Raw genomic sequence first — 55,632 nt, forward strand, 5'->3', positions numbered from 1 at the left:
CCTTGAAACATGGGCTCAAATTCAGAATTATCCCCAGCAATGACAAAAGATATTTCTAGATCCTGCAATCCAACAAGTGCCTTTGCCAACTCTATCGGATTCCTGAAATCTCTGTAGAAATTTCCTGTAAACACCAGAAGAAAGCGTTGTTCACTTTCTTTAGTTTTCCGACCTACTCGCCTATACGAAAAACCTTGAGGCAATACTGATATTTTTCTCTCGACACTGGCACCATGACGACTTATCAACAAATCCAACACACTGCCAGCCGTTACCCAGATGGAAGAGGCTGAGTGAATAACCTTTCGCTCCACTTTCAGATCAATTCCGCGCCTCCATTTTGGCGAGTATGGGGTTAGCAATGGATCACCCATGTCAATAACCCAAGGAATTCCCAACTTACGAGCATAATTTCCAACAAAAATATCAACACCCGGCTCATGTGAGCTTATTACGGCATCGAATTTTTCATCCCTCAATAACTTCTTTATCTTTCGAAGTGCGAAAGGATACCATTCAGACCTTACATCCGGATAAAAAATAGCATTCAAAATCGATCGAACTATTCGATAAGCCTGAAATAGCCGAGATGGCTTTGACGCATTTCTGCCATTCTCAGCTTTACTATTTCTCCAGACATTTCCTGCCAATCTCTGGCTAAATCCGATAAAAGGCCCTGGCCAGACTCGATGGATAGTAATACGCGCATCCATATCCATGGGAAACGCGTTTTCTGTCGAAATATCTGGACATACGACATGGATGTCTACACCAATATCGACTAGCTCATTGGACAAATAAAACCAACGCAATGCCTGGGCAGCCAATATTGGAGGAAACTCATATGCAATAAGCAATACTTTCACTAAGCTTGCTCTCTCAGAACGGCAACTATTCTTTCAGCGGCCTTTCCATCTCCGTATGGAGAAACACCTCGTGCCATTTTCTTGTATTCCGTTTCATCATCTAGCAAGCACTGCACTCTTTGAACAATATGCTCACTATCAGATCCCACCAATTCCACAACTCCTTCAGCAACTGCTTCAGGGCGTTCTGTTTCCTCGCGCAATACAAGTACAGGCTTGCCAAGTGCAGGAGCCTCTTCCTGAACGCCTCCGGAATCGGTCAAGATCAGGACTGATCTCTTCATTGCTGCAACAAAAGGAGCATAGTCCAGTGGCTCACATAAAATAAAATTTTCTTCTTCTTGCAAGAACTCATAAGCCACATTTTTTACATTCGGATTGGGGTGCACAGGATAAAGGAACTGAATATCAGGGTTTTTACGCGCCAACACCTTCAATGCTTGGCAGATTCGTCTAAATGGCTCTCCGAAATTTTCGCGGCGGTGAGAGGTAACAAGTACGAGGCGTTTATTCGGATCAATGGTTATTCCGATTTCCAAGTCCTTCTTCGCGGCCATTAGCAGTGCATCGATCACTGTATTGCCAGTCACAACTATATCTTTATCAGCAACTCCATCCTTAAGGAGATTCTGACGTGATCCTTCGGTTGGAGCAAAATGCCAACGCGCGAGCTTACCTGCAATTACGCGATTTGCCTCTTCCGGAAATGGATTCTGTATATCCCAAGTACGCAAACCTGCTTCAACGTGTCCAATAGGAATTCGATGATAGAAACAAGCCAATGCAACAGTCATTACCGTGGTGGTGTCACCTTGGACTAGTACAACATCCGGCTTTTCAGCCTTGAAGACTTCATCGAGTTGAAGAAGCAGGCGCCCCGTCAACTCCGTTAGTGACTGATTTGGCCGCATGATATTCAAATCAATATCCGGCTCTATTCTAAAAAAACTCAAAACTTGATCCAACATCTCTCGATGTTGTGCTGTGGCTAACACACGTACATCAGCCCATGGCTCTTTTTTTAGCGCGAGTATCACAGGAGCCATCTTTATAGCTTCCGGACGGGTACCCACAACACATATAATTTTTTTCATAGCTTTTATTCCTTCTTTTCAGATTTTATTGCCAATAACAATGCCGACGCCCGTTTGCTCCAATTATTATCATCAGCCAATACCGACAATCTGGATTTATAGGATTTATCGTCCTTTGTGAGCAAAGCATCGTCAATCGCTTTTGACAAAGACTCTACGGAATCACCTCGAAACACTTCAGGATAGCGCACGCATTCAAGCATTTCAGAAGTAACAACAACTGGCTTCTCAAGAGCAAAATACTCAAACAATTTAAGAGGCGATGTTGTTCTGGCTATCTCTCCTGGCTTAAATGGAATAAAGCAAACATCAAACATTCTTGCATAGGCCGGGAGCACTTTGTAGTCAATTGACCCCATATAGAGAACATTCTCTAACTCAGGCAAGCAATCTGCGCCACCATAGTAATCAGGGCCAATAAAAACAAACCCAACATCAGTGCGCTGAGAGATCAGTTCCTTAATTACGTCATACCATAACCAAGGAGCTAGAGCGCCAAAGTATCCAACAATCTTTTTGTATTTCCCTCGAAACTCCAAAAGCGCATCTGGCAGAACAAAACTCCTATGCGATTCACTTCTGTAGTGAATAGTATCCACCCCATTCGGAACAAAAATAACCTTTTCCTCGCCTACTGCTTGGACAGCCTCCTCATACAATTTCTGAGCCGATGCAACCACATAGTCAGCCCCACCAGTAAAAGCAAAATTCTTTAGCGAGAGAAGACGCTTAATATTCTCATCGTCACCCGATATTTCTGGATCAATATGATCTATGTATTCATAAATGAGCGTGCCACGTGCACCTTTTTTCAAAAGGCGTTCGGCAGAATTTGAATATGCTGTGGAATATACAGACCTGATAACATCATCTATCAGATCGACTTCATCTCTATTTGAGACCCAGACATTATTCTCAACCTCCCTAAAACCATTAACATCGTCAGCTGTCCAATTATCTGTACGATAGATAACCAGATAACCCAGCCGAGCCAATGCAACGGCCATATGTTGAGGTCTTTGATAAAGAGGAACATTCCAATCGATAACTACTTCTTGGATGAATATTCCTTTATATTGTTTTCTTTTGGAAAGCACTTCTTCAGAGAATCTATCCCAACTTAAATCACAATCCTTCTCAACCTTATTTTCTAAAAGAATTTTGTCCCTGGAATATTTAGAGATTTCGTACGCTGGACGCTCTATCATCTTCCTAACAAATTCAGGTAATGCAAAGAACGTAGCTCTGGCGATTTGATAAATATATTTATTCTTATTTCCATAAACATCAGCGCACAGTCTCAGCGGCCGGGTTAGCCTCCAGGACTTAGAGTTAAGCATCGCATGAACTCGTCCCGATTCGATTGAAATATCACGAGCTAAGCTTGCCTGAGAATCACGGAGAGTCGCTATCTCCTTATCCAACAACGCAATCTTCTCCTCGAATTCAGAATTCTCCTCTTCTCTCGATGAGACTTTCAACTCCAACTCTTCTAGCTTTTTTTCTTTTTCTTGAAGAATCTCATGCAATCTATGCGCCTCAATTTTCAAATCGGAGATAACCGCCTCTAAATCCCATGTATTCTGATTTAACCCCTTTGATGAAGCACACAAAGCATCATCACTCCCACTTTCTAATTTAGTGTCCTGTTTATTTACATCAGCTATTCCGCTCTCCATCATTTCCTCTCTCCTCTTTTTTATCTCTTCAACACCAACCTTGCATCGGCCAAAGCTAGCAATTATAGATGGTGAAAAATATCCAGGACTGCACGACAAATCATCTATAGCGCTTATTAGCGCCTGGGATTCAAATACGGAAACATCCTCTCGTACTCCTGTGATTTTGAGCACACGAACAGCCTCGCTCAGGATATTTTTCCTTATCGGACTCAATCCTCTAGATACAGCTATGAATCGCTCCCACACCACATCTTGATCAAAATTTATACGTGCAATATCTCTAAGAGAATCAATGGAATCTTCCGAAATTTCCTGTAGTTGCTGGTGAAAAGTATCGGCATCGATATTTTTTAAATTTCTCCCAGAAAAATTAGACGCCCTTGCTTTCTCAAGAAGATGAGGAGTAATTATGCCTTTAAGACCATCGTATCCCACCAATGCGACGGTCTTTTGAGCAGCAATACCCTCAAGTGCAACTCGCCCCATACCGGCAACACCAGCATACTGGCGCATGAGTGCCTGTACCCTTACACTGGAACCATAAAAATCCACAAACGCCTGGAGACCTGCATTATTCAATCGATTTTGCAGATCGTCCTTCGCAGGCCCATCTCCAACGATCAACAAACCAGGAATTCCTGCAGAGGAGGCTTTCACAGCAAAATCAAAAATTCCATTAATTTTCTGAGAATCCAATCGACTAACAAGGCACCATCTGAGATCCTGTGTGCTGCAGTCGCTTTCCAATCTATTCCTCTTGGAGAATCCAACTCCATTGGGCACGACACTCAATCGTTCAGCATTCACATACGGAGCAGCCATTGACTGCACCTCATCTGAAACACATACGACAGAAGAGGCATTTGGAAGGATAATCGATTTCAAGAGAAAATCATAAAATGGCCCACTATATCCAGACAATGATGCTGGGCCATGGAGGGTGATAATTAGTGATATCCCCTCTTCTTCCGCCGCCAAAAAACTTGGTATTAAGGAATTAAACGGATGAGCATGGATCAAATCAATTGATTTCTCTTGAATAATTTTTCTGATGTCATCTACCAGTTCAATCAGCTGATTAGAGTTGATGGCAGCACTAATATTCAAATCTCTGCAGACTGACGCAACTCCCTGAGGTAAAAGCACATCACTAAATTGCGTGCCCACTGCAAGATGGACTTTATACCCATTCTTCACAAAATACAATATTTCGCTCTGAATATGGGTTTCCAATCCGCCAATTGTAAACTGCTCCGTTATTATAAGAACGGACTTCATGCCTCAATCCCCACAACTTTAGCGCTTGATTTCAGCATGGCTATACCGCTCCCCATCAAGCGTATTTGATCAACCTTAATAATTATTGCATCAGTTTTTCTATCCAGATACGCCATATCTCCATGAGAGATAGCCTCAGCTATTGCCAATGTAATGAAATATGACCCAGGACAAAGGCTCAATTCAATATCAAAGCTAAAAACCAGCTTAGTCCCCTTACGTGCGTTCACCTGATTACAATCATGGTAAAGCGTACTGGTTCCAAAGGCCGAAACACCTTCAACTGTGCGAATCAGAATTCCCGCCTGAATTTCCTCGACAGATTTTAGAACATCTACCTCGAATTGGACGATTGCTTTATCACCTGTATAAAAAACCTCAGAAACTTCACCGACAGAGTTATACATCCCCCAGTTACTTATAACAGCTCTAAGTCCGTCTTTTTCTTGGAAAGAACCGTCATCATCTTGTGACTTCTCTATATGATTGTCATCCGCAAGAATAATAGAGGAAGCTTTATCCACGGCTTGGCGGGAACTCTGATTCATATAGCGAAGATAAGAACGCTCGTCAGAATAAAGCAGGGCGTGATATTGATCAACGATCTCTTTTGCAGGTCCCACCCCATGTACTTCTCCTTTATGCAGAAGCACTCCTCGCTGACAAAACTTCTCAACTGTCGCAGTTGAGTGTGTTACCAAGAGAATGGAGCAGCCGTTGCCCCGAAGCCTCTCAATATAATCAAAGCATTTCCGCTGAAATTTCTCATCGCCAACTGAAAGCGCCTCGTCGACAATTAATATTTGCGGAGATATGCAAGCCTGAACAGCAAATGCCAATCTGACAACCATACCGCTGGAGTATGTTTTGACAGGCTGATCAAGATGCAGCCCAATATCTGCAAAAGACGCTATGTTATCAAAATGACTATCCATCTGCTCTCGGCTCAAACCTAGTATTGTGCCGTTCAGATAAACATTATCTCTTCCTGTGAATTCCGGGTTGAATCCAGAGCCAAGCTCTAAAAGAGCCGTTAATATTCCATTAGTTTTTATTTCACCTGACGTGGGAGCCAGGGTACCTGCAATAATTTGCAGCAAAGTACTTTTACCGCTACCATTACGGCCCAATATACCAATTGTCTCCCCTTTACCCACAGAGAAAGACACATTACGTAGTGCCCAGAATTCCTCAAAATATTGCTTGGATCTTAAGGAAAAAAATTGCAGTAACCTATCTTTAGGATTTGCATACATTTCATATCGTTTCGATATATTAGATACAGAGATCGCTATATCAGAGGACATCTGCAAATCCTTTTCGTGTCTTCTGGAACCAGAAATATCCTAGAAGAAAGATAATAAACGAGTAAAGCATCTGCATAGCCCATTCAACCCACGCAACTGTTTTATTCCAGAGGAGCACCCCACGCGCTTCTTCAATCAACCAAGAAAGTGGATTCATTTGCATCAACGATTGATATTTCACTGGCAACGACTCCGTCGCGTAAAACAATGGAGTCATAAACATCAAAATTGTGACTAGTATTACAACAATTTGCGACACATCTCTTAAATAAACGCCCAAAGAAGATAAGAACCAAGATAATCCGATGACCAAAAGAATCAAAGGCATTATTATTACCAGCAAATATAGAGATTCAATACTTGGCAGTCCAAACAAATATATATAAAAGAACAACCAGACCAACAGACTAACAAGAAAATGAAAAAAAGCGGCCCCTACTGTCACTAACGGGAGAATCTCTAAGGGAAAAATTAATTTCTTCACGTAATTAATATTCCCAACTATTAATAACGGGGCACGCGTCACACATTCTGAGAAAAGATTAAATATTATCAACCCCGAAAACAGCGTCAATGCAAATTCTGCTTGGGATCCACTACCGCCCGGCCATTTCGATTTAAAAACGACACCAAACACAAATGTGTATACTGCCAGCATAAGCACAGGATTGAAAAATGACCATAGCAATCCCATCACAGACCCCTTATAGCGTCCGACGATCTCTCTTTTCGTCAGAGCAATAATTAGATCCTTGTTTCTAGTAACAACCCTAATCAACTCAACCACAGACAAAGAATTGCCACTCATTTTCAAAAGCCTTCGGATACTTATAAATCTATCGCAAGCCTGATGCATGCGAAAAAAATACTATTTCGTTTTACTCTAGAATATTCCTGCACGCCCATACGCATCATCGAAACGAATGATGTCATCCTCTCCCAAATAATCTCCCGATTGGACTTCAATTATTTCCAAAGGAAAATCTCCAGGATTCTTAAGCCTATGTATTTCCTCTAGACCAATATACGTGGACTCATTTTCACGCAATAGAAACTTCTCTTCGCCCTTGACAACTTCAGCAATACCTTTCACAACAATCCAATGTTCTGCGCGATGACAATGCTTTTGCAGACTCAAGCTTGCACCGGGGTTTACAACGATTCTTTTTACGTTAAATCGATCACCACGTTCTAAGCTGTCATACCAACCCCAAGGACGATGGACTTTTCGATGCGAATGAGCTAATCCATGGCCTTCGTCACCAAGATCAACAACTAATTTTTTTATTTCCTGGGTGTGATCTTTTTTCACGACCAAGACAGCATCCGCCGTTTCTACAACGACAATATTTTCCAGTCCAACTCCTGTAACAAGCCGGCCATTGGAGACCAGAAAAGAATTCCTGCAATTGGACTGAACCGCGTCACCCATCAATGCATTTCCCTGATCATCTCTTTCTTTTGCCTCCCACAAAGCATCCCAAGTTCCCAAATCGGACCATCCTGCATCTAAAGGGACTACTTGGGCCTTGACACCTACTTCAGGCATCATCGGTAATCGTTCCATCACGGCATAGTCGATAGAGTCTGAAGGACAGGATAGGAATGCATCTGCACCCGGCCTGATAAAATCAAGATCATGCCTCGCGCCGTTCATCGCAATCTTACAAGCAGCGAGAATATCCGGTCGGAATTTTTCCATCAATTCCAACCATATACTGGAACGCATCATAAAGACTCCGCTGTTCCAAAGGTAATTTCCATTTTCAATATATTGACGAGCTAACTCTGCGGTAGGCTTTTCGGCAAAGCTCTCGATCAATAATGCTCCTGATTCACTGGTATCTCGGTACCGTATATAGCCGTATCCTGTTTCAGGACGACTAGGAGAAACTCCAAATGTAACTACAGAAGCCCCACATGCTTCGGTATATGCCTGCTCCACAGCCGCATGGAAAGCAGGCTTGTTGGAAACCATATGATCCGCAGGCATTGCCAGCAAAATTGGATCCTCATCGCTAGCGCAAGCATAAAGAGCCGCAATAGTCAAGGCAGGTGCAGTGTTACGTCCTGCTGGTTCCAAAAGGATGGGGCACCGCTCAACACCAATCTGCATAAGTTGGCTTGCTAATAAAAAGCGGTGCTGCTCGTTGCACACCAGTACCGGGACGGAGGCCTGCGGTATGTGTGTCGCCAGTCCTTTCAGACGAGTGACAGTTTGCTGCAGCATGCTCCGGTCTTCCATCAAGGTGAGAAACTGCTTGGGATAGGTTTCCCGGGAGAGCGGCCAGAGTCGAGTGCCCGATCCTCCGCAAAGAATGATAGGAAGCAGGGGATGACTCATGACGAAGTCTCGCCGGGCGAAGGTGAACGACGCAAATCCTCAGCATCGGCCTCCAGCATTGCCAACCGCTGGTTCAGCCGCCGCACATCGCGCTCGATGCGGGTGTTGACCATGTCGGCATGCAAGGCCTTGATGAGCAGGACGATGCTGGCCAGCAGCAGCAGCATGGCCGGTGGATAGCTGATGCCCAGCACCGCTGCCAGGCGGTTGATCATCCCGGGCCAGACGCCCAGCACGACGGCGGCCACGGCAACGACCACCCAGAACAGGCCGTGCATGAGGTAGAGATGGTCGCGCCGGATCAAGTACAGGATCAGCGCGGCCAACCCTATGCCCATGAAAGTCGTTGTTACCTGAAGGGAAGCCATATTGATAATCAGAAGCTACCGAATGAAAGCATTCGGTTGATGCAGGGCACGGCCGAAACCAGCGCTATTGCCGTATGAAACGGTCCAAACCACCCAGGGAATACGTAAAACCTCCCATTGTAGGTTCCGCATCATGTTCCGAAGTCGCTTCCCCCTCTCGTTTCGCCCTGGCCTTGACAGGGATGTGGCGCCGTATTTCACAGCCCCTGCAGAAGCGGAAGGATCAAGCCTTGGTGACAGGCGACGCTCCTGCAGCACTACACTGAAGCATTGACCTGATGCACCTGCCACGCACTGTTGCTTGCGTGCACCCTCATATATGCCCTCTACCACCACCCAGCTCCTGGTCATAGACCCCCAGAACGACTTCTGCGATCTGCCTGAGGACTGGTGTCCTGGCTGGCAACGTCCCAGCCTTCCCGTGGCGGGCGCCCATGCCGACATGCAGCGGCTTGCCGGTTGGATACGGCGCGAGGGGGCGAAGGTGGACGCCATCACGGTGACGCTGGACTCGCACCAGCGCTATGACATCGCCCATCCGGCTTTCTGGCAACAGGGCAATGGCGACGACAGCGGCGATGTGGCGCCGTTCACCGCGATCACGGCGGCGCAGGTGCGGGCGGGGATGTTCCGGCCACGCAACGCCGAGGCGCTGCAGCGCAGCCTGGACTATCTGGATGCACTCGAAGCCAACAGCCGCTACACGCTGATGGTCTGGCCCGTGCACTGCGAAGTGGGCAGCTGGGGCCACGGTATCCATGCCGATGTGCTGGCGGCCTGCGGCGACTGGCAGCAGCAGCGCCAGCGCGCCGTGTACAACGTTTTCAAGGGGCTCAATCCCTGGACCGAGCACTACAGCGCGCTGCTGGCCGAGGTGCCGGACCCTGCCGATCCGGCGACCTTGCTGAATACGGCCTTGCTGGAGCGGCTGGCCCAGGCAGACATGCTGGTGGTCGCGGGCGAGGCGAGCAGTCACTGCGTGCGCTCCACGGTCGAGCATCTGGTCGAGCACCTTCCCCATCCTGAGCGCATCGTGCTGATGCACGACGCCATGAGCCCGGTGCCGGGCTTCGAGTCCGCGCACCATGATTTTCTAGCAGCCATGCAGGCCCGCGGATTGCGGCTGGCCTCCAGCCAAGAACTCCACCTGTAGGGGCGGACCGCCTTCACGCGCGCAGCCCCCTTTCCTGTTTCCCCAGCATCGCACCATGGCTCCCATCATCACCAGCCTGCTCGACACCGATCTCTACAAATTCACGATGTGGCAGGCCATGCTGCACCGCAATCCCCAGACCGAGGCCGAGTACGAATTCGTCTGCCGCACGAAGACCGCTTTCCCGCTGGCCGAGCTGCTGCCCGAGGTGGAGCGCGAGCTGGACGCCCTGTGCGCGCTGCGCTTCACGCCCGAAGACCTGGCCTACCTGGGCGGGCTGCGCTTCATGAAGAGCGACTTCATCGACTTTCTGCGCATCTTCCAGTTCCAGCGCGCCTTCATCCGTGCCTGGGCCGATGGCGACACCCTGCACATCGAGGCCAAGGGCCCCCAGGTCCATGTGATGGGCTTCGAGATCTATGTGCTGGCCATCGTCAACGAGCTGTATTTCCGGCGCTTCGACGCCGAGGCGGCGCTGGCCGAAGGCCGCAGGCGCCTGGCCGGCAAGATAGAGCGTCTGCGCCACCTGGCCTGCGAGGCCAGGCTGCGCAATCCCTTCGAGCTGTTCGACTTCGGCGTGCGCCGGCGCTTCTCGGGCGCCTGGCAGCGCGAGGTGGTCCAGGCCTTTGCCACACAGACGGCGCAGTGGTTCAAGGGAACGTCCAACGTGCTGCTGGCGCGCGACTTCGGCATCGTGCCCATAGGCACCATGGCCCATGAGTACCTGCAGAGCTACCAGGCCCAGGGCGTGCGCCTGCGCGACTTCCAGATCGCCGCGCTGGAGGACTGGGTGCAGGAGTACCGGGGCGACCTGGGCGTGGCCCTGACCGACACCGTGGGCATGGATGCCTTCCTGGCCGATTTCGACATGTATTTCGCCAAGCTCTTCGACGGGCTGCGGCACGACTCGGGCGACCCGTATGCCTGGGGCGAGAAGGCCATCGCCCACTACCAGAAGCTGCGCATAGACCCGCAGGCCAAGCGCCTGGTGTTCTCCGACGGGCTGGACCTGGACACGGCCCTGGCCCTGTACCAGCGCTTTGCCGACCGCATACAGCTGGGCTTCGGCATCGGCACGCGGCTGACCAACGACATGGGGCTGGAGACCATCAACATCGTGATGAAGCTCACCCATGCCAACGGCCAGCCCGTGGCCAAGATCTCGGACTCGCCGGGCAAGACGCTGTGCAACGACGAAACCTATCTGGCCTATCTGCGCCAGGTCTTCGGCCTGGCCCAGCCTGTCGCCGTCTGACACCGCCTGACACCGCCTGACACCGCCAAGGCTCCATTCATGCTGCGCATCACCATTGCCCAACTCAACCCCACCGTCGGCGACATCGCCGGCAACGTGGCCCGCATGGCCGAGGCCGCTGCCCGCGCCGCGCACGCGCAGGCCGACCTGCTGGTCTTTCCTGAGCTGTCGCTGTGCGGCTACTACCCTGGCGACCTGCTGGACGAGCCCGCCTTTCGCGAGCGCCTGGAGCAAGGCTTGCAGCAGCTGCTGCAGGCCACGCGCCAGTGGCCGCAATTGCACTGGGTCATCGGTGCGCCCACGCGTGCCAGCGGGCCCGGCAAGCCGCTGCACAACAGCCTGCTGGTGCTCAAGGACGGCGCCGTTCGCCTGCGCTACGACAAGCAGCTGCTGCCCACCTACAACATCTTCGACGAGCGCCGCCACTTCGAGCCCGGCCCCGACGCGGCCAAGGTGCTGCGCATAGGCCAGGCCCAGGTGGGTTTTCTGGTGTGCGAGGACGGCTGGAACGACGCCGGTGCCGACTACGCCACCAACCCCTTCGCGCGCATGGCCGACGCCGCGCCCGACCTGGTGGTCAGCATCAACGCCAGCCCCAGCCACCTGGGCAAGCGCGAGCAGCGCCACGAGATCTTCGGCCAGGCGGCCACGCGCCACGGCCTGCCCATCCTCTACGTGAACCAGATCGGCGGCCAGGACCAGATCGTGTTCGACGGCGCCTCGTTCGCGGTGGAGCCCGGGCGCGGCGTGGTCTTCGAGGCCGAGCGCTTCGTGGAGGACCTGCGCACGCTGCAGTTCGGCGACGGACGCTTCCTCGACGCGGCCGGCCAGCCCTGCATGAGCGTGACGGCCGCAGGCCTGCCCACCATGGAGTTCTACCGCCGCCAGATCGTGCTGGGCCTGCGCGACTATGCGCGCCGCTGCGGCTTCACGCGCGCCGTGGTCGGCAGCTCGGGCGGCATAGACAGCGCGCTGACCCTGGCCCTGGCGGCCGAGGCCCTGGGCGCGGACAACGTGGTGGCCGTCACCATGCCCTCGCGCTTTTCGTCGAGCGGCTCGGTCGATGACTCGGTGATCCTGTGCCGCAACCTGGGCATCACGCTGCACGAGCACCCGATCCGCGAACTGGTCGACGGCTATGCGCGCCAGTTCGAGGCCAGCTTCGGCCAGCCGCTGCAGGGCCTGCCGCTGGAGAACCTGCAGGCACGCATCCGCGGCACCACGCTGATGGAGTACTCCAACGCCTTCGGCCACCTGCTGCTGACCACGGGCAACAAGTCCGAGATCTCGGTGGGCTACTGCACGCTGTATGGCGACACCAACGGCGGCCTGGGCCTGCTAGGCGATCTGTACAAGACCGAGGTCTTCGAGCTGTCGCGCCACATCAACCGCAGTGCGGGCCGAGAGCTGATTCCCCAGGCCATCATCGACAAGCCGCCCTCGGCCGAGCTGGCACCCGACCAGAAGGACGAGGACAGCCTGCCGCCCTATGCGGTGCTGGACGAAATCCTCAAATACGCCATCGAGGGCCGGCACCTGTCCACCGCCGAATACGGCACGGCCGAGCGCTTTGTGACCCAGCTGCTGGGCCAGCCCGGCGGGGCCGAGCTGGTTGACCGCGTCAAGCGCATGATCTTCCGCAGCGAGTACAAGCGCCGCCAGGCCCCGCCCATACTGCGCGTGCGCCCGCGCGCCTTCGGCACGGGCCGCCAGATGCCCATTGCCGCCCACTACGAATGAAGCCAGAGTGAAGCCACCGAGCCTGTTTATGCAAGAGACTGCCGCCATGGACGCCCCCACCGAAACCCCGGCCACCAGCGAGCGCGTGCACACCGCCGTGCTGATCGGGCGCTTCCAGCCGCTGCACAACGGCCACATGGCCCTGCTGCGCGCGGCGCTGGAGCGTGCCGAGCAGATCGTCGTCGTGCTGGGCAGCGCCTGGCAGGCGCCCAATCCCAAGAACCCCTTCAGCTGGCAGGAGCGCGCGCAGATGCTGCGCGAGGCGCTGCCGCCGGCCGACGCGGCCCGCCTGCACTGCGTGCCCGTGCGCGACTACTACAACGAGCCGCTGTGGGTACAGGCCGTGCAGCAGGCCGTGCAGTCCTGCGTGCCCGAAGGCGCCAGCGTGGCCCTGGTCGGCCATTTCAAGGACGCGACCAGCGGCTACCTGGCGCGCTTTCCGCGCTGGCAGCTGATCAGCCTGCCGCGCCTGGGCCAGTTCGACGCCACGCCGCTGCGCGACATCTACTTCGGCGAATCCGGCGTGGACTTCGAGGCCCTGGCCGCCCAGGTGCCGCCCGCCACCCTGCAGTTCCTGCGCCAATGGGCCACCACGCCCGTCCATGCGCAGATGTGCGAGGAATGGCGCATGTTGGCCCGGTACCGCCAGGCCTGGGCTGCGGCGCCCTACCCGCCCGTCTTCGTGACCGTGGATGCGCTGCTGCGCTGCCGCGTGCCGCACGAAGGCGCGCAACAGGACCACATCCTGCTGATACGCCGCGCCCATGCCCCGGGCCTGGGCCTGTGGGCGCTGCCGGGCGGCTTCCTGGAGCCGCGCGACACGCTGTGGCAGTCCTGCCTGCGCGAGTTGCGCGAGGAGACCTGCTCCACGCTCAGCGAGGCCGACCTGCAGGCGGCCCTGCAGTCCGTGCAGGTCTTCGACCATCCCGACCGCAGCCTGCGCGGACGCACCATCACCCATGTGCACTATCTGGACCTGGGCGTGCTGCCCTCGCTGCCGCCCGTGCAGGGCGGCGACGATGCGGCACTGGCGCGCTGGGTGGCCGTCTGCGACCTGCCCGCCATGGAAAGCGCGTTCTTCGAGGACCATTTCCAGATCCTGCGCCAGTTCCTGCCCCTTCCGGTGCAACAGCCCCTGGCGGACACGGCCGTGAAAATCGGCTAAAACCGGAGATTGCGGCGCCATCTTGCGCCGCAATACCGTTTTTCCGGGCTCCCCGTGTCCCCCCGCGTTTGAATGACTACCACCCTACAGATCCGACCCGCCACCCCCGATGACGCCGAGCTCATCGTCCGCTTCGTGCGCGAACTCGCCGTCTATGAAAAAGCCGAGCATGAAGTCCTGGCCACGCCAGAGCATGTGAAGCGCACCCTGTTTGCCGACAACCCCGCCGTCTTTGGCCTGATCTGCCTGCATGGCGACCAGCCCGTGGGCTTTGCGGTCTACTTCTTCAATTACTCGACCTGGCAGGGCCGCCACGGCCTGTACCTCGAAGACCTCTACGTCACGCCCGAGGCGCGCGGCCTGGGCGCGGGCACGGCGCTGCTGCGCCGCCTGGCGCAGATCGCCGTCGAGAAGGACTGCGGCCGCTTCGAGTGGAGCGTGCTCGACTGGAATCTGCCCTCCATCGAGTTCTACGACCGCCTGGGCGCCCTGCCCCAGACCGAGTGGATCCGCTACCGCGTGACCGGCGACACCCTGCTGGAGATGGCGCGCGAGCCGGGCTGAGGCCGGCCCCCTTCGTCTGCCTACTCGGGCTCCACGCCCTGGCGCACGGCCTGCTCGACCACCTCGCGCGTCAGCGTGGGCACGAAGGTCTCGATGAAGGCATAGGCATAGCCGCGCAGCCAGGCGCCCTTGCGAAGGCCCAGCCGCGTGGTGTTGACCTCGAACAAATGGCCGGCGTCCAGCGTGCGCAGGCCCTGGTCGCGCTCGGCATCCAGCGCCACCGAGGCGACGATGCCCACGCCCATGTCCAGCTCCACATAGGTCTTGATCACGTCGGCGTCCATGGCCGTGAGCACCACGTCGGGCTCCAGGCCCTCGCGCGCAAAGGCCTCGTCGATGTGGGCGCGGCCCGTATAGCCCTGCTCGTAGGTGATGATGGGAAAGCGCGACAGCGCCTCCAGCGTCAGCGCCTGCTGCGACTGCAGCAGCGGGTGGCCCGGCGGCACGACCACGCCGTGCGTCCAGCGGTAGCAGGGCAGCGCCACCAGGCCTTCATAGCCGGCCAGCGCCTCGGTGGCCACGCCGATGTCGGCCTCGCCGCTGCGCAGCATCTGCGCCACCTGCTCGGGCGAGCCCTGGTGCAGGTGCAGGCGCACCTGCGGATAGCGCTGGCGGAAGTCGCGCACCACATGGGGCAGCGCATAGCGGGCCTGGGAGTGGGTGGCGGCAATCGACAGCCGGCCCTGCTCGCTGGCGCTGAAGTCGGCGCCCACGCGGCGCAGGTTGTCGGCCTCCAGCATCAGGCGCTCGACGATGGGCAGCAGCGCCTCGCCGGGCGGCGTCAGCCCGGTCAGCCGCTTGCCTGCGCGGATGAAGATCTCCACGCCCAGTTCTTCCTCCAGCTCGCGGATCTGACGGCTCACGCCGGGCTGGGAGGTGTGCAGCGTGTGGGCCACCTCGGTCAGGCTGTAGCCGCGGCGCACGGTTTCGCGCACATAGCGCAGTTGCTGGAAGTTCATGGGCAAGGCTCCGCCCGGGGCCGGTGCGGCCCGGGCCTGTGGAAGGCAAAAGCAGGAAGGAAAGAGAGAGGGGGACGGCGAGAGGCTTTCAGGCCGAACAGGCCACGGCCGGCTCGTCCGGGGCATCGGCCGCTGCCTCGCGGGGCAGCTCCAGCAGCTCGATCAGATTGCCTGCGGGGTCTCGCGCATAGCAGCGCCGGCCCTCGCTCACGGGCGCCACCTCCAGCGCCAGGCCGCCGTGCACCAGCAACTGCTGGCGCAGCGCATCCACGTCGCTGACCGTCAGCGCCAGGTGCACCAGGTTGCCCGCCGCGCGCTCGGTGCCGCCGGACTGCCCCTTGTAGGGCACCAGATCGATGCGCTGCCCGCCGGCCAGAAAGCTCAGGCCCGGACGCCCGGCAACCGTCAGGGCAGACAGGCCCAGCACTTCGCCATAAAAGCGCTCCATGGCCGCCTGGGCGCGCGCCGGGAAGGACAGCTGGACATGGTGAACGCCACAGACGATGGCCACGCCCGGCTTCATGGCAGTGCGGCCGGCAAGAGGGGAAGGCCAGGCGGGGCGTGTGGTGTGGGTCATCGAAGCATCTCGGAAAAGAATCAGCAGCCCGAATGCTGCTGCAGGCCATTGTCGAGACAAGTCGAAAAAACCAAAAATAATAAAAATTCAGTCTGTTATTTCCAAATCATCTCAAGAGATCGAACGCCGGTGGTCGGCACGGCGTGCCAGCCATTCGCCGCCGAACTGCAGTACCGACACCAGGGCCACCAGGATGACGATGACCTCGAACATCACACGCGTCTCATAGCGCTCGTAGCCGTAGCGGATGGCCAGATCGCCCAGGCCGCCCGCCCCCACGGCGCCCGCCATGGCCGAGGCATTGACCATGGCGATCACGCTCACGGTCATGCCGCCGATCAGGCCCGGCAGCGCCTCGGGCAGCAGCACCTGGCGCACGATCTGCGGGCGGCGCAGGCCCATGGCGCGCGCCGCCTCCACCAGGCCGCCGTCCACCTCGCCCAGGCTCACCTGGGCGATGCGCGCAAAGAACGGAATCAGGTTGGCCGACAGCGGCACCACCGCCGCCCAGGTGCCCAGCGTGGTGCCCACGATGGCGCGCGTCACCGGCAGCAGGGCCACCAGCAGGATGATGAAGGGAATGGCCCGGCCGATGTTCACCGCCGCCGACAGCCCCCGGTACAGCCGCGGCCTGGCATAGAGCCCGCCCGGCGCCGTGGTGTGCAGCACGATGGCCAGCGCCAGCCCGGCAACGATGGCGATCAGCGAGGACGCGCCCGCCATCAGCAGGGTTTCCAGAAAGGCCTGCAGGTATTTATCGAGCGGGGGCAGGGACATGGCCAACCAGTTGCAGTGAATCGGCGCCCAGCGCCTGTTGAAGGGAAGACAGCGCGTCCGGCGAGAGCGGGGAGAGTGCCGACGGCAGATCCTGCACCGGCACGCCCACCAGCAGGCGGCCCTGCGAACGCCCGCGCATGCAGTCCAGCCCGCCCTGCAGCAAGCGGGCACGCGGGCCCAGCACCTGGAGCTGCGCCAGCGGCAGGCCCTGCTGGCTGCCGCCGTCGGCCCATCCGATGGCCAGCACGGCGACGGCCTCCGGGCCATCGGCCGCTGCCACCAGTTCCAGGTCCGCCGCCAAGGCCTGCCGCAGCGGCCGCAGCAGCGCACGCGCTGCCTCCGAGCGCGGCGCCGCAAACAGCTGCCAGACCCCGCCGATCTCCTGCAGCCGGCCCTGGTCCAGCACCAGCACGCGGTCGCAGACCTCGCGGATCACGGCCATGTCGTGCGTGATGAGCACGATGGTCAGCCGCAGCTTGCGGTTGATCTCGCGCAGCAGCTCCAGGATGGACTGCGTGGTCTCGGGGTCCAGGGCCGAGGTGGCCTCGTCGCACAGCAGGATTTCGGGCTCGTGCACCAGCGCGCGCGCAATGCCCACGCGCTGCTTTTGCCCGCCCGAGAGCTGGGCCGGATAGGCGCCGCTCTTGTCCGCCAGCCCCACCAGGGCCAGCAGCTCGTCCACCCGTGCGCGCACGAGCGCGGGCCGCCAGCCTGCGGCCTGCAGCGGAAGGGCCACGTTCTCGTACACCGTGCGCGAGGACAGGAGGTTGAAGTGCTGGAAGATCATGCCGATGCGCCGGCGCAGCGCCACCAGCGCGTCCTCGTCCAGCGTGGCGACATCGGTGCCGTCCACCAGCACGCGGCCGCTGCTGGGCCGCTCCAGCGCATTGATGGTGCGCAGCAGCGTGGATTTGCCGGCGCCGCTGCGGCCGATGATGCCGAACACCTCGGCACGCGCCACCTCGAAGCTCAGCGCCTGCAGTGCGTGCACGGGCTCGCCCGCGCTTCTTCCCGCGCCCCTTCCCGTTCCAGGGTAGTGCTTGCGCACGCCCTCGAAGACGATGTGCGGCCGCTGCAGCGCATCGCTTGCATGGGGCTCGCCGGCCGCCGCCTGTTCCACCTTCATTGCCTTACACGCCTCAGAAGGCCGGCAGCACCGAGCCCTGGTACCTGCTCACGATGAACTGGCGCACGGGCTCGGACTGGTAGGCGCGCAGCAGGGCCGCGACCCAGGGTGCAGCGCGGTCGCGCTCGTGCACGGCAATGATGTTCACGTAGGGATTGCGCTCGCGCCTTTCGACGGCAATGCCATCGCGCGTGGCGATGAGCCCGGCCTGGTAGGCAAAGCTGTTGACGATGGCCGAGGCATCGAGATCGTCCAGCGAGCGCGCCAGCACCACCGAGGCCGCCTCCACCAGCTGCACCTTCTTCTGGTAGCTGGCGATGTCGGCCAGGCCCGCCGTGCCCTTCAAGGGGTCGAAGCCCTCGCGCAGCTTCAGGATGCCCTGGTCCTGCAGCACCACCAGCGCGCGCGTCTGGTTGCTGGGATCGTTGGGAATGCCCAGGCGCGCGCCAGCGGGCAGGTCGGCCAGGCGTTTGTGTTTTTTCGAATAGAAGGCGATGGGCGAGATGTAGGTGTCGCCCGCCGCCACCAGCCGGTAGCCGCGCTGCTGGTTCTGGTCGCGCAGGAACGGCACATGCTGGAAGGAGTTGGCCTCGATGTCGCCGTTGTTCAGCGCCTCGTTGGGGCTGGCCGCGCCGCTGATGACCACGGGCTTGACCTGCAGCCCCTGCTCGCGCGCCACGCGGGTCACCACCTCCCAGATTTCCTCGTCCACGCCGCCGCGCACGCCCACGCGCAGCGGGCCGGCCTGCGCGGCCCGGATGGCGCCTGACATCGCCGCCACCGAGGCCCCCGCCGCCAGTCCCCGCAGAAATACTCGCTTGTCCATCGTACAGTCCTTTCAAGAATCAACAGGCACCGATCAACAGGAATCGATCAATAGGCACCGGGGTGCAACTCACGGCCGGCGGCGCGGGCCTGGGCCTGCAGGCGGGCGAAATGCTCGGGATAGAAGCGCTGGGCCACATCCAGGTGGGAGCGCACGCGGCCCTTGAGCGCGTTCTCGCCCACATGGCTGAACAGCGGGTTGTCCGGGTCGCTCTGCGGCCCCGTGGCCAGCACGGCCAGCTCGGGCGGCAGGGTCAGCAGCGGGACCTGGCCCAGGTCCAGGCGCGGCGCCAGGAAGTAGGCGATGGAGTAGCGCTGCACGCCCGCGCGCGGCACCAGCACGCGATGCACGTTGGCGCGCAGATAGCCGTTGGTGGCCAGCTCCAGCATCTCGCCGATGTTGATGACGAAGGCCCCCTCGCGCGGCGGCACATCGACCCAGCCGGCTGGCGTCTCCACCTGCAGCCCGCCCACCTCGTCCTGCAGCAGCAGGGTCAGCAGACCACCGTCCTTGTGCGCGCCCACGCCCTGGCCTGCTGCGCCCAGCTCGCTGCCCGGGTAGTGGATGATCTTGATGCGATGCGCAGGCAGGCCGCTGACCAGGGCGTCCAGCGCGCCCTCGGGCAGCTGCAGCGCGGCCACGAAGTGGCGCAGCAGCTCCAGCGCCACGCCATGCGCTGCCGCCTGCCAGGCCAGCACCTCCTCGCGGAACCCGGGCAAGGCCTGCGGCCACTGGTTGGGGCCTTGCAGCCCCTTCCAGTCCGGCACGCCGGGGCCTGCGGGAATCTCGGGCGATTCCTCCCCCAGGTCGATCTGCTCGCGCTGGTCAGGCCGCTGGCGCGTGATCTCCATGCCCACGGCCGTATAGCCCCGGAAGTGCCGCGTGTTGGCAATGGCCAGCGCCTGCTTGTCCGCCAGCGGCTGCGCAAAGAATTCGCGCGCGCGCCGCCGTATGCCCTGCCATGCGTCCCGGCCTATGCCGTGCCCTTCCAGGTAGAAGAAGCCGGTGTCGCGCGCCGTGCGCGCCAGCTGGCGCAGCGCCTGGGCCTGCGTGGCCGGGTCGCGCAGGGCCTGCAGGTCGATGACGGGCAGGGCCGGGGTTGCCGCTGTGACGGCGGGCGCGTCGAGAGTGGATGCTGTCAAGGTGCTCATGCTGTGCTGCCAGGAAAGTGGGAAGGAAGGGGCGCTCAGGCCGCCAGGCGCTGATCGCGGTCTTGCTCGCGGTCTTGCTCGCGGTTTTGCTCGCGGTTTTGTTCGCGGTCTTGTCCGCGTTCGGCAGCCAACACCGCATGGCCCTGCGCCTGCTCCAGCGCCTGCGCCAGGTCGGCCAGCAGGTCCTGCGGGTGCTCTATGCCGATGGACAGGCGCACCAGCCCCGGCGCAATGCCCACGCGCGCCAGCTCCTCGTCGCTGAGCAGGCTGTGCGTGGTCTCGGCAGGAATGGCGGCCAGCGACTTGCTGTCGCCGATGTTGACCAGGCGCAGGAACAGGCGCAGCGCGTCATAGAAGGCGCGCGCCGCCGGGCGGCCGCCGCGCAGCTCGAAGCCCAGCAGCGCCGGCACATGCCCGCCGCGCAACTGGCGCAGGGCCAGCGCGTGGTCGGCGTGGCCGCTCTGGCTGGCGTGGTGTATGCGCTCCACCAGCGGATGGCGTTGCAGGAAATCGATCACGGCCAGCGTGTTGCGGCTGGCGCGCTCCTGGCGCAGGCCCAGCGTCTCCAGGCCTTGCAGCAGCAGGAAGGCGCTGTGCGGCGCCAGCGCCGCGCCGCAGTTGCGCAGCAGCACGGCACGGGCCCGCGCGATGAAGGCGCGGTCGGGAAATTTCTCGGTGAAGACAAAGCCCTGGTAGGCCGGCTCGGGCGCGCTGAACTGCGGGTAGCGCCCCGCGTGCGCCACCCAATCGAAGCGGCCGCTGTCCACGATCAGCCCGCCCAGCACATTGCCGTGTCCGCCGATGGCCTTGGTGGCCGAATGCACGACGATGTCGGCGCCCCAGTCGAAGGGCCGCAGCAGCAGCGGCGAAGCCACGGTGTTGTCCACCACCAGCGCCACGCCCGCCGCATGGCTGATGTCGGCCAGCTGGCGCAGGTCGGCAATGCCGCCCGATGGATTGCCCACGGACTCCACGAACACGGCCTTGGTGCGCGGCCCTATCGCCCGGCGCAACGCCTGGAAATCATCCTTGGCCACGGCCGTGCTCTGCACGCCGCGCGAGGCCAGCACATGGGCGATGAAGTTGTGCGTGCCGCCATACAGCTGCGAGGCCACGACCACATGGTCGCCCGCACTGGCCAGCGTGGCCAGCGCCACGTCGATGGCGGCCATGCCCGAGGCCAGGGCCAGCGCGGCCACGCCGCCTTCGAGAGCCGCAATGCGCTGCTCCAGCACCGCCAGCGTGGGGTTGGCCGTGCGCGAGTACACATCGCCCTCCTCCACCAGGCCGAAAAGGTTGGCGCCGTGCTGGGCGCTGTCGAACACGAAGGAGGTGCTCTGGTAGATGGGCACGGCCGCGCTGCGCTGCTGCTCGCGCCCCCGGTAGCCGGCGTGCAGGGCCTGGGTGTCCTGCTGCCAAAGCGCATCGCTGGCTGCGTCGTGTGGGGCGGACTCGGTGCCGGTCGCTGAGGTCATGCATGGACTCCGTATGAGTGGTCGATGCAGCCCATTATTCGAAGCCCGCGCCCTGCGCACTACGAAGAAAAACGCGTTCGCTTATTCGGTTTGCGCATGTCGCCGGGCCGCGCCCTTCCTAGTTGCCACGCACATATGGATGCGCGTTTTGCGTCGTTGGAAACACGGCACTGAGCGGACAGCATCGGCAGTCCCGAAACTGCTTTGGAGGGAGTTCCATGACCCGCAAGACCCAGACCGAGATCGACAGGACCCAGGACAGCCGCTGCGCCCATGGCGCAGATTGCGGTGCTTTCGGGGCGCTCGATGCTCCCGAGGCGACCGAGCCCTCGCTCTCGCGCCGCACCCTGATCCGCGCCGGCGCCGCAGCCGGCGCGCTGGGATCGGCCGCTTGGTTCAGCGGCCGCGCCGGGGCGCAGCCGCGCCAGAGGATCACCTTTGCCTGGAGCCAGGCCAGCTTCTGCCATTCGCCCATTCCCGTGGCGCTGGAGCGCGGCTTTTTCGAGCGCAACGGCCTGGACGTGGAACTGCTGAACTGGGGCGGCTCGGCCGACCAGTTGCTGGAGGCGCTGGCCACGGGCAAGGCCGATGCAGGCGCGGGCCTGATCCATCGCTGGATCAAGCCGCTGGAGGCGGGGCTGGATGTCAAGCTCATCGGCAGCGTGCATGGCGGCTGCCTGCGCCTGGTCGGCCTGAAGTCGGCCGGCGTCACGCTGGACCCCAGCACGCTCAAGGGCAAGACCATCGGCGTGGCCGATCTCAACAGCCCGGCCAAGCAGTTCTATTCCATCCACCTGGCCAAGCGCGGCCTGGATGTGGACAAGGACATCGAATGGCGCGTCTACCCGGCCGACCTGCTGGATGTGGCCGCCAAGAAGGGCGAGATCCAGGCCATTGCCGACGGCGACCCGAATCTCTACCTGATCGAAAAGCGCAACCCCGGCACCTTCCTCGAACTGGGCAACAGCGCCAAGAACGAGTACGCCGAAAGCATTTGCTGCGTGATCGGCGCAGGCGCAAAGTTCGCCCGGGCCAACAAGCCCGCAGCGGCCAGCGTGGTGCGCGCGCTGACCCAGGCCTCGGACTACATCGCCGAGAACCCCAACGAAACGGCGAAGATCTTTGCCAAGTACTCGCCCAAGGTGCCCGTCGAGGACCTGCAGCGCCTGCTGGCCGAGCTGACCTTCAAGCACCATCCGCACGGCAAGCCGCTGCGCGACGAGGTCCAGGCCTTTGCGGCCGACTTCCGCACGGCCGGCGTGCTCAAGAAGCAGACCGACCCTGGCCGCTTTGCCAGCCACATCACGCTGGACGTCCTCGCATGAGCACCGCAAGACCACGCTGGCGCCTGGGCGCCACGGATGCCGCACCCGGCCTGGAACGGGAACAGGCGCAGGGCACGCGCAAGGCCGGCCCCTGGCGCACCGGCCTGCTGGCCGCCGCCGCCTGGGCCGGCCTGGGCATGCTGACCCTGCTGTGGCCCAACAAGGAGATCGGCTTCAGCGAATGGGCATTCACGCAGGAATTCGGCATTGCCGCCCTGGCCGTGGCCCTGTTGCTGCTGGCATCGGTCGTGCTGCCTGTACGAGGCGCACGGCGCGTACGGCGCATCGACCGCTGGCTGCGCCCGGCCGGTGCCTGGCTGGTGGCCGCGCCGCTGCTGCTGGCGCTGTGGGAGACGCTGACGGCCAAGCTCGGCGCGCTGCCGCCGCCGTTCTTCGCACCGCCGCAAAGCCTGATCGACGTGGTCCATGAGGACTGGCAGCGCCTGGGCCTGTCCACGCTGTATTCGCTGCGGCTGCTGCTCAACGGCATCGTGTTCGGCGCGGTGATCGGCTTTCTCACGGGCGTGTGGATAGGCTGGTCGCGCATCGCGGGCTACTGGGTGCATCCGCTGCTGCGCTTCCTGGGGCCGGTGCCGGCCTCGGCCCTGCTGCCGCTGGCCTTTTTCTTCGCGCCGTCGAGCTACTCGGCAGCCGTGTTCCTGGTGGCGCTGGCCACGTTCTTTCCGGTGGCCGTGCTGACCTGGTCGGGCGTGGCCTCGGTCAGCAAGAGCTACTACGACGTGGCGCGCACGCTGGGCGCATCGCCCTGGTTCCTGGTGCTGCGCGTGGCCATCCCGGCCGCCCTGCCCCAGGTCTTCGTGGGCCTGTTCATGGGGCTGGGCGCCTCGTTCTCGGTGCTGATCACGGCCGAGATGATGGGCGTGAAGGCCGGCCTGGGCTGGTATCTGCAATGGGCCCAGGGCTGGGCAGCCTACGCCAACATGTACACGGCGCTGCTGGTCATGGCCGTGCTGTGCTCGGGCCTGATCACGCTGCTGTTCACCGTGCGCGACCGCACGCTGTCGTGGCAGAAGGGAACCGTCAAATGGTGATTGCCGCAGAACACGCCGCCAACGCCGCAGCCACGCCCGCCATCGCCGGGGCGGCCCTAGCCGGCGCGGCCATCGATGTGCAGGCCGTCAGCCACTGGTTCGGCCAGGGGCAGGGCGCGCTGCAGGTGCTCGACGAGGTCAGCCTGCAGGTGCGGCCCGGCGAGTTCGTCGCCCTGCTGGGCCCCAGCGGCTGCGGCAAGTCCACGCTGCTGCGCCTGGTGGCCGGGCTGGACGCGCCCACGGCCGGCGCCGTGGCGCAGGACGGCACGGCCATCACCGAGCCCGATCCCTCGCGCATCGTCGTCTTCCAGGACCCCACGCTGTTTCCCTGGCGCACGGTGCGCGGCAACGTGGCCCTGGGCCTGCAGGCACGCGGCCTGCTGGACAGCCAGGCCCACCGCATCGATGAGGCCCTGCGCCTGGTCGGGCTGGAGGATTTCGCGGACAGCCATCCCCACCAGCTGTCGGGCGGCATGGCCCAGCGCGCGGCCCTGGCGCGCGCCCTGGTCAACGACCCGCGCCTGCTGATCCTGGACGAGCCGCTGGGCAAGCTCGACTCGCTGACGCGGCTGGCCATGCAAAGCGAGATCCTCAAGATCTGGCAGCGCGCAGGCTTTTCCGTGCTGCTGGTCACCCACGATGTGGAAGAGGCCCTCTTCCTGGCCCACCGCGTGCTGGTCTTCAGCCAGCGGCCCGCCCGCATCGTGGCCGAGATCGATGTGGACCTGCCCTACCCGCGCCAGCGCGGCCATGCCCGCCTGTCCGAGCTGCGCCACGAGGCCCTGCGCCACCTGGGCCTGGACCAGACCTGGTAGCGCCCGCCTCCGATGCAACGCAGCGACTCCCCCGACTGGCTCAACCCCTTGATCGGCGCCATGCAGCAGGCCCAGGTCGGCCTGCTGCAGCTGCTGCACGGCCTGGGCCTGGCCGGCACGGTGGATGGGCAGCCCGCCTGGCCGTGGGCCGTGCGCCTGTCCGGCGAAAACCTGGTGATCGACCTGGGCCAGGCCCGGGGCCTGCTGTGGTCGCTGGCGGCCGTGGCCACCGCCATCGTTTTGCTGGTGCTGGCCCTGGTGCTGGTCCTGGTTCTGCGCCGCATCCGCCTGCCGGCCCTGGTGCTGACCGCGCTGGCCGCGCTCGCCCTGCTGCTGGCCCCCTGGCCGCGTGCCGACCTGATTCTGGTGCCCGCGCATGCCACCAGCTTCCATGCCTCGCCCACGGGCTTCAGCGTGGAGAGCATTGCGCGCGGCAGCGCCGCCTATGCCCAGCACTGCACGGCCTGCCACGGTGCCGATGGCCGGGGCCACGGCCCGCTGGCCGCCAGTCAGCCGGTCTGGCCGCCCAACTTCACCAGCCCGCTGTTGTGGCGCCGCGCCGATGGGGAATTGCTCTGGGCCATTCTTCATGACCGCCGCCCCGTGGAGTCTGGCGACGGCGCACGGGCACACGGCCAGGCCGACCGGCTGTCCAGCGACGACGCCTGGGCCCTGATCGACTTCATGAAGGCCCGCGCCGCAGGCCAGATGCTGCAGATCGCCGGCAACTGGCCCTATCCCGTGGGACTTCCCGACATGGCCGTGCAGTGCGCAGGCCAGCCCGCACGCCGCCTGAGCACCTGGCAAAGCCGCCAGCAGCGGCTGAGGGTGGTGGCAGGCAGCGGCCCGGTGCAGGAAGACCCGCGCCTGGTCAGCCTGCAGCTGTCGCCCGATGGCGGCAACCGCGCCGCCAGCGCCCTGGACTGCACCGTCAACGACCCGCGCGCCTGGCAGGCCATGGCCCTGCTCAGCGGCTCGGAGCAGCTGCAGGGCATGCAATGGCTGGGCGACCGCAGCGGCTGGCTGCGCGCGCTATCGCGTCCGGGCGCCCAGGGCTGGTCGGAGGACGACCTGGTCTGCCGCACGGACACGACGGCCAAGGCCACCTCCGGCGCTGGCGCCGTGGCCGACGGCCTGGGCGCGCTGATTGCACGCATGGACGCCGAGCCCGTGCGGTTCATCAAGGGTGGGTTTGTGCATTGAACGAGCCATCCTGGGCCCGGGGCGATACAGCCTCAGCGTCTCGGGGCGAGCTTGCTCCTTTTCATCGTTCAGACGCCTTGTTTCTCTGATCTGCGGCGACCTGCTTTCGCCTGGCAGCGAATGTGGCCTCAACTTCCTCATTTGAATGACCCAGGCCAGCGCGCATGCAAGCACGGGCGGCTTCGACCTTGAGGCGCAAGGCTAAATCAGCAACGTCTACGCACAACGCGGCTTGCGGTTCCATCGAGTGAACGGTTTCCTTGGACATGGTGCTCTCCTATGTGATCAAGCCCTTGCACCCCATTCGCAACTTGCACTTGCCAATGCATCAATCAAATCAGGACTAGTTGCAAGCAAGGCCTCTTTCTATATTCGCGCCTCGACGGCGCCCGGCTTCCATGGGCCGCAGCTGCGCACGACACTACTGCGGGGACCCCACCCCTGCCTGACTGACCCACAACAAGGAGAGACTGCGATGACCGATCTCACCATCAACGGCAAGACCGTTTCCATGGACCTGGACCCCGAGACGCCCATTCTGTGGGCCCTGCGCGACACGCTGGAGATGACCGGCACCAAGTTCGGCTGCGGCGCGGCGCTGTGCGGCGCCTGCACGGTGCACATGAACGGCCAGGCCATACGTTCCTGCGTGACGCCGATCTCGGCGGCCGCGGGCCAGAAGATCACCACCATCGAGGCCATGACCTCGGGCTCCGACCGCGTGGGCACCGCCGTGCGCGATGCCTGGGTGCGCCACGACGTGGCCCAGTGCGGCTACTGCCAGAGCGGGCAGATCATGAGCGCCACGGCCTTCCTCAAGTCGCTGCCCAAGGGCAAGAAGCCCAGCGGCGAGGAGATAGACGCGGCCATGGCCGGCAACATCTGCCGCTGTGGAACCTATGCACGCATCCGCACGGCCGTGGCCGATGCCGCGCGCACCCTGGGCTGAACGGAGAACGCCGCATGCTGACCACCTTCAACCCCGCCGAACTGCCGCGCGCCCTGCAGCACATCCTGGACCGTGACGAGGCCGCTGCCGCCATCGCCGACGCGCCAGCCCTTGCACAGATCCCCCGCCGCAGCTTCCTCAAGATCGCCGGTGCCGGTTCGCTGGCCCTGGGCGTGTTTCCCGCCATGGCGCAGGCGCCGGGCAAGGGCGAGGCCGCCGGCCTCAAGCCCACCGAGCAGCCCGCCTCCTTCGTGGAGATCTCGCCCAGCGGCGAAGTCACCGTGGCCATCAACCGCCTGGAGTTCGGCCAGGGCGTGCACACCGCCCTGCCCCTGGTGCTGGCCGAGGAGCTGGACGCCGACTGGAGCAAGGTCCGCGCACGCCTGGGCGGCAACGATGCGGCCTATGCCGATCCGCGCTACGGCATCCAGATGACGGGCGGCTCCACCGCCCTCAAGCACAGCTACACCCAGTACCGCGAGCTGGGCGCCCGTGCGCGCGCCATGCTGGTGGCCGCCGCCGCCGCGCAGTGGAAGGTGGACGCCGCCACGCTGCGCACGCGCGAGGGCTTCGTGCTCGGCCCCAACGGCAAGAAGCTGTCGTATGGCGAGCTGGCCCAGGCCGCCATGGCCCAGCCCGTGCCGGCCACCGTCGTGCTGAAGAATCCCAAGGACTTCCGGCTGATCGGCAAGCCCACGGGCCGCATCGACGCCCGGGCCAAGAGCAGCGGCCAGCAGAGCTTCGGCATCGACATGCACCTGCCGGGCCAGCTGACGGCGGTGATTGCACACCCGCCCGTGTTCAAGGCGCAGCTGGCCTCGCTGGACGACGCTGCGGCGCGTGCCGTGCCCGGCGTCAAGGCCGTGCTGCGCGTGCCCGTGGACGGTGGCGGCGAAGGCGTGGCCGTGATCGCCACCGGCTACTGGCCAGCGCGCAAGGGCCGCGAAGCGCTGAAGGCGCAATGGAACACCGACGCCGTGGAGAAGGTGGACAGCGAACGCCAGCTGGCCCAGTACCGCGAGCTGGCCGCGCAGCCCGGCGCGCGCCACTTCGACGCCGACATCTCGGCGCTGGACAAGGCGCCGCGCCATATCGAGGCCGAGTTCAGCTTCCCCTACCTGGCCCATGCGCCCATGGAGCCGCTCAACTGCACGGTGCAGATGGGCGAGACCGGCGAGGCGGGTGCCGACCTCTACCTGGGCACGCAGTTCGCGGGCGTGGACGGCATGGCCGCCGCGCGCGTGCTGGGCCTCAAGCCCGAGCAGGTGCGCGTGCACGTGCAGATGGCCGGCGGCGGCTTTGGCCGCCGGGGCGTGGGCACCAGCGACTATGTGGTCGAGGCCTGCCAGGTGGCGCTGGCCGCGCGCCGCGCCGGCCTGAACGCTCCCGTGCGCATGGTCTGGAGCCGCGAGGACGACATCAAGGGCGGCTACTACCGCCCCATGCACCTGCACCGCGCGAAGATCGGCTTCGACGAACGCGGCAAGGTGCTGGCCTGGGACCACGCCATCGTGGGCCAGTCCATCACGGCGGGCACCATGTTCGAGGGCGGCATGATCAAGAACGGCATCGACGCCACGGCCGTGGAGGGCATGCGCGAGCCCTATCCGCTGCCCATGCGCCTGACCGTGCACCACCCCAAGGTCAACGTGCCCGTGCTGTGGTGGCGCAGCGTGGGATCGACCCACACGGCCTTCGTCATGGAAACGCTGATCGACGAGATCGCGCGCAGCAGCCGCCAGGACCCCGTGGCCTACCGCATGCAGATGTTCGGCGACAAGCACCCGCGCCATCGCCTGGCCCTGCAGCTGGCCGTGGACAAGAGCGGCTACGGCAAGCGCCAGCTGCGCGCGGGCCACGCCTGGGGCGTGGCCGTGCACGAGTCCTTCGACACGGTGGTGGCCTATGTGGTGGAGGCCTCGGTCAAGGACGGCCGCCCGGTGCTGCACAAGGCCACGGCCGGCGTGCACTGCAACCTGGCCGTGAACCCGCGCACCATCGAGGCGCAGGTGCAGGGCGCAGCGCTGATGGGCCTGTCCATGTGCCTGCCCGGCGCGGCGATCACGCTCAAGGACGGCGTGGTGGAGCAGAGCAACTTCGGCGACTTCGCCGTGCCGCGCATCACCGACATGCCCGAGATCGCCGTCCACGTCGTGCCCAGCGCCGAGCCGCCGACGGGCATGGGCGAGCCCGGCCTGCCGCCGCTGGCCCCGGCCTTCGCCAACGCCGTGGCGCAGCTCACGGGCAAGCCCGTGCGCAAGCTGCCGTTCGATCTGGCGTGATCGATCTGGCCTGAACGGCCGGACCTGATCCCGGTCAGCCCCCGGAAAGGGCGGCGGCACCTGCGGCCGCCGCCCTTTCCAGTTCTTCCATGGTCAGCAGATAGTCCGGGCAGTCCTGCAGCCGCTGCACGGCCAGGTCGATGAAGGCACGCACGCGCCGGGGCAGCGCGTCGCGGCTGCCGTAGTAGACATGCAGGCCGATGTGCTCGCTGACATGCTCCAGCAGCACGGGCACCAGGCGCCCCGCGCGGATGTGCGCGGCCGCGCAGATGTTGGACAGCTGGCCCAGCACCTGGCCGGCCAGCACGGCATGCAGCTCCAGCTCGGCATCGTTGGTGGACAGGGCCGGCTGCAGGTAGCGGTGCGTGAGCTCGCCATCGACCGGCAGGTACCAGGGCATCACCGTGTCCGTGGCCGCATGGCGGAACATGCTGCAGCGGTGCGCGGCCAGCTCGTCCAGCGACCGGGGCACGCCATGGCGCTGCAGGTACTGCGGCGCCGCGCAGACGATGAGCTGCACGGGAAACAGCCGCCGCCCGATCACGCTTTCATCGGGCGAGGCGCCGATGCGAAACCCCGCATCGACCCGGTCCAGCACCCAGTTGCCTATGCCGTCGTCCAGCCGCACATCGGGGACGATGCCCGGGTGCAGGCGGCAGAACTCATCGAGCAGCGGCATCAGCACGGGCGCAAAGCAGGACTTGGGGCCCACGATGCGCAACGGCCCCGCAATGCCCTCGCGGCTGTCGCGTGCCAGGTTCAGTGCGCGGTCCAGCGCGGCCAACGCCGGCTGGGTGTCCTGCAGGAAACGCTGGCCCTCCTCGGTCAGCGCCAGGCTGCGCGTGGTCCGGTGCAGCAGGCGCACGCCCAGGTGCTGTTCCAGATGGGCCACCGCCTGGCTGGCGGCCTGGGGGCTCACGCCCTGGGACAGCGCCGCCTGGCGCAGGCTGCCCAGCTCGACCGCCTTGGCAAAGGTGGCGATGGCGCGCAGTTCATTGATGGGCATGGTGCGGAAATCCGGTATTCGTGGGCTGACAGTGCCGCAGTATCCCGCCTTTGCGCATGCCCTGCCCGCGGCTTGCGGGGCAAGCTAGCGCCCCTGGCGCGCCAGCCATACGCCGGCTGCCGTCAAGGCCATGCCCGCCAGCGCCAGGCCGCCCAGCGTCTCGCCGAACATGGCCCAGGCGATCAGGGCCGTGGCCGGCGGCGTCAGGTAGAACAGGCTGGCCACGTGCACGGCGCCGCCGCGGCGTATCAGCAGGTTGAGCAGGCTGACCGCGCCCACGGACAGCACCAGCACCAGCCAGCCCAGCGCGAACAGGAACTCGCCGCTCCAGCGCACCTGCATGGTTTCGGTGGCCAGGGCCAGCGCCCCCGTCGCCACCAGGCAGGGCAGGTACTGGATGACCGAGCCCGTGCGCAGATCAAACGAGGGGCAGAACCGCTTCTGGTACAGCGTGCCGGCCGTGATGCCGGCCAGCGCCACCACGGCCGGCACCAGCATGGCCAGCAGGGCATGGACCGGCACCGAGGCGATCTTGCCCGCCACCACCAGGGCCACGCCCGTGAAGCCCAGCGCCAGCCCGGCCCACTGCCGGGGCCGCACGGACTCGCCCAGCAAGGTGCCGGCCACCAGGGCCGTGATCAGCGGCTGCAGCCCCACCACCAGGGCCGTCACGCCCGAAGGCAGGCCGTGGGCGATGGCCGTGAACACCCCGGCCAGGTACACGCCATGCACGAACAGCCCTGACACGCCAATGTGCAGCCACTGGCGTGCCGACCGTGGCCAGGGCGCGCGCAGCACCAGGGCCACCGCCGCCATCAGCACCAGGACGATGGCATAGCGCAGCGTCAGAAAGGTCAGCGGCTCCACATAGGGCAGGCCGAACTTGGCGCCGATGAAGCCCGTGCTCCACAGCAGCACGAACAGCCAGGGAAGCAAGGCGGCCGCCAAGGCGGGCGGCGAGGGTCTTTGGGTCATGGAGCGGATGCGCAAGACGATAGGGGCGGCGCCAGTGTGTCATGCCCCGTGCGCCAGGGGCTGCGCGTGGCAAACCACCGCACCAGGCAGTCGCGCAGCGCCGTCATGGCCGCGCTGCTGAACGCCGCCGAGGGCCGCACGAAGTAGATGCCCGAGGCGCCATCCAGGCGCCATTGCGGCAGCACCCGCACCAGCCGGCCTGCGGCCATGTGCTCGCTCATCAGCCAGTCGCCGCCGGCCAGAATGCCCACCCCCATAACGGCCGCCGTGAGCAGGGCCTCGCTGTCATTGCTGACCATGGGGCCGCGCACCAGCACCGTGTGCCGGGCCTGGCCCTGAGGCACATCGCCCGATGCGCCACCGTGCACCAGCTCCCATTGCGGAAACGATTGCAGCCCCGTGAAGCCCAGGCAGCGGTGCGCCGCCAGGTCCTCGGGGTGCGCGGGCGTGCCGTGGGCCTGCAGGTAGGCGGGCGCGGCGCCCAGGATGCGCTGGTGCCCGCCCAGCCGCAGCGCCACGAGACGGCTGTCCGCCAGCCGGCCTATGCGCACCGCCGCGTCGAAGCGCTCGCCCACGATGTCCACGAAGCGGTCCGCATACTCCACCTCCAGCACGATCTGCGGATGGGCCAGCGCAAACTCGGCCAGCAGCGGGCTGAGCCAGCGCCTCCCCATCGCTGCCGGCAGCGACAGCCGCAGCCTGCCCCGCGCCTGCGAGGCGCCCTGGGCGGCCTCCTTCTGGGCATCGGCGATCAGGCCGGCCGCCTGGCGCACCTTGTCCACCAGGCGCAGGCCCTCGTCGGTCAGGTGCAGATGGCGTGTGCTGCGCTCCACGAGCCGCACGCCCAGACGGGTCTCCAGCGCGTTCAGGCGTTTGGACAGCACGGACGGATGGCGCAGCAAGGCCCGCCCCGCCGCAGCGAAGGAGCCTTGTTCATGCAGCGCCACCAGGGCCGCCAGTTCATCGGCGTGCTGGCTGTCCAGAAGGTTCATGGGGTCAGGATGATCGCACCTTGGGAGCGTCCCTGCTCCAGATCGCCATGCGCCTGCGCCACCTCCGCCAGCGCATACCGGCGCCAGACGCCGGGCACGATGATGCCGGCCGCCACGGCGGCCAGCACGTCCCGTGCGCGCTCCTGGTACTCGGCCGCCGTAGCCGTGTGCGCGGCCAGCGAGGGGCGCGTGAGGAACAGCGAGCCCTTGGCATTGAGCGTGGCCACCGAGATGGGATCGGGCAGGCCGGAGGTCGCGCCGAAGGACACCAGCAGGCCGCGCGGGCGCAGGCAGTCCAGCGAGGCGCCCAGCGTCGTGCGGCCGATGGGGTCGTAGACCACGTCGGCCTTCAGGCCCCCGGTGGCCTGCAGCACCTGGCCCGGCAGCGTGGCCGCATCGAACACGAAGACCTCGTCGCAGCCGGCCGCCCGCGCGCGCTCCACGCTGGCTGCCTTGGACACCACGCCGATCACCAGGGCGCCCAGGTGCCTGGCCCAGGCGCACATCAACTGGCCCAGCGCACCGGCGGCGCCATAGATCACGATGCGGCTGCCGGGGCCTACGGCATGGGTGGTCTTGAGCAGGTACTGCGCCGTGATGCCCTTGAACAGCACGGCCGCCGCCGCGTCGTCAGGCAGCGCATCGGGCAGCTTCACCAGGCGCTCGGCCGGATACAGGCGGGCGCTGGCATAGGCGCCCAGCGGCCCCGTGGCGTAGCCCACGCGCTCGCCCACGGCCACATTCGTCACGCCCTCGCCCACGGCGGCCACCCGCCCCGCGCCCTCCAGCCCCAGGCCCGAGGGAAAGGCGATGGCGACAGCGCCCTTGCGCTGGCTCACGTCCAGCGGGTTCACGCCGATGGCCGTCTGCTCCAGCCAGACCTGGCCGGGGCCGGGCGCCTGCACCTCGACCGGCTCCAGGCGCATGGCGTCGGGGGTGCCTGCGGCGTCCATGCGGACCTTGATCAATGGATTCATCTCGCTGCTCCGTGAAATGGGTGCAGCGTAGAAGAAGCGATTGAGGGCAGCAATAGGTCGGCGTGCAGTTCACTGCTGCATGGGGTGCAGCAATGACCACGAACCAGCGCGCACGCCGCCCACGCCGCCCGTCAGAAGTCGTGCCGGAGGCCCAGCTCGAAGGCCGTGGAAGCGCGCCCGCCAAAGTAATTGGCCGCGGCCGGATTGCCGCTGACAGCCGCACCCCCGGCAATGGCGAAGGCCGCCCCATTGCGGTTGGACATGCGGGCCGCATGCGCGTACAGCGCCGTGCGCCGCGACAGCGAGTGCACATAGCCCAGCGCCCATAGGTCGGCATCGCTGGCGCTTTGCGCCGCCGTCGCGCCCGTCTGGTCGGCCTTGACATAGCTGAGCTTGACCACGCCGCTGCCCACGGGAACGCTCATGCCCACCAGGGTGTTGACCGTGCGGTCCACGCCATGCACCCAGCGGCGCTGGGCCAGGCTGGCCTTGAGCCAACCGAAGTCGTAGGAGACACCGTAGCTCTGGTCCTTGAAATGGATGCCGCTCAGGGTGTTGCGCGTGGTGAACTGCGCGCCCGCCACGTTCCAGCCCGCGCCCGCCCAGCCCAGCCGAAAGCCGTTGCCGCGCGTCTGGCCTGCCGCCGTGGCGCCCTTCTCGCCCAAGGTGGCGATCAGGCTGCCGGACACGCCCTGCAGCCCGCCCAGGCCAGCCGGCAGGAAATACTCCACCGCATTGCTCACGCGCAGCGTGGGATTGGCAGCCTGCGACTCCGGCGCCGTGCCGAAGGCCTGGCCCAGCGCGCGGGAAGCCGTGAACGAGCGAAAGCCATTGGCGCTGCCGATGCCCAGCGTGGCAAACGGATCGAAGCCGCTCCACACCAGGTGCGTGGGCACCCAGTCCCGCCCCAGCCGCAGCTCGCCCCATTGGCGCGAGGCCAAGCTGACCGTGGAGCGCCGGTCCCAGAACGGGCCGCTGGCACCCATGGCGCCGGTGTCGGCCAGCAGGCTGCCGTCCAGGTAGAAGCCCGCGCTCAGGCCGTCGCCCAGGTCCTCCTGCCCCCGCAATACCAGCTTGCTGGTGGAGTTGGCGCCGCTGGCCTGCGAGGTGACCGTGCCCAGGCCCTGGTTGCGCACCTGCCTGACGCTCACATCGACGGTGCCCGAGATCGATACCGAGGACTGCGCGCCCGCATGCGCGGCGGCCAGCCCCAGCGAGGCGGCCAGGGCCTGGCGTATGAATACCTGCATGTTGTCTCCTTGTGATTTTTTGCTTTGCTTTGCTTTGCTCTTTGCTCTTTGCTCTTTGCTCTTTGTTTTTCTCGGGCGTGTGCCGGGGTCTGCCCGGCTACTCGGGCTTGAAGCCCGCGCCCTTGAGCAGCGCGGCGCTCTGCGCCACATCGGCGGCAATGAAACGCTTGAACTGCTCGGTGCTCTCCGAAACCGTGTCGATGCCCAGGCTCGCGAAGGCGCCGGACCTGGCCAGCTCGGCCACCGCCGCGTTGGAGGCCTGGTTCAGCCGCTGCACCCGGTCGGCAGGCGTGTCCTTGGGCGCCCACAGTCCGTACCAGGACGTGTAGGCAAACCGCGGCAAGCCGCTTTCCTGCATGGTGGGCACCTCGGGCGCCAGCGGGCTGCGCTTGCCGGAGGTGATGGCAATCGGCCGCACCTTGCCGGCCTTGGCCAGCGGCAGCACGGAGACCATGGAGTCGAGCAGCAGGTCCACATGGCCGCCGCCCACATCCACCAGCGCGGGTTGCGTGCCCTTGTAGGGCACGTACTCGAGGCGCATGCGGCCCTGCTGGGCCAGCAGCAGCGTGGCCAGGTGGCTGGGTGCGCCCACGGCGGGAATGGCCGCCGTCCACGTGCTCTTGGCGCCTGCGGCCAGCACCTCGCCCAGCTTGCTGTGGGGCAGCTGCGGGGATATCACCAGCATCAGCGGCGCCTCGCCCACGCGCGCCACGGGGACAAAGTCTGTCTGCGGGTCATAGGGCGGATGGGCCAGCACCTGCTTGGCCAGCACATGCGTGGCGGCCGAGAACAGCAGGGTGTAGCCATCGGGGGCAGCCGCCAGCACCGCGCGGCCGCCCACCACGCCACTGCCGCCCACGCGGTTCTCGACGATGACCGTCGTGCCCAGCTGCTTGCGCAACTGCTCGGCAAACAGGCGCGCGGCGCTGTCCACGCCGCCGCCCGCCACGAACGGGACGATGACCTTGACCATCTTGCCCGGCTCGGGAAAGGCGGCGGGCGCACTGGACGAGGCCATGCTGGCGATGGGCAAGGCAGCCAGCGCACCAAATAAGGCGCCCAGCATCGGCCCCTTCAGCCGTGTCAGAGTTTTCATGCTTTGTCTCCTGTTTCTTTTGAAAATGGGCCGGCCGTTGCGTGGCTCAGCCCGGGTCCTGAATCGGCGCGCGCCGCCTGTGCCTGCGCACCAGCACGCTCAGCGTGTCGTCCAGGGCCTGGGCATCCAGCCCCCGCGTGATGAAGACGATGCGCGTGCGCCGTTCGGCACCCGGCCAGCGGGGCAGCGTCTGCGGCGGGGCGAACAGGTGCTGCACGCCATGGATGACCAGGGGCTGGTCCGGATGCTCCTGCAGGTGCACGATGCCTTTGACGCGCAGCAGGTCATCGCCGCGCATGGCCGTGACCCAGTCCATCCATTCGCCGAACGCCTGCGCGGGCAGGGGCTCGTCGCGCTGCAGCACAAAGGACGAGATGCCGTCGCGGTGCGCGCCTGCCGGCGCTGTCACCGGAGCCATCAAAGGCTGGGCCATGGCCCGGTAGCCGGGTGCCTGGAGCATGCCCGCAGCGGCGTCCTCCTGCCCCGTCGCGCCTTCCGACATCAGCCGCTGCAGCAGCGCCACATGGTGGGCGGGGTCCATGCCTTGCGGCGCCTCGCCGTTGATGGCGTGCACCTGGGCCAGCAGTTGCGCAGCGGGCTGTGCGCCGCCCAGCAAGTCTGTCTTGGTCAGCAGCACCAGGTCAGCCACAGCCAGCTGCCGCACGGCTTCGGGATAGCCTGCCAGCGTGGCGCTGCCCAGCACGGCATCGACCGTGCAGGCCACGCCGGCCAGCGCATAGCGCGCCCGCACGGCGGGCTCGCCCAGGAAGGAGCGCAGTATCGGCCCCGGGTCCGCCAGGCCGCTGGTTTCGATCAGCACGCGGCGCGGCGCGCCCTGTTCGCGCAGGGCCAGGCGCTCCAGCGCCTCCACCAGATCGCCGCGTACGCTGCAGCACAGGCAGCCATTGGCCAGCAGCACCGTGTCCTCGCAGGCCAGGCTGGTCAGGTCCTGGTCGATGCCGACCGCACCGAACTCGTTGACGATGACGGCCGTCCCGTGCAGGTCCGGCAGCGCCAGCAGCCGGTTGAGCAGCGTGGTCTTGCCGCTGCCCAGAAAGCCCGTGAGCACGGTGACCGGAATGCGCTGGCCCGCCGCTTCGGCCAGGGCCAGCAGGCTGGAGAAATGCCCGCTCATGACGCCACCCCGCCCTGTACCCCGCCCTGTGCCCCACCATGCACCTCGGCGAACGAGCGCAGCGTGCGCTCCAGCCGCGCCAGCGCCCACTGCGCCACGGCCTGCGGCACCTCGTCCGAGCCCAGCGCATCGAGCAGGCCGCGCAGCGGCTGCGCGCCCTGCCCGGGTGCGGGCCGGGCACGGAACCAGGCCGCCACCTCGGGCTGCTCGCAGCGCTCGCCTCCGTCCTGCAGGTAGTCCACGATATCCAGTTCGAAGTCCTCCAGCCGCAGGCTGATGCCGCCCGCCCCGCAGGCGCAGGCACCGCCCAGGGCGACATGGCGCAGCGCCAGGGCGCACCACAGGTCCCAGAGCCGCTCGGCCTGCAGGGCGTGGTCGGAGGCCATGGCCGTGCTCACTGCCCGTCCCAGGCTACGGCTGAGGTTGCCGCGGCGGCCGACGGAGACCTGCCGCTGCGCAGCGCCTGCGTGCCCTCGTGGTCCACCTGTCCCTGGCTGTCCAGCGCCACGCGGTAGACCTCGCGGGCCACCTGGGCGCTCACATAGCCTTCGCGCACGTCCTCGGCCACCTTGTCCAGTTCGCGCGCCAGCGGGTCGCCAAAGCCCCCGCCGCCGCCCGACAGCATGCGGTAGGCATCGCCGCGTTCCAGGCGCACGTTGAAGATCTTGGCGTTGGCGTGGTCGGTCTTCCACTCGCCCTTGTGGCGCACGGCCAGGCCGTTGCCCATGGCGTCGCCGCCGCCCTCCAGGCCCCAGGGCTTGCAGTGCACGCGGTCGATGCGCGTGGTGACGGTGAAGGGCGACAGCGCCTGCACCACCATCTCCGCGCCCAGGCCGCCCCGGTACTGGCCCGCGCCGGCCGAGTCCTGGCGGATCTCGTACTTCTCCACCAGCACCGGGTACTTGGCCTCGAGCTGCTCGGTGGGGCTGTTGTGGGTGTCGCCGTCATTGATGCAGACGGTGACGGACACGCCGTCCTCGCGGCTCTTGGCGCCCCAGCCGCCGCCCAGCGGGCCGATGCCGACGATGAACAGCCGCCCGTCCTCGGGCGAGATGCCATGGATGTTGGGAAACACCAGGTCCGCATGGTGGCCCGCGATGGAGCGGTCGGGAATCGCGGGCGCCAGCGCCTTGAAGATGGTGTCGATCACCGTCATGGGGAAGGTCATCCACACGCGCATGGGATAGGGCCTCTCGGCGCTGATCACCGTGCCCATGGGCATGATCACCTTGAGCGGCCGGAAGCTCCCGTCGTTGACCGGGTAGTCGGTCGGCGTGGTGAGGCATTTGTAGGCCACCTGCGCGCAGGCGATGCCCGTGGTGAAGCCCGAGTTGTAGAAGCCGCGCACCTGCTTGGAGACGTCCGACAGGTCCACCGTCATCTCGTCGCCCTGCACCGTGACCTTGACGCGGATGGGAATGCGCTTGCCGATGTCCAGCCCGTCGTCGTCCATGAAGGACTCGGCCTCGTACACACCATCGGGAATCGACAGCGTGTTCTTGCGCGCCACGGCCTCGCTGGAATCCATGATCTGCGCGATGGCGCCGTTGACCGCATCCACGCCATAGCGCTGCAGCAGTTCCACATAGCGGCGCTCGCCCGTGGTGATGGCCGTGATCTGCGCGCGCAGATCGCCCAGGGCCCGCTCGGCCAGGCGCACGTTCATCGCGATGATGTCGATCAGGTCCTGGTTGACCTCGCCCTGGCGCTGGTACTTCATGATGGGGATCTGTATCCCCTCGCTGAAGATGTCCGTGGTGACGTTGCCCAGCGTGCCGCCCACGTCCAGCCAGTGGGCCATGCAGCAGGTGAAGCCTTCGAGACGGCCCTCATGGAACACCGGCATGGTGAACGTGAAGTGGTTCAGGTGGCTGCCGGTGGTGTAGGCATCGTTGGTGACCAGGATGTCGCCGGGCAGGATGTTCTCGTAGCCGAAATGGCGGATCTTGGCCTTGACCGTCTCCGACATGCCGCGGATGAACATGGGCAGGCCCAGGCCGATGGACACCGTGTCGCCCTCGCGCGTGAACAGGCCGACCGTGAAGTCCAGCGCCTCGTAGATGATGAGGTTGTAGGCCGTGCGCGTCAGGTTGGTCTTCATCTCCTCCGTGACGGCGTACAGGCCGTTGCGGATGATCTCGACGGTGACCGGATCGACGGGCCTGGAGTCAGTGGGGTGGTTCATGTGCGGTCGCTCCCGATGTCGATTTGCAGATTGCCCAGTTCGTCCACGCGCAGCCGGTCGCCGGGCTGCACGACGGTGGTGGATGCGTGTTCCTCGATCAGCGCGGGCCCCGCGATCTCGTTGCCCGCCAGCAGGCGCTCGCGCAGATGCACCGGCGTGTCCACCCAGCCGCTGGAGCGGAAATAGACGGGCTTGACCGTGCGCACGGAGGCACGGCTGGGCTCGGCGCTGCCGCGCTCCACGCTGTGCCTGGGCGGCTTCTTCATCGTGCCCAGCACGGTGACGCGCAGGCTCACGAGGTCGGCCGGCTCCTGCGGGGCCGAGGTGCCGTAGCGCACCTTGTGCAGCTCGTCGAACTGGCGCTTGATGGCCGAGCGGTCCCGGCCCTCGAAGAAGGCCATGGGCAGGTCCACGGTCACCGCATGCTCCTGGCCCACGTAGCGCATGTCGGCGGCGCGCTCGATCACGATGCCGTCCGGCGCGATGCCGGACTGCGCCAGCGCGGCGCGGCCCTCGTCCTCCATGCTCTGGTAGGCGGCCTCGATCTCCTCGAAGGACACCTCGCCCAGCTTGCGGAACACCGAGCGCACGTAGTCGTAGCGCAGGTCGGAGAAAAGCATTCCGTAGGCCGAGAAATAGCCGGGCGCATAGGGAATCAGCACCTTGCGGATGCCGATCTCGCGCGCAATGGCCGAGGCGTGCAACGGACCCGCGCCGCCGTAGACGACCATGGTGAAGCTGCCCGCATCCAGGCCGCGCTCGGTGGTCACGGCCTTGACGGCATGCGACATCTGCGTCACCGCGATGCGCAGGATGCCGTCGGCCGCCTCGGTGGGCTCCAGGCCCAGCGGGGTCGCCACGCGCTCGGCCATCTGGCGCTGGCAGGCGTCCATGTCCAGCTGCAGCTCGCCGCCCAGGAAATGCTCCGCGTCCAGCCGGCCCAGCACCAGGTTGGCGTCGGTCACCGTGGGCTCCAGCCCGCCACGGCCATAGGCCACGGGGCCGGGGATGGAGCCGGCGCTCTGCGGGCCCACGCGCAGCGCGTTGCCCGTCTCCACGCGGGCGATGGAGCCGCCGCCCGTGCCCACTTCGTGGATGTCCATCATCGGGATCTGTATCGGCAGGGCCTGCTCGTAGCCGCCGATCAGCGCCGAGCCCGTGGTCAGCGGCCGGCCTTCGCTGATCACGCCGGCCTTGGCCGTGGTGCCGCCCATGTCGAAGGCGATGGCATCGCCCATGCCCAGTTGCGCACAGATGGCCTGGGCGCCGATCACGCCGGCCGCCGGACCCGATTCGAGCATGCGAACGCAGCCCACCTTGGCATGCTCGACCGGGAACAGGCCGCCCGTGGACTGCACGATGTAGAAATCGCCCTCGAAGCCCTTGCCGCCCAGGTGGTTCTCCAGCTGGCCCAGGTACTGCGACACGCGCGGCCCCACATAGGCATTGGCCACGGCGGTGGACACGCGCTCGAACTCGCGGTACTCCTGCGACAGCTCGTGCGAGGCGCAGACGAAGGCGCCCGGCATCTCTTCCTGCAGGATCTGCTTGACGCGCTGCTCGTGCGCCGGATTGCGGTAGGAGTGCAGCAGCAGCACGGCCACGGCCTCCACGCCCTGCCCTGCCAGCTCGCGGGCCAGCTCGCGCACGGCCGCCTCGTCCAGCGGCTTGTGCAGGCTGCCGTCGGCGCGCAGGCGCTCGGACACCTCATGGCGCAGCGAGCGCCGCACCAGCGGCTGGTGCTTGTTGAAGAACAGGTTGTAGGCATCGGGCCGGTTCACGCGGCCGATCTCGTAGATGTCGCGAAAGCCCTCGGTGATCAGCAGCGCGGTGTGGGCGCCATTGCGCTCCAGCAGCGTGTTGATGGCAATGGTGGAGCCGTGCAGGAACAGATGGCCGTCGCGCCAGTCGATGCCCGCGCTGTCTATCGTGGCCTGGATGCCGTTGACCAGCTCGCCATGCGTGGACAGGGCCTTGCCGAACAGCAGCCGGCCGCTGGCCTCGTCGAACGCCGCCATGTCGGTGAAGGTGCCGCCGATATCGACGGCAATGCGCAGCCGGGGCCGCTGCGAAATCGCTTGTTGGTTATCCATGAAATTCTCCGGAGTCAGACGGCAGCGCTATCCGTGCCGATACGGTTGCGCAGCACGCCCAGGCCCGTGATCTCGACCTCGACCACATCGCCATGCTTCATGTACAGAGGCGGCTCGCGGCGGTCGCCCACGCCGCCCGGCGTGCCCGTGGCGATCACGTCGCCGGGCGACAGCGGCGTGAAGCGCGACACATAGGCCACGATGGTGGGGATGTCGAAGATCAGGTCGCCCAGGCTGGCCTGCTGCATCACGCTGCCGTTCAGGCGGGTCTGCAGCGCCAGGCTGCGCACGTCGGCCACCTCGTCGCGCGTGACCAGCCAGGGGCCGAAGGGCGCCGTGCCGGGAAAGTTCTTGCCGGGCGTGAACTGGTGCGTATGGCGCTGCCAGTCACGCACGCTCACATCGTTGAAGCAGGCATAGCCGGCGATGTGGTCGAAGGCATCTTCCTTTGCAATGTGGCGCCCGCCCCGGCCGATGACGAAGGCCAGCTCGCCCTCCCAGTCGAAACGCTCCGAGAAGGCCGGGCGCAGCAGCTCGTCGCCATCGGCGGCCAGGCTGTCGTTGAAGCGCAGGAACAGCGACGGGTGCTCGCTGTCGGCGCGCCGCGTCTCGGCCACATGGGTCTTGTAGTTCAGGCCCACGCAGATGAGCTTGCCGGGGTTGGGGATGACGGGCAGCGCCTGGGTCTGCGCCGCATCGACGGACACGGAGCCGGCCTGCAGGGCCTGCTCCAGCTCGCCCAGCGCCTGTGCGCGCAGCACAGACAGCAGGTCGGGATGGCGGGCGAGAAAGTCGGCGGGCGGCAGCAGGAAGCGCTCGGCCAGAACCTGCCCGTAGCGGGGCTGTCCGGCATGGATGAAGCTGGCGAGTTTCAACGGATTTTCCTTAGGTTCGGTGTCTGGAAAACCTGCCACGGCAAGGCCGCTGGCAAGGCATGACTGCACTGTAGAAATCCCGTTGATATCTGGATAGATAGAATTTCAGGCTTTCAGAATTGCCTCATCAGGCATACCTCAACCGGGTAACCACCATGCACCTGCCCAGCGTCAAGCTCTTCCTCGAGGTCTCCGAAGCCGGCAGCATCAGCAAGGTCGCGGCACGGCGGCACACCGTGCAGTCGCACATCAGCCGGCAGATCAGCGAATTCGAAGCGTCTCTGGGCGGCCCCTTGCTGCGGCGCACGGGCCGGGGCGTCACGCTGACGCCGCTGGGCGCGCGGGCCGCGCTGCGGCTGCGCAGCTGGCTGCAGGAAACCGAGCAATTGCAGGAAACGCTGCGTGCGGACGCAGGCCAGCTATGGGGCGAGGTGCGGCTGGGCATCGTGCCCTCGGCCGCGCACCCGCTGATGACGCATGTGTTCGACTGGCTGCAGCGCGAGCATCCGGGCATACGCCTGAACATCACCGAGGCCCAGGGCACGGAGCTCGACGCGCTGCTGGACAGCGGTGCCGTGGACCTGGCCATCCTCTTTCGCTTCGCGCGCCCGGCCGGCGGCGACGAGCGGCTGCTGAGCACCGCGCACAGCTATCTGGTGTCGCGCCCTGGCGACCCCTTGACCCTGGCGCCCACCACGGAGTTCGCCGCGCTCGACGGCCTGCAACTGGTGCTGCCGCGACGCCCCAGCCATTGGCGCGATGCGCTCGATGAGGCCGCGCACAGCCACGGCTTTCGGCTCGCGGCGGCGGCCGAGGCCGACTCGCTGACCGTGCAAAAGGAACTCGTGGCCCATGCGACCGGCCTCTACTCGGTGATCGGCCCGTACTCCATCGATGCCGAACTGCGCCAGGGCCGGCTGCAGGCCAGCCGCCTGGTCAACCCCGGCCTGGTGCGCCATGTGACGCTGGCCCTGCCCCGGCACGGCAAGCTCACCCAGGCCTGCCGCGTGGTGGGCGATGCCATCGAGGCATTGACGCAGGCCTGGGGGCAGCAGCTGTCGCCGGGGCCGCTGAGCACCTCGGGACTACTCGGCGGTTGAAGGAATCAGATATCGGCCCCATCGGCTCCAGTCGTTGGCCATGCACGCCGTGGCCAGGCCATCGGAACAGAACGGCCGCAACCATGTCAGCGGGCCTGGCCATCACGCACGGCTGCAATGGCCTCGATCTCGATCATGGCCGCCGGGTCGTACAGCGCCTGGATCTGGGCAATCGTGTCGGCCGGATAGGGGGCGCCGAAGAACTCGCGGCGCAGGGCAACCACCTCGTCGAAGTGGCCCATGTCAGTGACGAAGATGGTGACCTTGATCACGTCCTTCAGGCTGGAGCCGCCCGCCTCCAGCGCGCGGCGCAGATTGGCAAACGCCTGCCGGCCCTGGGCCAGGAAGCCGCCCGGCACGATGCGGCCATCGTCTCCGGCGCCGGCCTGGCCGGAGATGAACAGCAGCCCGCCAAAGCGAATGCCTTGCGACAGCAAAAACGGCTCGTAGGGGTCGGGTTGCGTGGTGACACGGTGCAGCATGGTTTCATTTCCTTCATCCATCCCCGGCAGGATCGCGCTTGGGGAATGGGTGGACGATAGGCAAGCCGGATGATTGCGACAAAGGTTCATTTGTCAGGCATAAGATGAGTTTTCCTCACCCTATTCCTCACCCGACCCTTGCGTCCTCCAGCCCTCATGCAACGCAACCAGCTGCCGCTTTCCGCACTGCGCGCCTTCGAGGCCGCCGCCCGCCTGGGCAGCTTCAAGCAGGCCGCCGACGACCTGGCCGTGACCCCCACGGCCATCAGCCACCAGATCCGCGCGCTGGAGGAACAGCTGGGCCTGGCGCTGTTCGATCGCCAGGTACGCAAGGTGGTGCTGACCGAGGCGGGCGCCCAGCTCTATCCGGTGCTGCGCGACGGTTTCGACGCCTTTGCCGCCACGCTGGAGCGCCTGCTGCAAAAGCGCCTGCGCGCCCAGGTCAGCATCTCGGCCACCAATGCGTTCACCGTGAAATGGCTGGTGCCGCGCATGGCCAGCTTCCGCGCGATGCACCCGGAGGTGGACCTGCAACTGCAGGCCTCGGACGATGTGGTGGACCTGCGCTCCCATGCCGTCGATATCGCCGTGCGCTACGGGCGCGGCCCTTATCCGGGCCTGGTGGCCGAGCCCCTGTTCAGCGACCGCTTTGCGCCCGTGGCCAATCCCCGGCTGGGCGTGCTGGGTCCGGCCGACCTGGCCCGCCTGCCGCTGATCCGCTTTGACTGGAAGACTGCGCACGCCAGCAATCCCACCTGGGAGCGCTGGTTTGACGAGGCAGGCCTGGCCTGGAATTCACCGGCGGGGCAACTGCGCTTTTCCGACGAGGGCCATGCCATCCAGGCGGCCATTGCCGGTCATGGCATTGCCCTGGTGAGCCTGGCCCTGGTGGCCGAGGACATTGCGGCCGGCCACCTGCTGCAGCCCTTCGGCCCCTCGATCACCGGCCATACCTACCATCTGGCTGTGGGCGAGCAACGCGAGCCGGGCCCCCATGTGCGCGCCGTCATGGACTGGCTCAGAAGCCAGTCCATGGCCGTGCCATAGCCGTACCGCAGCCGCCCTCAGTAGCCCCGCGCCGCGTCCACCGCCTGCGGCAGCTCGCCGCTGGCACGCCAGCGCCGGATGTTGCCCGCCACGATGGCCGATGCCGTCGCGCGGTCCGTGGGTGCCGAGATGTGGGGCAGCACGGTCACGGCGGGGTGCGCCCACTGCCAGGACGCTTCGGGCAGGGGCTCCTGCTCGAACACGTCCAGCACGGCATGGGCCAGGCGGCCGCCATCCAGGGCGGCGCGCAGCGCGGCATCGTCCACGATGGGGCCGCGCGCAAAGTTGATCAGCGAGGCATGGGCAGGCAGCGCGGCCAGCGCCTGCGCGCCGACGATGCCGCGCGTCTGCGGCGTGAGCGGCAGCAGGCACACGAGGATGTCGGTCTGCGCCAGCATGGCGGGCAGCTCGGCATCACCCGCATGGCATTGCACGCCTTCCATCTGCCTGGGCGTGCGGCTCCAGCCGCGCACCTGGAAGCCGGCCGACAGCAGCCGCTGCGCGGCGGCCTTGCCCAGTGCGCCCAGGCCCAGCAGCGACACGGTCCTGTCCTGCGCGCGCACGCCGTCATGCGCCAGCCATTGGCGCACGGCCTGCTGGCGGGCATAGCGCGGCATGTCGCGGTGCAGGTACAGGGTCCAGGCCAGCACGGCCTCGGCCATGGTGTCGGCCAGTTGCGGGTCCACCAGGCGGACGATGCGCAGGTCGGTATCGCCCAGGTCGGCCACCAGGCGCTCCACGCCGGCCCAGACGCTGTGCACCCATTGCAGGCGCGGCAGCGTGCGCAGGTCAGCGGGCTGGGGGTTGGCGACGATGGCGACCTCGCAGGCCGCGCGCTGGTCGGCATCCAGCGTATCGAGCGCCACCACGCGCTCCTCGGGCAGGGCCGCCTGCAGGGCCTGCAGCCAGGCCTGGGCGGCCGGATAGCCGGGTGCGCAGACGAAAGGAAGCGGGGGGAGCGAGGCGCGAGGAGACAGCGAGCCGCTCATTTGGCGAAGACCTTGTCCAGATCGGCGAAGCCCTTGACCTCGATGGGATTGCCGCTGGGGTCGCGGAAGAACATGGTGGCCTGCTCGCCGGGCTCGCCCTCGAAGCGGATACCGGGCTGCAGCACGAAGTCCACCACGCCGCCCGACAGCCGCGCGGCCAGGGCCTTCCAGTCGTCCATGGCCATCACCAGGCCCAGGTGGGGCATGGGCACCATGTGGTCGCCCACGCGGCCGGTGTTCGTGACCGGGAAGGGCTCGCCCAGATGCAGCGAGATCTGGTGACCGAAGAAGTCGAAGTCCACCCAGGTCTCGGTGCTGCGGCCTTCCTGGCAGCCGAGCAGCGTGCCGTAGAAGGCGCGCGCTTCGTCCAGATCGCGGACATGGTAGGCAAGGTGGAAACTGGTGCGCATGGCTGATCCTTTGGTTGTGCTTGTGGTGCAGGCAGGTTCGCAGGCCGTGGCCTGCCGTGGGTGGCGCGAGCCTAGCAGAGGCTTTTCAAAAGTGATAGCGTTGATTTCTTTGCAATCCCCAAGGAAATCTTTTGGAGACCCGCTATCTCAAGAGCCTGATCGCCGTGGTGGACAGCGGCTCCATCGCCGATGCGGCGCGCGCCGAGCACCTGACCGCCGCCGCCGTGGGCCAGCGCGTGCAGGCGCTGGAGCGCGAGCTGGGCTTTGCCCTGCTTTCGCGCAGCGGCCATGCGGCCCGCCCCACCCAGGCCTGCGTGGCCCTGCTGCCGCGCGCGCGGCGCCTAGTGCGCGAGGCCGCGCTGCTGGGCAGCGATGCCAGCGCCGATGGCCTGGCCGGCACGCTGCGCATCGGCGCCATCTCGACCGCGCTCACCGGCATGCTGCCGGCCGCGCTGCGCAAGCTCACGCAGGCGGCGCCACAGTGCCGGCCCGTCATCGTGCCGGGCACCTCGCGCGCGCTGTTCCAGATGCTTCAGTCCGGCGAGCTCGATGCCGCCGTCATCGTGGCGCCCCCTTTTGAACTGCCCAAGGCGCTGCGCAGCGTGCAGCTGCGCCGCGAGCCGCTGGTGCTGCTGGCACCGCCCCAGGCGCGCGGCCGGCCTGCCGCGCTGCTGCGCAGCCTGCCCTACATACGCTACGACCCCGATGCCTGGGGTGGCCGCCATGCGGCCGACTGGCTGGCCGACCAGGGGCTGGAGCCTGCGGTGCTGTGCGACCTGGACGCGCTGGAGGCCATTGCCATGCTGGCCGCCGACGGCATGGGCGTGGGCCTGGTGCCGCACTGGACGGGCCTGGAGCGCTTCATGGGCGACTGCCGCATGCTGCCCATTGCGGGCGCCGCCTATGAGCGCGCCATCTGGCTGGTGACCAGCGCCGATCCCGACCTGCCGCGCATGGCCGAGCTGCTGGAGGGTGCACTCGCTTAGGTTGCGGCCTTCGTTCTCAATCCGCCTGCACGTATCCCGTGACGCGGATCATCTCGCGGTACTTGGCGATCTCGCGCGCATAGGCGGCCGCCGCATCGTCCAGGCCCATGGGCTTGGCAACGTCACGGCCGTCGGCCTCCAGTTTGGCGATGACCTGCGGGTCCAGCAGGGCCTGGCCGATGGCCTGGTTCAGGCGCTGCTTGACGTCCTGCGGCGTGCCGCGCTTGACGAAGTAGCCCGCCAGGCTGGCGTACTCGAAATCGCGCAGCGCCGGCACTTCGGTGATGCTGGGCACGGCCGACAGCACCGCAGGCCGGTTGCGCGACAGCACGGCCAGCGCCCGGAAGCGGCCGGTGCGGATCATCTCCAGCATGGACGCCTGGAACGGCATGATGCTGAAGTCGATCTGGCCGCCGGCCAGGTCCTGGATCACGGGCGCCGTGCCCGCATAGGGCGCGTGGGTGAACGGCACCTTCACCACCTTGCCCATGTACTCGGTGATCAGGTGGTAGAGCGAGCCCACGCCCACCGAGCCGTAGGTCAGCGAATTGCTTTCGTTGCGCGAGCGCGCCAGCGCCAGGAACTCTTCCATGTTCCGGGCCGGCAGGCCCGAGCGCACCAGCAGCACCAGGTGGGTGACGGTGATGTACTGCAGGTTCTCGAACGCATCGGGCTGGTAGCGCACGGCCTTGTTGGTGAGCGGCGGCAGGATGAGTTCGTTTTGCGTGCCCTGGAAGAACATGCTGCCGTCGGCCCTGGCGCCCAGCACTTTGGATGCGGCAATCGTCCCCGTGGCGCCGCCCAGGTTTTCCACGATCACCTTGGCCGCCAGTCCCTCGCCTATGGGCTTGCTCAGAATGCGGGCGCTGACGTCGCTGGGCCCGCCTGCCGGGTAGGGCACCATCAGGCTGACAGGGCCGGGCGCCGAGGCCGCGGCAGGCTGCAGCAGCAGGGGCGCCAGCGGCAGGCCGGCGGCGATTTTCAGGAGCGAGCGGCGTGTGGGCAAGGCAAGTGGATTCATGAAAGTGCACCAGGCAGTGGCTTGAGGGGGAAGGCGGGAATCAGGCGCGCCCTACCACCGGGCGTGGGGCAGGCGCGCAATGGTGTGGAGCACCGCCAGGCCGCGCGGGACGATGGTGTCCACTTCGCAGTACTCGCCGGTGGTGTGGAACTTGCCGCCCACGGGGCCGGTGCCGCACAGCGTGATGGCGCCCAGGCTGGAGGTCACGCCCGAGTCCGCGCAGCCGCCGCTGAACTCGCCCTCGGCCTTGTGGCCCAGCGCGCCCAGCTCGGTCTGGTACAGCTCGAACAATTGCTGCGACTGCGGCGTGGGAACGAAGGGGCGGAACTCGCCGGTGATGTTCAGCGTGGAGCGCGTGCCCTGGATGAAGGACTTGTCGCAGATGCAGCGTATGCGGCCCACCAGGGACTCGCGCTGGTCCAGGTCGAAGATGCGCAGGTCGATGGCCGCCTTGGCCGACGGCGCCGACGTGTTCACCGACAGGCCGCCCGACACCAGGCCCACGTTGACCGTGACGCCCTTGTCCAGGTCGGTGAGCGCGTCCAGCGCCACCACCTTGTGCGCCAGCTCCGAGATGGCGCTGATGCCCTCGGCGAAGTTGGCGCCCGAATGGGCCGCCTTGCCCTCGATCTCCACGCCGAAGAACACGCCGCCCTTGCGGCCCGTGACCACGTTGCCCGAAGGCCGGCCCGGCTCCGCATTGAAGACAAAGCCCGCCTTGCGCGCAAAGGGCTCGATGACGGACTTGCTCAGGGGCGAGCCGATTTCCTCGTCGCAGGTGAACAGGCCCGTGACCTCGGGCGCAGGCTCCGCGCTGTGGGCCAGCGCAGCCAGCAGGAAGGCGTTCATGACGATGCCCGATTTCATGTCGGCCACGCCCGGGCCGTAGGCCCTGCCGCCTTCGATGCGGAACGGCCTGCGCGCGGCCTCGCCTTCAGGGAAGACCGTGTCGCAGTGCCCCATCAGCAGCACGGGCCTGCCCACGGTGCTGCCCGCGTTCACGGTGACCGAGATCGCCGCCTCCACGCCATCGACGAAATGCGGGCTGACCTGCAGCCCCTGGCTCAGGAAGAAGGCCTCCAGGCGCCGGAACACGCGCGCCACGCCAGGCTTGTCGAAACTGCCCGAGTCGATGTTGACGATGTCGGCCAGCAGCGAAAGCATGTTCTCCCGCTGGCCTTTGATCCACTCCGACGCGCCGACCGCCCGGTCCGCACTGACAATGGCTTGCTGTGGCATCCGCTGCCTCCGTATTTTTCAATACTTGGTATTGTTATTTAATACTTCAGATTCACAATCAGGTAAAACGATGATCGAAAACGCGTTGTATGTGGGCTCCGTGGGCAAGGCGTTCCGCGTGCTGGACTGCTTCAAGGGCGCGGCGGGCGACCTGAGCCTCACGGAAATCATGGAGCGCAGCGGCCTGGACAAGAGCGCCGCCCAGCGCTACGCCTACACCCTCAGCGCCGAGGGCTACCTGCAGCAAAACAGCCAGACCCGCCGCTACCGGCTGGGCCCGGGCGTGCTGGACCTGACCTTCCACTTCCTGCGCACGCATGCGCTGGCGGAGGCGCTCAACCCCCTGCTGCTGCAGCTGTCCAAGGACACGGAGCAGAAGATCAGCCTGTCGCTGCGCGACGGCGACTGGCTGGTGCATGTGCTGCGCCATCAGACCAGTACCGAGCACTACCACGCCTCGCTCGTGGGCCGGCGCGTGCCCCTGCAATGCACGGCAGGCGGGCGCGCCGTGATGGCCCGGCTGGACGAGGCGCAGGTGGAGCAGCTGCTGGCCCCCGGCCGCCTGGTGGCCAGCACGCCCCGGACGCTGACCACCGCCAAGGCCGTCCAGGCGGAACTGAAGAAGGTGCGCGAGCGCGGCTACGCCATGGTGGTGGATGAATTCATCATGGGCGAGGTCGCGCTGGCCGCCGCCGTGGTCGATGCCGACGGCGTGCCGCTGGGCGCCCTGCACCTGAGCGGATCGTCAAGCCAGTGGAGCGGCGCCGACTACGCGAAGAAGTTCTCGCCTCTGCTGCTCAACGCCATCGCCCAGTACGAGCGGCGCAACGCGTAGCGCCTGCCGTCCAGCGCGGATCCCGCTATACTGCGTCCCTTCTTTCTTGAACGAGCTGCTGCAGGAAAGACGTTTTCCGGGCCTTTGCCGCCCGGGTGTCTTTCATCGTCCGTACACCCATCGGACGCGGCGAGCGCCAACCAGGCCTCGCGGATCTGCAGCCATGAGCACTCCTCAACGACTCCAGCGTGCCTTTGCACGCACGGGCATCTCTCTCGACTATCGCGACGGCATCTACCACGTGCGCGATGGCCAGGCCGAGGCCCACATTCTTCTTCCCGACAGTCTTCCCCTGGAGGACAAGGCCGTGCGCCAGTTGCTGGCCTTTGCGGCCGTGCGCCGGCATGACGGCCAGGGCAGCCACGGCGCCGTCTGCCGCGCCTGCGCCACGCCCGACTTCCATCCGGGCACGGTGGCGCCCGTGGGCAGCGTGGTGGCCACGCCATCGGACTTCGTCATTCCGGCCGCCATCGGCACGGACATCAACTGCAGCGTGCGCCTGCTGACCACGGGCGCCCGGCTGGACCAGTTGGCACCGCACAAGGGCCGGCTGGTGGACTTGCTGACCGCCAGCCTGCTGGGCAGCGGGCGCGACGTGCCCGTGACCACGGCCGCCTTCCGCGCGCTGTTCGACCACGGGTCGGCCGCCTTTGTGGACCGGCTGAACGGCCAGGGCCTGTGGGGCCATGTCGACAGGGATCGCCTGCACCGCGAGCTGGCCGCCTGCATCGGCCTGGACAGCTTCGCTGGCAGCGCCCGCCACGCGCCCCATGCCTATCTGCAGGAGCGCCATGCCGTGTTCCGCGACCCGTGCCTGGGCACGGTGGGATCGGGCAACCATTTCGTGGAACTGCAGGTGGTCGACGAGGTGCTGGACCGCCACGCGGCCTACCGGGCCGGCCTGCGCGCGGGCGACGTGGTGGTGATGATCCACAGCGGCTCGCGCGACCTGGGCTTTTACGTGGGCCAGGCCTGGATGGACCGCGCCCGGGCCGAGTGGCCGCAAGGCGTGAAGCACCCGGCCAGCGGCCTGTACGGCCTGTCGGGTCCGCTGGCCGGCGAGTACCTGCAGGCCATGGGCGTGGCGGCGCGCTATGCCTGGGCCAACCGCGTGGTGCTGGCCGAGCTGGTGCGCAAGGACCTGGAGCAGATCGTGGGCGCAGCGGATTCGCGCCTGGTGGTCGATGTGCCGCACAACGTGGTCCTGCAGCAAGGCGGCATGAACATCCACCGCAAGGGCGCCACGCCGGCCAACGAGGGCGACTTCGCGCTGATCCCGGGGTCCATGGGCGATGCATCCTACCTGGTCACGGGCCTGGGCGCGGCCGACTGGCTCTGGTCCTGCAGCCATGGCGCGGGGCGGCGCATGCGCCGCCAGGCCGTGCGCGCGCTGCGCCCCGAGGCACGTGCAGGCCATGCGGCCGAGCAGGGCTGGCAATGCGTGACGCTGCGCGAGGAGCGCCGCATCGAGGAGGCGCCCGAAGCCTACAAGCCCATCGGCCCGGTCATCGAGTCGCAGGAGGCGGCCGGCCTGATCCACGCCGCCGTGAAGCTCAGGCCCTGGATCACCTTCAAGGCCTGAGCACCGGCAGGCGCCTCACTGCAGCCGCAAGCCGTCCGCCGCACGGTCCTGGGCCAGCTTGCGGTACAGCGTCTGGCGGCTGATGCCCAGCATGCGCGCGGCCTGGGTGACATTGCCCCGGCAGTTCTCCAGCGCCTGCCGCACGGCCGAGCGCGAGAGTTCATCCAGGCTCTGCGGCGCAGCGTCGAGCCGGGGGCCGCTGCGGGCGGTCTGCGCCAGCTCGGCCTGGAAGTCGTCGGGCAGGTGCTGCCATTGCAGGCAGTCCTCATGGGGGTCGAGCATGGCGCAGGCCGTTCTCAGCACGCTGGCGCACTGGCGCAGATTGCCGGGCCAGCCATGGCCGGCCAGCTGCGCCAGCAGGGCCGGTGCCATGCGCAGCGGGCGCGCGGGTTCGATGTCGGCCAGCATGCGCGCGGCCAGTGCCTCGAAGTCGCTGCGCTCGCGCAGCGGAGGCAGCTCCACGGCCAGGCCGTTGATGCGGTAGTACAGGTCGGCACGAAAGCGCCCCTGGTCGGCATCCTCGCGCAGCCTGCGGTTGGAGGCGCTGACCAGCGCGAAATCGACCGCAACGGGCGTGCCACCGCCCAGCGGCACCACCTGCCGCTCCTGCAGCACGCGCAGCAGCCGGGTCTGTAGCGACAGCGGCATGTCGCCGATCTCGTCCAGGAACAGGGTGCCGCCGTGCGCCTGGCGCAGCAGGCCCGCCTGTCCTTCGCGCCGCCCGCCCGTGAAGGCGCCCTGGCGGTAGCCGAACAGCTCGGCCTCGATCAGCGACTCGGGCATGGCCGCGCAGTTGATGGCCACGAAGGGGCCGTCGCGGCGCGGCCCGCTGTCGTGGGCCGCGCGCGCAAACCATTCCTTGCCCACGCCGGACTCGCCCTGGATGAGCAGCGCAATCGGCTTGCCCAGCACGCGCCGGGCCTTGTCGGCCGCCGCACGCCAGCGCGCATCGCCCGTGTCCAGCCGCGCCAGCGCATCGCGGGGGGCCTGCCGTGTTTCCCCCGCTTGCCGCGCTCCCAGCGCCTCCTGCACTGTCTGCGCCGCCGCCCCCGCCATGATGGTGCGCCGGTCCGGCACCAGCTGGCCGAACAGCGCCGTGCCGTCATGGCGCCGCAGCGGCTGGGCCGCATCGGGCTGGCGGTGCTGGCGTGACAGCAGCTCCTGCAGGCTGGCGTCCAGCACCTGGTCCAGCGCCACGCTGCCCAGCTGCGCGTGCGACAGGCGCAGCAAGGCCAGAGCGGCGCGGTTGGCACCCACCACCCAGCCGTCGCCCGAGATCAGCGCAATGCCTTCGCCCACCGTGCCAATGCCTTCGGGCCGCGCGTGCAGGTGCAGGCGGATGTGGCGCTGGCCGTCGCAGGCCATGAGGCGGTTTTCGATCATGCGGGCCGCCGTGCCGACCAGGCCCAGCGTGTGCGGGCTGCCCCGGCCATGTTCGCTGGAGATGTCCAGGATGCCCAGCAGTTGGCCCGTGCCCGACAGGATGGGCGCGGCCGCGCAGGTGAGAAAGCCGTTGCGCTCCAGGAAATGCTCGCCGCCCTGGATTTCGATGGAGTCCATCTCGGCCAGTGCCGTGCCGATGGCATTGGTGCCGCGCTGCGCCTCATGCCAGGACGCGCCGCTGGCCAGGGCCACGCGCTCGGCCTTGCCCAGAAAGAAAGGGTCGCCGCAGGTATCCACCAGGGTGCCGCAGGGGCCGGCCAGCACCACCACGCTCTGGCTGCCGCGCACCTGCTCGGACAGGTATTCCATGACGGGCCGTGAATGCGCCAGCAGCGCATGGTGGCGGCTGCGCAGCACGCCCAGCGCATGCTGCTCCAGATTGTCGGCGGCGCCCAGCCGTCCTGTGGGACGCAGTCCCTGCTCGATGCAGCGCTGCCACGAGCGCGCCAGGCGCTCGTCCACCAGGCCGCTGGGGCAGCGGCCCGACTCCATCAGGCTGTGACGGGCCTGGCGCAAGGCCACAAGGGAGGCTCTCGATTGCATGCTGTCTCCTGCTCGGGCGTCATTGCGCCGCGTTGCGGGCCAGTATGCGGGGCCGGCGGGCACCGGGCAAGCCAAGTGGCGGGTCAGGCGCCCGACTGTTCCATTTCTGGACAGTTGTCCTGTTGCGCAACGTCACGGCACAGGGCGAACGCGCACGGGAATACCCGAAGCAGCTCCGTCCCGCGTGCCTTTGCGGGCACCTGCCCTGCGGCCTGCAGGCTGGCACGGCTTTTGAATCATGTCTGCCGTCCGGCCATGGCCGGATATCCCGATCCACACCCGATCACAACAGACCCATAAGCATCCTCAGGAGACAAGCAGCATGACCGTCTACGCAGCACCCGGCGCCGCTGGCGCCAAGATCGCCTACAAGGCCCGCTACGACAACTTCATCGGCGGCAGGTTCGTACCTCCGGTCAAGGAGCAGTACTTCGACGTGGTCACCCCCATCAGCGGCAAGGTCTACACCCGCGCCGCGCGCTCCACGGCCGAAGACATCGAACTGGCGCTGGACGCCGCCCATGCCGCCAGCGACGCCTGGGGCCGCACCAGCGCGGCCGAGCGTGCGAACGTCCTGCTGAAGATCGCCGACCGCATCGAGGCCAACCTGGAGCTGCTCGCCTATGCCGAGACCGTGGACAACGGCAAGGCCATCCGCGAGACGCTGAATGCCGACATCCCGCTGACCGTGGACCATTTCCGCTATTTCGCGGGCTGCGTGCGCGCCCAGGAAGGCGCGCTCAGCCATATCGACGAGACCACGGTGGCCTATCACATCCAGGAGCCGCTGGGCGTGGTGGGCCAGATCATTCCCTGGAACTTCCCCATCCTCATGGCGGCCTGGAAGCTGGCGCCCGCGCTGGGCGCAGGCAACTGCGTGGTGCTCAAGCCGGCCGAGTCCACGCCCATCAGCATCCTGATCCTGGCCGAGCTCATTGCCGACCTGCTGCCACCCGGCGTGCTCAACATCGTCAACGGCTTCGGCCGCGAGGCCGGCATGCCGCTGGCCACCAGCAAGCGCATCGCCAAGATCGCCTTCACGGGCTCCACCTCCACGGGCCGCGTGATCGCCCAGGCCGCCGCCAACAACCTGATCCCGGCCACGCTGGAGCTGGGCGGCAAGTCGCCCAACATCTTCTTCGCCGATGTGATGGACAAGGACGATGCCTTCCTCGACAAGGCCGTCGAAGGGCTGGTGCTGTTCGCCTTCAACCAGGGCGAGGTCTGCACCTGCCCCAGCCGCGCGCTGATCCACGAAAGCATCTACGACCGCTTCATGGAGCGCGTGCTCCAGCGCGTGGCCGCCATCCGGCATGCCAACCCGCTGGACACCGACAGCATGATGGGCGCGCAGGCGTCCAAGGAGCAGCTCACCAAGATCCTGTCGTACCTGGACCTGGGCAAGCAGGAGGGCGCCGAGGTGCTGGCCGGCGGCGGCCAGGCCCATCTGGGCGGCGACCTGGAAGGCGGCTACTACGTGCAGCCCACGCTGTTCAAGGGCCACAACAAGATGCGCATCTTCCAGGAGGAAATCTTCGGCCCCGTGCTGGCCGTGACCACCTTCAAGGACGAGGCCGAGGCCCTGGCCATTGCCAACGACACGCTCTACGGCCTGGGCGCGGGCGTGTGGAGCCGCAACGGCAACGTGGCCTACCGCATGGGCCGCGCCATCAAGGCCGGGCGCGTGTGGACCAATTGCTACCACGCCTACCCGGCGCACGCGGCCTTTGGCGGCTACAAGGAATCGGGCATCGGCCGCGAAACCCACAAGATGATGCTGGACCACTACCAGCAGACCAAGAACCTGCTGGTCAGCTACAGCGAGAACAAGCTGGGCTTCTTCTGAAGTTCTTCCCAGGTGAATGCGGCCGGCGGCGCACAGCGCGGCCGGCCGCCCAGGAAAGGACCAACCCATGGTTGACAAAGTGATTGCCACCGACGCCGCGCTGGCGCTGATCGCCGACCTGCAGGCCCAGCACGGGCCGGTGTTCTTCCACCAGTCCGGCGGCTGCTGCGACAACAGCGCCGCCAACTGCTA

50 protein-coding genes (2 of these 50 running past the window's edge) are annotated in these 55,632 nt (G+C 65.3%); 18 read left to right on the forward strand and 32 right to left on the reverse strand.

Annotated elements, in window-relative coordinates; translation table 11 throughout:
• From ACF8O7_RS12765 to ACF8O7_RS12795, 7 genes are all read right to left on the reverse strand, one after another.
• Window positions 1–866, reverse strand: the 5' portion of a protein-coding gene (locus ACF8O7_RS12765; protein WP_126310934.1) for a glycosyltransferase. 394 nt of this gene lie to the left of the window's left edge; the window shows 866 of its 1,260 coding nt (coding positions 1–866); it begins with the start codon at window positions 864–866; the stop codon falls past the left edge of the window.
• A complete protein-coding gene (gene wecB / locus ACF8O7_RS12770) occupies window positions 866–1,960 on the reverse strand; it encodes a non-hydrolyzing UDP-N-acetylglucosamine 2-epimerase (protein ID WP_193615926.1) in 1,095 nt (364 codons plus the stop codon). The genes ACF8O7_RS12765 and wecB overlap by 1 nt, the downstream gene beginning before the upstream one ends.
• Before the next feature lie 5 nt (window positions 1,961–1,965).
• A complete protein-coding gene (locus tag ACF8O7_RS12775; protein ID WP_126310936.1) occupies window positions 1,966–4,920 on the reverse strand; it encodes a glycosyltransferase in 2,955 nt (984 codons plus the stop codon).
• A complete protein-coding gene (locus ACF8O7_RS12780; protein ID WP_126310937.1) occupies window positions 4,917–6,227 on the reverse strand; it encodes an ABC transporter ATP-binding protein in 1,311 nt (436 codons plus the stop codon). Before ACF8O7_RS12780 ends, ACF8O7_RS12775 begins: the two co-directional genes overlap by 4 nt.
• Entirely contained in the window at window positions 6,217–7,035 is an 819-nt protein-coding gene (locus ACF8O7_RS12785; protein ID WP_126310938.1) for an ABC transporter permease, read from the reverse strand. The genes ACF8O7_RS12780 and ACF8O7_RS12785 overlap by 11 nt, the downstream gene beginning before the upstream one ends.
• Before the next feature lie 75 nt (window positions 7,036–7,110).
• Complete coding sequence (locus ACF8O7_RS12790; protein ID WP_084027311.1) at window positions 7,111–8,571, reverse strand: mannose-1-phosphate guanylyltransferase/mannose-6-phosphate isomerase; 1,461 nt, start codon at window positions 8,569–8,571, stop codon at window positions 7,111–7,113.
• Window positions 8,568–8,939, reverse strand: coding sequence for a DUF2304 domain-containing protein (locus tag ACF8O7_RS12795; protein ID WP_096913978.1), 372 nt, complete (start codon window positions 8,937–8,939; stop codon window positions 8,568–8,570). The genes ACF8O7_RS12790 and ACF8O7_RS12795 overlap by 4 nt, the downstream gene beginning before the upstream one ends.
• 319 nt (window positions 8,940–9,258) lie before the next feature.
• Here ACF8O7_RS12795 and ACF8O7_RS12800 point away from each other — a divergent pair, with 319 nt between their 5' ends.
• The 5 genes from ACF8O7_RS12800 to ACF8O7_RS12820 all read left to right on the forward strand — a co-directional run bounded on the left by ACF8O7_RS12800 (window position 9,259) and on the right by ACF8O7_RS12820 (window position 14,816).
• The gene (locus ACF8O7_RS12800; protein WP_126310939.1) at window positions 9,259–10,092 is read left to right on the forward strand and encodes a cysteine hydrolase; all 834 of its coding nucleotides are present in this window, start codon (window positions 9,259–9,261) and stop codon (window positions 10,090–10,092) included.
• A 55-nt stretch (window positions 10,093–10,147) separates the two neighbouring features.
• Window positions 10,148–11,347, forward strand: a complete 1,200-nt coding sequence (gene pncB, locus ACF8O7_RS12805; protein ID WP_012207404.1) for a nicotinate phosphoribosyltransferase — start codon at window positions 10,148–10,150, stop codon at window positions 11,345–11,347.
• Between the two features lie 39 nt (window positions 11,348–11,386).
• Window positions 11,387–13,087, forward strand: a complete 1,701-nt coding sequence (locus ACF8O7_RS12810) for an NAD+ synthase (RefSeq protein WP_126310940.1) — start codon at window positions 11,387–11,389, stop codon at window positions 13,085–13,087.
• 46 nt (window positions 13,088–13,133) lie between these two features.
• Window positions 13,134–14,252: a bifunctional nicotinamide-nucleotide adenylyltransferase/Nudix hydroxylase gene (locus ACF8O7_RS12815; RefSeq protein WP_034399635.1), complete on the forward strand. Its 1,119-nt coding sequence runs from the start codon at window positions 13,134–13,136 to the stop codon at window positions 14,250–14,252.
• Between the two features lie 72 nt (window positions 14,253–14,324).
• Complete coding sequence (locus ACF8O7_RS12820; RefSeq protein ID WP_012207407.1) at window positions 14,325–14,816, forward strand: GNAT family N-acetyltransferase; 492 nt, start codon at window positions 14,325–14,327, stop codon at window positions 14,814–14,816.
• 20 nt (window positions 14,817–14,836) lie between these two features.
• On the opposite strand, the gene ACF8O7_RS12825 is transcribed toward ACF8O7_RS12820, so the two are convergent.
• From ACF8O7_RS12825 to ACF8O7_RS12855, 7 genes are all read right to left on the reverse strand, one after another.
• Window positions 14,837–15,775 carry a CysB family HTH-type transcriptional regulator gene (locus tag ACF8O7_RS12825; protein WP_013800726.1) on the reverse strand — a complete coding sequence of 313 codons (939 nt, stop codon included), beginning with the start codon at window positions 15,773–15,775 and terminating at the stop codon, window positions 14,837–14,839.
• Window positions 15,776–15,863: 88 nt separating this feature from the next.
• Window positions 15,864–16,352 (reverse strand): VOC family protein, encoded by a 489-nt coding sequence (locus tag ACF8O7_RS12830; protein ID WP_012207409.1) that lies wholly within the window; start codon window positions 16,350–16,352, stop codon window positions 15,864–15,866.
• Window positions 16,353–16,463: 111 nt separating this feature from the next.
• Window positions 16,464–17,129: a methionine ABC transporter permease gene (locus ACF8O7_RS12835; RefSeq protein ID WP_013800725.1), complete on the reverse strand. Its 666-nt coding sequence runs from the start codon at window positions 17,127–17,129 to the stop codon at window positions 16,464–16,466.
• Window positions 17,107–18,255, reverse strand: coding sequence for a methionine ABC transporter ATP-binding protein (locus tag ACF8O7_RS12840; RefSeq protein ID WP_126310941.1), 1,149 nt, complete (start codon window positions 18,253–18,255; stop codon window positions 17,107–17,109). The genes ACF8O7_RS12835 and ACF8O7_RS12840 overlap by 23 nt, the downstream gene beginning before the upstream one ends.
• A gap of 13 nt (window positions 18,256–18,268) precedes the next feature.
• Window positions 18,269–19,081, reverse strand: a complete 813-nt coding sequence (locus ACF8O7_RS12845) for a MetQ/NlpA family ABC transporter substrate-binding protein (RefSeq protein ID WP_126310942.1) — start codon at window positions 19,079–19,081, stop codon at window positions 18,269–18,271.
• Between the two features lie 47 nt (window positions 19,082–19,128).
• Window positions 19,129–20,232 carry an isopenicillin N synthase family oxygenase gene (locus tag ACF8O7_RS12850; RefSeq protein WP_126310943.1) on the reverse strand — a complete coding sequence of 368 codons (1,104 nt, stop codon included), beginning with the start codon at window positions 20,230–20,232 and terminating at the stop codon, window positions 19,129–19,131.
• A 35-nt stretch (window positions 20,233–20,267) separates the two neighbouring features.
• Complete coding sequence (locus ACF8O7_RS12855) at window positions 20,268–21,707, reverse strand: O-acetylhomoserine aminocarboxypropyltransferase/cysteine synthase family protein (protein WP_126310944.1); 1,440 nt, start codon at window positions 21,705–21,707, stop codon at window positions 20,268–20,270.
• Between the two features lie 218 nt (window positions 21,708–21,925).
• Here ACF8O7_RS12855 and ACF8O7_RS12860 point away from each other — a divergent pair, with 218 nt between their 5' ends.
• From ACF8O7_RS12860 to ACF8O7_RS12875, 4 genes are read left to right on the forward strand one after another with little or no spacing between them, the layout of a single operon-like run.
• Window positions 21,926–23,032 carry an ABC transporter substrate-binding protein gene (locus tag ACF8O7_RS12860; protein ID WP_126310945.1) on the forward strand — a complete coding sequence of 369 codons (1,107 nt, stop codon included), beginning with the start codon at window positions 21,926–21,928 and terminating at the stop codon, window positions 23,030–23,032.
• A complete protein-coding gene (locus tag ACF8O7_RS12865; protein WP_126310946.1) occupies window positions 23,029–24,084 on the forward strand; it encodes an ABC transporter permease in 1,056 nt (351 codons plus the stop codon). The genes ACF8O7_RS12860 and ACF8O7_RS12865 overlap by 4 nt, the downstream gene beginning before the upstream one ends.
• Complete coding sequence (locus ACF8O7_RS12870; RefSeq protein WP_016450923.1) at window positions 24,078–24,899, forward strand: ABC transporter ATP-binding protein; 822 nt, start codon at window positions 24,078–24,080, stop codon at window positions 24,897–24,899. The genes ACF8O7_RS12865 and ACF8O7_RS12870 overlap by 7 nt, the downstream gene beginning before the upstream one ends.
• A gap of 12 nt (window positions 24,900–24,911) precedes the next feature.
• Entirely contained in the window at window positions 24,912–26,102 is a 1,191-nt protein-coding gene (locus ACF8O7_RS12875) for a cytochrome c (RefSeq protein ID WP_126310947.1), read from the forward strand.
• Between the two features lie 61 nt (window positions 26,103–26,163).
• On the opposite strand, the gene ACF8O7_RS12880 is transcribed toward ACF8O7_RS12875, so the two are convergent.
• Complete coding sequence (locus tag ACF8O7_RS12880) at window positions 26,164–26,370, reverse strand: hypothetical protein (RefSeq protein WP_096913988.1); 207 nt, start codon at window positions 26,368–26,370, stop codon at window positions 26,164–26,166.
• A gap of 207 nt (window positions 26,371–26,577) precedes the next feature.
• Here ACF8O7_RS12880 and ACF8O7_RS12885 point away from each other — a divergent pair, with 207 nt between their 5' ends.
• Window positions 26,578–27,051, forward strand: coding sequence for a (2Fe-2S)-binding protein (locus tag ACF8O7_RS12885; RefSeq protein WP_012207419.1), 474 nt, complete (start codon window positions 26,578–26,580; stop codon window positions 27,049–27,051).
• A 14-nt stretch (window positions 27,052–27,065) separates the two neighbouring features.
• The gene (locus tag ACF8O7_RS12890) at window positions 27,066–29,333 is read left to right on the forward strand and encodes a xanthine dehydrogenase family protein molybdopterin-binding subunit (protein ID WP_126310948.1); all 2,268 of its coding nucleotides are present in this window, start codon (window positions 27,066–27,068) and stop codon (window positions 29,331–29,333) included.
• 34 nt (window positions 29,334–29,367) lie between these two features.
• On the opposite strand, the gene ACF8O7_RS12895 is transcribed toward ACF8O7_RS12890, so the two are convergent.
• The 11 genes from ACF8O7_RS12895 to ACF8O7_RS12945 all read right to left on the reverse strand — a co-directional run bounded on the left by ACF8O7_RS12895 (window position 29,368) and on the right by ACF8O7_RS12945 (window position 41,917).
• Window positions 29,368–30,339, reverse strand: a complete 972-nt coding sequence (locus ACF8O7_RS12895) for a LysR family transcriptional regulator (protein WP_016445491.1) — start codon at window positions 30,337–30,339, stop codon at window positions 29,368–29,370.
• A gap of 84 nt (window positions 30,340–30,423) precedes the next feature.
• Window positions 30,424–31,314 (reverse strand): DMT family transporter, encoded by an 891-nt coding sequence (locus ACF8O7_RS12900; protein ID WP_046984933.1) that lies wholly within the window; start codon window positions 31,312–31,314, stop codon window positions 30,424–30,426.
• Window positions 31,311–32,306: a LysR family transcriptional regulator gene (locus ACF8O7_RS12905; protein ID WP_199959230.1), complete on the reverse strand. Its 996-nt coding sequence runs from the start codon at window positions 32,304–32,306 to the stop codon at window positions 31,311–31,313. Before ACF8O7_RS12905 ends, ACF8O7_RS12900 begins: the two co-directional genes overlap by 4 nt.
• Complete coding sequence (locus ACF8O7_RS12910; protein ID WP_013800704.1) at window positions 32,303–33,283, reverse strand: quinone oxidoreductase; 981 nt, start codon at window positions 33,281–33,283, stop codon at window positions 32,303–32,305. The genes ACF8O7_RS12905 and ACF8O7_RS12910 overlap by 4 nt, the downstream gene beginning before the upstream one ends.
• 131 nt (window positions 33,284–33,414) lie before the next feature.
• On the reverse strand, window positions 33,415–34,533 hold the full coding sequence (locus ACF8O7_RS12915; protein WP_017405827.1) for a porin: 1,119 nt from the start codon (window positions 34,531–34,533) through the stop codon (window positions 33,415–33,417).
• 97 nt (window positions 34,534–34,630) lie between these two features.
• On the reverse strand, window positions 34,631–35,629 hold the full coding sequence (locus tag ACF8O7_RS12920) for a tripartite tricarboxylate transporter substrate binding protein (RefSeq protein ID WP_126310950.1): 999 nt from the start codon (window positions 35,627–35,629) through the stop codon (window positions 34,631–34,633).
• A 46-nt stretch (window positions 35,630–35,675) separates the two neighbouring features.
• Complete coding sequence (locus ACF8O7_RS12925) at window positions 35,676–36,764, reverse strand: GTP-binding protein (protein WP_126310951.1); 1,089 nt, start codon at window positions 36,762–36,764, stop codon at window positions 35,676–35,678.
• Window positions 36,761–37,150 carry a hypothetical protein gene (locus tag ACF8O7_RS12930; protein WP_126310952.1) on the reverse strand — a complete coding sequence of 130 codons (390 nt, stop codon included), beginning with the start codon at window positions 37,148–37,150 and terminating at the stop codon, window positions 36,761–36,763. Before ACF8O7_RS12930 ends, ACF8O7_RS12925 begins: the two co-directional genes overlap by 4 nt.
• 8 nt (window positions 37,151–37,158) lie before the next feature.
• Entirely contained in the window at window positions 37,159–38,949 is a 1,791-nt protein-coding gene (locus ACF8O7_RS12935; protein ID WP_016445484.1) for a hydantoinase B/oxoprolinase family protein, read from the reverse strand.
• Window positions 38,946–41,042 carry a hydantoinase/oxoprolinase family protein gene (locus ACF8O7_RS12940; protein WP_016450909.1) on the reverse strand — a complete coding sequence of 699 codons (2,097 nt, stop codon included), beginning with the start codon at window positions 41,040–41,042 and terminating at the stop codon, window positions 38,946–38,948. Before ACF8O7_RS12940 ends, ACF8O7_RS12935 begins: the two co-directional genes overlap by 4 nt.
• A 14-nt stretch (window positions 41,043–41,056) precedes the next feature.
• Window positions 41,057–41,917 carry a fumarylacetoacetate hydrolase family protein gene (locus ACF8O7_RS12945; RefSeq protein WP_126310953.1) on the reverse strand — a complete coding sequence of 287 codons (861 nt, stop codon included), beginning with the start codon at window positions 41,915–41,917 and terminating at the stop codon, window positions 41,057–41,059.
• A gap of 155 nt (window positions 41,918–42,072) precedes the next feature.
• Between ACF8O7_RS12945 and ACF8O7_RS12950 the strand changes: the two genes are divergently transcribed.
• Complete coding sequence (locus ACF8O7_RS12950) at window positions 42,073–43,017, forward strand: LysR family transcriptional regulator (RefSeq protein ID WP_017406769.1); 945 nt, start codon at window positions 42,073–42,075, stop codon at window positions 43,015–43,017.
• Window positions 43,018–43,103: 86 nt separating this feature from the next.
• On the opposite strand, the gene ACF8O7_RS12955 is transcribed toward ACF8O7_RS12950, so the two are convergent.
• Window positions 43,104–43,499: a RidA family protein gene (locus tag ACF8O7_RS12955; protein ID WP_126310954.1), complete on the reverse strand. Its 396-nt coding sequence runs from the start codon at window positions 43,497–43,499 to the stop codon at window positions 43,104–43,106.
• A 156-nt stretch (window positions 43,500–43,655) separates the two neighbouring features.
• Here ACF8O7_RS12955 and ACF8O7_RS12960 point away from each other — a divergent pair, with 156 nt between their 5' ends.
• On the forward strand, window positions 43,656–44,546 hold the full coding sequence (locus ACF8O7_RS12960; protein ID WP_016445481.1) for a LysR substrate-binding domain-containing protein: 891 nt from the start codon (window positions 43,656–43,658) through the stop codon (window positions 44,544–44,546).
• 17 nt (window positions 44,547–44,563) lie between these two features.
• On the opposite strand, the gene ACF8O7_RS12965 is transcribed toward ACF8O7_RS12960, so the two are convergent.
• Window positions 44,564–45,535: a glyoxylate/hydroxypyruvate reductase A gene (locus tag ACF8O7_RS12965; protein ID WP_126310955.1), complete on the reverse strand. Its 972-nt coding sequence runs from the start codon at window positions 45,533–45,535 to the stop codon at window positions 44,564–44,566.
• Window positions 45,532–45,945 carry a VOC family protein gene (locus ACF8O7_RS12970; RefSeq protein WP_012207434.1) on the reverse strand — a complete coding sequence of 138 codons (414 nt, stop codon included), beginning with the start codon at window positions 45,943–45,945 and terminating at the stop codon, window positions 45,532–45,534. The genes ACF8O7_RS12965 and ACF8O7_RS12970 overlap by 4 nt, the downstream gene beginning before the upstream one ends.
• A gap of 131 nt (window positions 45,946–46,076) precedes the next feature.
• On the opposite strand from ACF8O7_RS12970, the gene ACF8O7_RS12975 reads away from it, so the two are divergent.
• Window positions 46,077–46,931 (forward strand): LysR substrate-binding domain-containing protein, encoded by an 855-nt coding sequence (locus ACF8O7_RS12975; RefSeq protein ID WP_017406764.1) that lies wholly within the window; start codon window positions 46,077–46,079, stop codon window positions 46,929–46,931.
• A 16-nt stretch (window positions 46,932–46,947) separates the two neighbouring features.
• Here the strand turns inward: ACF8O7_RS12975 and ACF8O7_RS12980 are convergent, their stop codons facing one another.
• Both ACF8O7_RS12980 and ACF8O7_RS12985 read right to left on the reverse strand, forming a co-directional pair.
• Complete coding sequence (locus ACF8O7_RS12980) at window positions 46,948–47,952, reverse strand: tripartite tricarboxylate transporter substrate binding protein (protein WP_043822121.1); 1,005 nt, start codon at window positions 47,950–47,952, stop codon at window positions 46,948–46,950.
• Between the two features lie 51 nt (window positions 47,953–48,003).
• Window positions 48,004–49,116 carry a M20 family metallopeptidase gene (locus ACF8O7_RS12985; RefSeq protein WP_227472464.1) on the reverse strand — a complete coding sequence of 371 codons (1,113 nt, stop codon included), beginning with the start codon at window positions 49,114–49,116 and terminating at the stop codon, window positions 48,004–48,006.
• 145 nt (window positions 49,117–49,261) lie between these two features.
• Here ACF8O7_RS12985 and ACF8O7_RS12990 point away from each other — a divergent pair, with 145 nt between their 5' ends.
• Window positions 49,262–50,026, forward strand: coding sequence for an IclR family transcriptional regulator (locus ACF8O7_RS12990; protein WP_013800690.1), 765 nt, complete (start codon window positions 49,262–49,264; stop codon window positions 50,024–50,026).
• Between the two features lie 163 nt (window positions 50,027–50,189).
• Window positions 50,190–51,608: an RtcB family protein gene (locus ACF8O7_RS12995; protein WP_126310957.1), complete on the forward strand. Its 1,419-nt coding sequence runs from the start codon at window positions 50,190–50,192 to the stop codon at window positions 51,606–51,608.
• Window positions 51,609–51,623: 15 nt separating this feature from the next.
• On the opposite strand, the gene ACF8O7_RS13000 is transcribed toward ACF8O7_RS12995, so the two are convergent.
• Window positions 51,624–53,594: a sigma-54-dependent Fis family transcriptional regulator gene (locus tag ACF8O7_RS13000; protein WP_070080890.1), complete on the reverse strand. Its 1,971-nt coding sequence runs from the start codon at window positions 53,592–53,594 to the stop codon at window positions 51,624–51,626.
• 322 nt (window positions 53,595–53,916) lie between these two features.
• Here ACF8O7_RS13000 and ACF8O7_RS13005 point away from each other — a divergent pair, with 322 nt between their 5' ends.
• On the forward strand, window positions 53,917–55,440 hold the full coding sequence (locus ACF8O7_RS13005) for an aldehyde dehydrogenase family protein (protein ID WP_012207447.1): 1,524 nt from the start codon (window positions 53,917–53,919) through the stop codon (window positions 55,438–55,440).
• 67 nt (window positions 55,441–55,507) lie between these two features.
• Window positions 55,508–55,632, forward strand: the beginning of a protein-coding gene (locus tag ACF8O7_RS13010; protein ID WP_012207448.1) for a DUF779 domain-containing protein. It continues 250 nt past the right edge of the window; the window shows 125 of its 375 coding nt (coding positions 1–125); it begins with the start codon at window positions 55,508–55,510; its stop codon lies beyond the right edge, outside the window.

This window comes from Delftia sp. WSY_16 (genome assembly GCF_043104415.1).
GTDB classification, from domain to species: domain Bacteria; phylum Pseudomonadota; class Gammaproteobacteria; order Burkholderiales; family Burkholderiaceae_C; genus Comamonas; species Comamonas tsuruhatensis.

Bases quoted from the DNA above. Each gene is read 5' to 3' on its own strand.
- ACF8O7_RS12845 (WP_126310942.1), bottom strand. From the start codon at position 19,081: ATGGACAAGCGAGTATTTCTGCGGGGACTGGCGGCGGGGGCCTCGGTG.
- ACF8O7_RS13005 (WP_012207447.1), top strand. From the start codon at position 53,917: ATGACCGTCTACGCAGCACCCGGCGCCGCTGGCGCCAAGATCGCCTAC.
- ACF8O7_RS12995 (WP_126310957.1), top strand. From the start codon at position 50,190: ATGAGCACTCCTCAACGACTCCAGCGTGCCTTTGCACGCACGGGCATC.
- ACF8O7_RS12900 (WP_046984933.1), bottom strand. From the start codon at position 31,314: ATGACCCAAAGACCCTCGCCGCCCGCCTTGGCGGCCGCCTTGCTTCCC.
- pncB (WP_012207404.1), top strand. From the start codon at position 10,148: ATGGCTCCCATCATCACCAGCCTGCTCGACACCGATCTCTACAAATTC.
- wecB (WP_193615926.1), bottom strand. From the start codon at position 1,960: ATGAAAAAAATTATATGTGTTGTGGGTACCCGTCCGGAAGCTATAAAG.
- ACF8O7_RS12860 (WP_126310945.1), top strand. From the start codon at position 21,926: ATGACCCGCAAGACCCAGACCGAGATCGACAGGACCCAGGACAGCCGC.
- ACF8O7_RS12775 (WP_126310936.1), bottom strand. From the start codon at position 4,920: ATGAAGTCCGTTCTTATAATAACGGAGCAGTTTACAATTGGCGGATTG.
- ACF8O7_RS12815 (WP_034399635.1), top strand. From the start codon at position 13,134: ATGGACGCCCCCACCGAAACCCCGGCCACCAGCGAGCGCGTGCACACC.
- ACF8O7_RS12865 (WP_126310946.1), top strand. From the start codon at position 23,029: ATGAGCACCGCAAGACCACGCTGGCGCCTGGGCGCCACGGATGCCGCA.
- ACF8O7_RS12885 (WP_012207419.1), top strand. From the start codon at position 26,578: ATGACCGATCTCACCATCAACGGCAAGACCGTTTCCATGGACCTGGAC.
- ACF8O7_RS12955 (WP_126310954.1), bottom strand. From the start codon at position 43,499: ATGCTGCACCGTGTCACCACGCAACCCGACCCCTACGAGCCGTTTTTG.
- ACF8O7_RS12940 (WP_016450909.1), bottom strand. From the start codon at position 41,042: ATGGATAACCAACAAGCGATTTCGCAGCGGCCCCGGCTGCGCATTGCC.
- ACF8O7_RS12970 (WP_012207434.1), bottom strand. From the start codon at position 45,945: ATGCGCACCAGTTTCCACCTTGCCTACCATGTCCGCGATCTGGACGAA.
- ACF8O7_RS12820 (WP_012207407.1), top strand. From the start codon at position 14,325: ATGACTACCACCCTACAGATCCGACCCGCCACCCCCGATGACGCCGAG.
- ACF8O7_RS12780 (WP_126310937.1), bottom strand. From the start codon at position 6,227: ATGTCCTCTGATATAGCGATCTCTGTATCTAATATATCGAAACGATAT.
- ACF8O7_RS12985 (WP_227472464.1), bottom strand. From the start codon at position 49,116: ATGCTTTCGCTGCTGGCCGACATCGTCAACATCGACTCGGGCAGTTTC.
- ACF8O7_RS12960 (WP_016445481.1), top strand. From the start codon at position 43,656: ATGCAACGCAACCAGCTGCCGCTTTCCGCACTGCGCGCCTTCGAGGCC.
- ACF8O7_RS12925 (WP_126310951.1), bottom strand. From the start codon at position 36,764: ATGAGCGGGCATTTCTCCAGCCTGCTGGCCCTGGCCGAAGCGGCGGGC.
- ACF8O7_RS13000 (WP_070080890.1), bottom strand. From the start codon at position 53,594: ATGCAATCGAGAGCCTCCCTTGTGGCCTTGCGCCAGGCCCGTCACAGC.
- ACF8O7_RS12835 (WP_013800725.1), bottom strand. From the start codon at position 17,129: ATGTCCCTGCCCCCGCTCGATAAATACCTGCAGGCCTTTCTGGAAACC.
- ACF8O7_RS12790 (WP_084027311.1), bottom strand. From the start codon at position 8,571: ATGAGTCATCCCCTGCTTCCTATCATTCTTTGCGGAGGATCGGGCACT.
- ACF8O7_RS12810 (WP_126310940.1), top strand. From the start codon at position 11,387: ATGCTGCGCATCACCATTGCCCAACTCAACCCCACCGTCGGCGACATC.
- ACF8O7_RS12830 (WP_012207409.1), bottom strand. From the start codon at position 16,352: ATGACCCACACCACACGCCCCGCCTGGCCTTCCCCTCTTGCCGGCCGC.
- ACF8O7_RS12825 (WP_013800726.1), bottom strand. From the start codon at position 15,775: ATGAACTTCCAGCAACTGCGCTATGTGCGCGAAACCGTGCGCCGCGGC.
- ACF8O7_RS12930 (WP_126310952.1), bottom strand. From the start codon at position 37,150: ATGGCCTCCGACCACGCCCTGCAGGCCGAGCGGCTCTGGGACCTGTGG.
- ACF8O7_RS12785 (WP_126310938.1), bottom strand. From the start codon at position 7,035: ATGAGTGGCAATTCTTTGTCTGTGGTTGAGTTGATTAGGGTTGTTACT.
- ACF8O7_RS12905 (WP_199959230.1), bottom strand. From the start codon at position 32,306: ATGAACCTTCTGGACAGCCAGCACGCCGATGAACTGGCGGCCCTGGTG.
- ACF8O7_RS12795 (WP_096913978.1), bottom strand. From the start codon at position 8,939: ATGGCTTCCCTTCAGGTAACAACGACTTTCATGGGCATAGGGTTGGCC.
- ACF8O7_RS12910 (WP_013800704.1), bottom strand. From the start codon at position 33,283: ATGAATCCATTGATCAAGGTCCGCATGGACGCCGCAGGCACCCCCGAC.
- ACF8O7_RS12965 (WP_126310955.1), bottom strand. From the start codon at position 45,535: ATGAGCGGCTCGCTGTCTCCTCGCGCCTCGCTCCCCCCGCTTCCTTTC.
- ACF8O7_RS12870 (WP_016450923.1), top strand. From the start codon at position 24,078: ATGGTGATTGCCGCAGAACACGCCGCCAACGCCGCAGCCACGCCCGCC.
- ACF8O7_RS12875 (WP_126310947.1), top strand. From the start codon at position 24,912: ATGCAACGCAGCGACTCCCCCGACTGGCTCAACCCCTTGATCGGCGCC.
- ACF8O7_RS12990 (WP_013800690.1), top strand. From the start codon at position 49,262: ATGATCGAAAACGCGTTGTATGTGGGCTCCGTGGGCAAGGCGTTCCGC.
- ACF8O7_RS12850 (WP_126310943.1), bottom strand. From the start codon at position 20,232: ATGAGCACCTTGACAGCATCCACTCTCGACGCGCCCGCCGTCACAGCG.
- ACF8O7_RS12840 (WP_126310941.1), bottom strand. From the start codon at position 18,255: ATGAAGGTGGAACAGGCGGCGGCCGGCGAGCCCCATGCAAGCGATGCG.
- ACF8O7_RS12855 (WP_126310944.1), bottom strand. From the start codon at position 21,707: ATGACCTCAGCGACCGGCACCGAGTCCGCCCCACACGACGCAGCCAGC.
- ACF8O7_RS12890 (WP_126310948.1), top strand. From the start codon at position 27,066: ATGCTGACCACCTTCAACCCCGCCGAACTGCCGCGCGCCCTGCAGCAC.
- ACF8O7_RS12950 (WP_017406769.1), top strand. From the start codon at position 42,073: ATGCACCTGCCCAGCGTCAAGCTCTTCCTCGAGGTCTCCGAAGCCGGC.
- ACF8O7_RS12800 (WP_126310939.1), top strand. From the start codon at position 9,259: ATGCCCTCTACCACCACCCAGCTCCTGGTCATAGACCCCCAGAACGAC.
- ACF8O7_RS12895 (WP_016445491.1), bottom strand. From the start codon at position 30,339: ATGCCCATCAATGAACTGCGCGCCATCGCCACCTTTGCCAAGGCGGTC.
- ACF8O7_RS12920 (WP_126310950.1), bottom strand. From the start codon at position 35,629: ATGAAAACTCTGACACGGCTGAAGGGGCCGATGCTGGGCGCCTTATTT.
- ACF8O7_RS12915 (WP_017405827.1), bottom strand. From the start codon at position 34,533: ATGCAGGTATTCATACGCCAGGCCCTGGCCGCCTCGCTGGGGCTGGCC.
- ACF8O7_RS12935 (WP_016445484.1), bottom strand. From the start codon at position 38,949: ATGAACCACCCCACTGACTCCAGGCCCGTCGATCCGGTCACCGTCGAG.
- ACF8O7_RS12980 (WP_043822121.1), bottom strand. From the start codon at position 47,952: ATGAATCCACTTGCCTTGCCCACACGCCGCTCGCTCCTGAAAATCGCC.
- ACF8O7_RS12880 (WP_096913988.1), bottom strand. From the start codon at position 26,370: ATGTCCAAGGAAACCGTTCACTCGATGGAACCGCAAGCCGCGTTGTGC.